This window comes from Rhodoferax antarcticus ANT.BR (genome assembly GCF_001938565.1).
GTDB lineage: Bacteria > Pseudomonadota > Gammaproteobacteria > Burkholderiales > Burkholderiaceae_C > Rhodoferax > Rhodoferax antarcticus.
Window position 1 is genome coordinate 226,079 of record NZ_MSYM01000011.1, and the last position, 54,417, is coordinate 280,495.

Genomic DNA, 54,417 nt, shown 5'->3' on the forward strand with positions numbered 1-54,417 from the left:
ACCGCCTGCCCGGACAGTGTGACCGAGCGGGCGGACAGATTGATCTGCAGCGCTGCGCAGGTGAGCAGGTCTTGGGTATGCCCATGGGCGCGGCGCACCAGCGAGCGCAGACGCGCACCCAGCTCAAACAGGTCGACCGGTTTGACCACATAGTCATCCGCGCCCAGATCCAGCCCTTTAATGCGGTCCGGCACCGCTTCACGGGCGGTGAGCACCAGCACCGGCAAGGTAATTTTTTGCTGCCGCAACGATTTCAGCACCTCCAGCCCGTCTTTCAGGGGCAGGCCCAAGTCCAACACCGCCGCCTGGTGGTTACCGTTGGCGATTTCGCGCTCAGCGGCCAGGCCGTCACGCACCCAGTCCACCAGAAAACCCTGCTGGCGCAGGCCCGCGCGCAGGCCATCACCCAGCAGGGGATCGTCTTCAGCAAGCAGGATGCGCATGGTGTGGTTGGGTCGTTGGCGGGGACGTCATCGTAGCGGCTGGGTGACAAGCCACGGGCCACCGTGCTCAGATTTTGGGTTTGGGGGCCGGGGCTTTGGGAATGGCCATGGCGCCGTCTTCAAAGGTGCCCGCGTCGGCGTCGGCGTGGCAGGCGGCACAGTTGGCCTTGCTTTTGACCAGCGGGCTGGCCCAGTCGGAGGCCGTAATTTCGCGGTGCTTGCTTGTCCAGTAATGGGTTTCGGTGATGCGCTGCGGCGCTGCGCCTGCGGGGACGGACTGACCAATCTTGAATGCTGGTTCGGTCACCTGTGTCTCGGCAGCGTTGGCCACCATGAAGGCCAGCACGGCGGCGGTGGTCGGTGCGTCCAGCGCTAGGTCGCTGCCAAAGTGCTTATCCTGCTCGGCCATCATTTTCTGCCAAGAGCGTGCGGGCAGCAGACTCGGATGAAATGGCCCGTGACAACTGCCGCACTCGTCACGCCATTGCGCGTTGTCAGGCAGTACTGGGCCGACAAACTTCACATGGCGCACAGGAGGCTGTCCGCTGGCAGGCTGGGCTTGCAGCTGATTTTGTAGCGCGTAGGCAAACCACCAGCCGCCAAAACCGAGCATGGCGACCAGCATGATCCCGGCTACCAGCACTTGTGTTTTGCTTTTCGGCGTACTCGGCCCAGCCTTCTTAAGGCCTGTGACCATGGAGCGAGCCAGGTTTTCCTTGTGCAGCACGCTTTCCGCCACCACCCCGGCGATGTGGCCGCCCACCACCAGCAGCATCAGGTTGGCGGCAAATTCATGCACTTCCTTGAAGAAATGCCCCTGGGAAAAACTGAACCAGCCCGCTGCCAGGCCGTGCTGCTCCTCGGCGCCCAGGGTCAGAATGCCTGCTGCGCCCACCACCGCGGTCAAGGCCAGCAGGATGTAAATGGCCAGGCTGCCGGTCGGGTTGTGGCCCACATGGCGCGCCGCTTGGCCGCGCATCACCTGTTTCAAATAACGGGCTGCGGCTTTGGGGCCAAACCAGAAGCTGGCAAAGCGCGAAAAATGCGAGCCAAGGAAACCCCACAACAGACGGAACCCAATCAGCCCAAGCATCAGGTAGCCAGCAAACACATGCACCGCCAGCCAGGCATCGCTGTCACTGGTGAGCCAGGCCAGCGCAAAGCTGCCCGCCAGCACCCAGTGGAACAACCGGGTGGGCAGGTCCCAGATCAGGGTCGGTTGCAGGTCATTGGCGGGCGGGTTCAGCTCTGATGTGCTCATTTAGGAATGCGGACGTTGTCCTCGTCAAAGTCACCTTTGTCGGCATCACCATGGCAAGCCAGGCAGTTGGAGGCGCTCTTCACCGACTCACGCTTCCACACAGCGGGGTCAATTTCACCAGCGCGGTGTTTCGACTTGAACCATTCACTGTCGGTGATCTTCAGGGGCGCGGTGTTGGCGCTCCAGCGGTTGGACGCATGCTTGACCAGGTAATCGGTGATGGCCTGGGTCTGCGCCGCAGGCAGGGAGGCATCGGTTCCAAAGTGCTTGTCCAGCCCGGTCATCACCTTTTTCCAGGAGGCCGCTGGCAGCAGACCGGGCGGAAAAGCCAAGTGGCAGCCACCACACTCGGTTTGCCATGCTGCGTGTGTCTGCGTGGGCATGACCGGCCTGCCCCGGTCTTCGCCGTTGTACTTGGCATGGGCTGTGAGCGTGGTCATGGCCAGCGCCGCGAGGGTGGCAAAGGCCCACAAGGGTTTGACGTTCATGGTGCCGCCTTACTTCACCGACAGCACATAGGCCATGAAATCACCTTTTTCCTGCGTACTGCAGGCGCGCCCGAGTGCGTCATTGCAATTGCGCTTGAACCATTTTTCGACCTTGGCTGCATCGGTAAAACGCTGCGCATTCACGCTGGGCGCCATCGGGTCGATGGCCTTGTTGGTCTTGGCGTGCTTTCCGGCGTTTTTGGGCGAGTCGGTATGGCACGACGCGCACGCCATCTGGTTGGGGCCCTCGGTGGTGTAGAGCTTGCGGCCAGCCTCCAAGCTAAAGTCCTTGAACGCCGGGTTCTCGGTCTTGGCCTGGGCTTTGTAGCCGTCCAGAATCGGGTTGGCGCTGGCAACCAGCGGCAAGGCGATGGCCAGGCTGGCGAGCCAGGTGGCGGTGCGAAGTTGAAATTTCATGCGTAACCCTCAGTGATGTACTGCGGTCAAGCTTAAAAAGGCTATCTTAAGAAAGTCTTATCGCCGTTGCCGTTGATTGCGCTTAGGCTGATTGTGAGTGGGGAGGCAACCGCGCCGCAGGCGCAAGGAAGTTTGGCTACGCGCAGCCGGATGGCAAAAAAAGTTTTACAAACCAGCAATCGCCGCCCGAACCTCACTCACCGAGAGGATTTCAGACAACACCACCGGCGCCTTGCCAGCCTGGTAAAACACATACACAGGCACGCCGTTGCGCCCGAGTTGTGCCAGCGCAGCGGTGATGGCTGGGTCGCGGCGCGTCCAGTCAGCGCGCAGCAGGATGGTTTTTTTCGCATCGAAGTCCGCCAGAACGCCTGAGTCCGCCAGGGCGGTCCGCTTGTTGTACTGGCAAGTCACGCACCAGGCGGCGGTGAAATCGACAAACACCGGCGAGCCGGCAGCCACCAGTTCGTCCACCTTGCCCGGCGCCCAGGCCTGCCAGCGCGCGCTGCTGGCGACCCCACCCGCAGGCTCGGAGAATGTAACGATGTTTTTGCCTGTAGCCCATGTCATGCTTGCGAAAGCAGCTATACAAATTGCAGCAATCGGCAACCGACTCTTGCCCCGCAGGGTGAATGCCCAGATGACCATCGCCACGCCCACCAGCAGCGCTAGCAGGGCACTGGCACCGTCGATGCCGGTTTGCTGGCCCAGCACCCACACCAGCCAGACCACCGTGGCAAACATCGGAAACGCCATGGCGCGGCGGAAGCTGTCCATCCATGCGCCAGGGCGCGGCAGCAGACGCGCCAGCGCTGGCGACCAACTGGCCGCCAGATACGGCAGCGCCATGCCGACGCCAAGCGTGGCAAAGATCGCCAGCGCCTGCAGAGCGGGCAAACTCAGCGCCAGCCCGAGCGATGCGCCCATGAACGGCGCGGTGCAGGGCGAGGCAATCACCACCGCCAGAATGCCCGATAAAAAAGCGTTGACCGACGGGTTTTTGGCCTCCAGCGTGGCCAGACCAGAGGGCACAAACTGGCCAATTTCAAAAAGCCCGGCCAGGTTCAGTCCGATCACCGTGAACAGCACCGCCAACGCGGCCACCACCACCGGCGACTGCAGCTGAAAGCCCCAGCCCAACTGCTGCCCAGCGCTACGCAAAGCCAGCATTAGTGCACCCAGCGCCAGAAACGACAGCACCACGCCGGCGCTGTAAGCCAAGCCGCTGACACGGTGGCCGCGGCGGTCATCCGCGTGGCGGGTGAAGCTCACCACTTTGATGGCCAGCACCGGGAACACGCACGGCATCAGGTTCAGGATCATGCCGCCCAGCAGCGCGCCGGCCAGCGCCAGCCAGAAGCTGGTGGGCAGTGCGCCGCTGGCTGCAGCAGAGCTGACGGTGAAAGTTGATGGGCCGTCTGACGCTGGCGCTGGCTCACCGGGCGCCGGTGTGGCTGGCCAGCTACCGCTGATTTGGGCGGTGGTGGCAAATCCGCTCAGTTGGCCGTCCACCTCGCTGGTGATCACCATCGGCAGTTCGGTCGGGCTGGCGCTGCGGTGGATAGCCATGGGCACGCTGGCGGTCCAGGTGGCGCCGTTCCAGGCTTGCGACCAGGGCGCGCCGGGCTCAATCACTTCCGGGGTTTCCGGGAAAAACTCCAGCGTCTTGCCGTGCAGGGCGGTGGGCAGGCCATTGACCGAGACTTTGAGCTGTGACCCTTCCAGGGTGATGCTGCTGCTGCCCTTGAGCGCCTGCGGCTGCGCTGCAAAGGCGGCCTGAAACACGTTGCCTTGAAGCGCGGTAGAGCTCTTGACCGGCAGGCGCAGCACAAATTCGCCGTCCTGCGGCACACATTCCTCCTTGCACACCAGCCAGCTGGCTTGCAGCTTGACTTCTAGCTCGGGCGTCAGCAGCGAGGGTTTGAACTCGGGGGTGATGGTCAGCGGCACCGGCAGCAGCACGGTGTCGCCAAAGCCGTAGGTCACCAGGCTGCCGGTGGGCAGCTTGCGCGGCGTGGGCCAGGCCAGGTCGCCAGCGATCACGCCGGGGGGGAGCTTCCAGGTCAGCTGGGTGGGCTGGCCGGAGTCGCCCGAATTCTTCCAGTAGGTGTGCCAGTGCGGCTGGTGGGTAAGCTGCAGGCCGACCCAGACCGTTTTGCCGGGGTCGGCACCGTCGGGCGCGTAGGCCATCAGCTCGGCACGCACCTGTTCGGTGGTGACCAGGTTTGTGATGCTATTTTGGGCGTTAGCCCAGGTGGGTATTGCGCCAATAGCTACAAAAATAAAAGCAATCAGGCGGCTCAGAAAAAGGGGCAGTAAGCTCATGGCGGGTAGGACTCAGGCGCTGGCAAAGGGTTCCGTGGCGGCCAGCACTCAGGCGGCGTAGGGGTTCTCAAACCCGAGTCGGGCCATGATCTCGCTCTCGCGCAGTTCCATCACCTGCGCGTCTTCGTCCTCGTTATGGTCCCAGCCCTGGGCGTGCAGGGTGCCGTGCACCAGCAGGTGCGCGTAATGCTCTTCCAGGGTTTTGTTTTGCTCTTTGGCTTCCTGCGCCACCACCGGCGCGCACAGCACCAGGTCGGCGGTGACGATGGGCTCTTGCGTGTAGTCAAAAGTCAGCACGTTGGTGGCATGGTCTTTGTGGCGGTAATCACGGTTCAAGGCCTGGCCTTCTTCGGCATCAACGATGCGCACGGTGATTTCGGCCTCACTCTGCAGCGCGTGACGAATCCACTTGGCGACCTTGTGGCGCGGCAATGCGGCGCGGTGCAGCGTCGCGTCAGGGAACTTGGCGAACTGCAGGGAGAGGGTAAGCTGGCTCATGTCGCTTGGTCGAAGTATATAAGAAATTGGCCTCTAGCCCTTTATTTATAAGCGCTAGCAGCTATGAAGTTAGTAGCGTTTACTCCGTCAGCTTCTTGTGGCTGCGGGCTGCACGCAGGGCCTGCACCGGCGATTTGGGCGCGGCAGCGGCGCTGGCAAGAGGCGATGCCAGGGGTGGCAGCAACACGGCATCGGCACGCGGGTGTGGGTTGTAGCGCCCAGGCGCGTCGTAGGCCTCCACAATGCGCGCGACCAGCGGGTGGCGCACCACGTCGATGCTGGTCAGGCGGCAGATGGCAATGCCGTCCACGCTGCGCAGCACCCGCTCGGCGTCAATCAGGCCGCTGAGCTGGGTGGCGGGCAGGTCGATCTGGCTCACATCGCCGGTCACCACCGCTTTGGAGCCAAAGCCGATGCGCGTCAGAAACATTTTCATTTGCTCGGGCGTGGTGTTTTGCGCCTCGTCCAAAATCACAAATGCGGTGTTCAGCGTGCGCCCGCGCATGAAGGCCAGCGGCGCGATCTCGATGGTTTGCCGCTCAAAGGCTTTTTGCACCGCCTCAAACCCCATCAGGTCGTACAGCGCGTCGTACAGCGGGCGCAGATACGGGTCGATCTTTTGCGCCAGATCACCGGGCAGGTAGCCCAGGCGCTCGCCGGCTTCCACGGCGGGGCGGGTCAGCACAATACGCTGCACCGTGCTGCGCTGCAGCGCGTCCACGGCCATGGCCACCGCCAGATACGTCTTGCCGGTGCCGGCCGGGCCAATGCCAAAGGTGATGTCATGGCTGGCAATGCAGTCCAGGTAGTTCGCCTGGTTAATGGAGCGCGGCTTCAGGTCGGCGCGGCGGGTTTTGAGCGCCGGGCCCTCTGCGCCGTTCACATCACCATCGCCCGAGAGCATCAGCTGCACGGTGCGCGGCTCAATCGGGCGCGCCGCCATTTCGTACATCGCCTGCAGCATTTCCATGGCGCGCTGGGCGTGGACCTTGAGGCCATCCACCTTGAACTGCTCATGGCGGTGGGCGATCTTCACCTGTAAAGCGGTCTCAATGGTGCGCAAATGCGCGTCCATCGGCCCGCACAGGTGGCTCAGGCGGGTGTTGTTGGGGGGTGAAAACAGGTGACGAAGGATCAAGTTGATAATTCCTTAAGAAGTCACCCATGATAGGCAAAAAATGCTTGGCAATTTGGCGGGCAGGTTGGGTGCCAACAAGCTGACCCGGCTGATCTTTGATTATTTTGATCCGCTCAGTGTGCGCTAAGTCTGAAATCGTATTTTCCAAATCACGCAAATATCTGCTTGCAACCACGAATGAATCCGCCCTGAGCACACTCTCCGATCAGGCCTACGACGTGGTTTTGCTCGATCTTGGTCTGCCAAAGAAAGACTGAATGGAAGTGCTGCACAGCATTCGCAGCAAAAACAATCCGGTGCCCGTGCTGCGTCGCAAGGGGCTACCGCCGGGCCTGTGCTGTCCAATGAAAAGATGTCGCCGGACCCCGCCCGGCGCATTTTTGTCGCAATAAGCTCGGTAGCGCTGTCATTGTCAATGGTTCCAATAGCGCAAGAGATTGACCATAAACGCTGGTGCGCAACCTGGTTGACAACGCGTTTCGCTACACGCCAGAGGCAGGCAAGGTCATGCGACGTTGCCTGCCAGCGATTCAGGCCCAGGTAGTGCCGAGGGTGAGCCCGAGCGCGTGTTTGACCCGTTTATCGAATTCTGGGCAGCGACACGGTTGGGTCAGGTTTGGGCCTGTCGATTGTCAAGACCCTGGCGCAGCGGTTGGGTGCTTCGGTGGGCCTTCAATTCGTCGCGCAAGCAGCAGCCAGATGATGGCCCAGGCAGTGCCGAAGGCCCATCCGCCAAGCACATCGGTGGCCCAATGAACACCGAGCGCCACCCGGCTCAGTCCCACCAGCATCGTCATCAGTGCGGCAGCGGTGACGATGTAGGCGCGTTGCGCCAGACGTGGACGAGTGCCTGCAATCAATGCACCAAGCGTCAGGTAAACCACCGCCGACATGCTGGCATGGCCACTTGGAAAGCTCAGGCTGGGCACCAGAAAGTCCGCATAGGCCAGGGCGGGCCGCAAACGCCCGAATGCCGCCTTGAAAAGGCTAACAAGAAGGGTTCCCGACAGTGCCGATGCCAGCACCAGAAGGGCGGTGGCCCGGGCTGCGGTCAGCACAAGGTAGCCTGCGGTTGCACCGATCACAAGTGTCAACACAACCGCGCTGCCCATGCCGCTCAAATCGCGCATGACATCAGCAAGCCCAGGATGACCCACCCTGAGCGCCTGTGCCCAATGGAGCAAATACATGTCAAAAGACCGGGTTTCGCCCTCCATCACTTCGCTGCTAAGGGCGGCAAACACCAAGGCCAGCAATGCCGCCAAAAAGACCAGCAACAGCGGTTGGATCAGCGCGTTGTAGCCGTTGGGGTGCGGTGCCGACTGGTCAATCGTGTTGTGGTGCGGATCGCAGTCTGGTTGCGGGGGCGTCAGTTTCATCGGCTGATGGTAGCGTCGCTGTTGACGATGCTGCCGGGTTGACTACCGATAAGCCAGCGTAAGTGGGCAGGTTGACGTTGATAATTCTCCAACTGTTCAATCCACGATAGGCAAAAAATGATCGGCAAACTCACCGGCACGCTGGACCACAAAAACCCGCCCGAACTCATCATCGACTGCCACGGCGTGGGCTACGAGGTGCTGGTGCCGATGAGCACCTTCTACAACCTGCCGGAATTGGGGGCCAGGGTGAGCCTGCTGACACACTTTGTGGTGCGGGAAGATGCGCAGATTTTGTACGGCTTTGCCACGGCGCCCGAGCGCGAGGCGTTTCGCCAGCTCATCAAGATCAGCGGTGTGGGGCCGCGCACAGCCTTGTCGGTGCTGTCGGGAATGAGCGTGTCGGAGCTGTCCCAGGCCATCACGCTGCAGGAGGCAGGGCGGCTGATCAAGGTACCCGGTATCGGCAAAAAAACTGCCGAGCGTTTGCTGCTGGAGCTGAAAGGCAAACTGGGGCCAGACATCGGTGTGGTGGCCAGCGTGGCCAGCGATGCGCAGGCCGACATCCTGCAGGCCCTGCTGGCGCTGGGTTACAACGACAAAGAAGCTGCCGCTGCCCTGAAGGCGCTACCCAAGGAGGTGGGCGTGAGCGATGGCATCAAGCTGGCTTTGAGAAGCCTGGCGAAGTAGGCTGGCAAGCCGTCGTTGCAAACCGGGCAAATCGCTTTCAGGCGATCGGGCTCAACAGAGGCGGCGGAATTTTTGTTCAGCCAAGCCGTTGGCTTGACCGTACCGCCACCCCCGGACGCGTTATTGCGCGCTACCCTTGTTACGGCGTGTGGCGGCCAAGCCAGCCAAGGCCAAGCCCAGCAATGCCAGCGAGCCGGGTTCTGGCACCTCTGACGGTGGGTCACCGGCGATCATGTCTTGGTATGTGTCGTTTTTAAACGTCATCACATACATGGGGTCCAGTGCATCCGTGGTGTCTATCGCTTTTTTGAATTTTTCCCACCAGGTGGTGGTGTCGCTATCTAGGTCCGTCGCCTGGAAGGCGCCGCCAGACAGATCCCAATCTTTATGGGTTTCGTACAGACTCTCCCAAATACCGAGCTGAATCGCCGCGCCTAAGGACGCAGATTTTTTTGCATTATTTGGATAAAGACGTAGCCAAGCATAGGGATCGTAGGCTTTGCCGGCGCTCAACTCGCTGTTCACCGCGCCCAGAAAATCAAGCGTGCGAGGCATTCCGCCTGCCAGATCGATGGTGTAGTTGACAGTCTTTCCGGCTTCAATGTGTTGGTACACGTCATAGCAATACATGTAGAGGTCACTGAGTCCATCCACGAAAATCGAGGCGGGGACACCTGCAAAGCCAGTCACTGTCCCCTGAAAGCGACCCGCACTGACGCCCTGGAGATTTTTGCCTGGGTAGGTGATGCGCACGTTGTCATATCCTGATCCATTGAAGATAGGGTTATCGAACTTAACTTGCACAGTGGCAGCGCTAGCGACCGAAGCCGAAAAACCGCAGACGCCGGCAATGGCCAACATAGCAAAAAGTTTTCGAAACATCATGATTTGGACTCCATAAACAGTTATGTTACAGAATGTAGCAATAACCGGGCCAAAATTCTAAGTCATTGATATTAAAGAAGATTTTTTTATTTCAAAATGTTGCGAGCCTGTTGCTGTAAAGTTTTTCGACACTCGATTGAGCGCCATCACGAGGATTCACCTTGAAATCCTGACGCAGCGCCTAGCGGTATCGCCACGGCGTGGCCCTCACTTGGCATTTCTACGAAGGCTTCAATAGAGGGTGGCCAGAAGTCTGGCAAGGAAATTTCGTTGAATTGGTAACACACCGGCGCTGTGACAGCGCGCCGCGCTTGTGGCACCAGCGCCGGTGCAGCGAACCCGGTCGCGGCGCAGCGTTTCGGGTGCGGCTACCGATGGTGCCGCCTACTTCGCGTTCCTGATCGGGCGGTTGTTGACTGGTTGCACCGGGCGTGCATTGTTGGGGTAGAGCTGCTGAAACAGCCGCAATTGCGCCGCACTGATCTGGGCGGGTTCCTTGAGCACCATCCACAGCACATCTTCGGTGCACGGCGGCGTGGTCAGTGAGCCCAGAAACTGGTAGTAACGCTGGTCTTTGGGCAGCAAATCATTGATGTCGAGCAGGCCGGCAGGCATACGCACCTCGTCACCCACGTCCAGCGGCATATAGGTCCAGACCTTGTCAATCATCGCGTTGGTCTGGCCCGGATCAAGCAGCACGGCCACCACGGCCAGCTGACCGTCGGCGTTTTTGTGCATAAGGTGCACCCCCATCGCGTAGCTGCGGGCGTTCACCTGTATCTCAGAGGGGCTGTGAAATTGCAACTGCACCAGCGAGTAGGTGGTGCCGCGCACCGTTAGCGTGTTGTTGCCCTGCACATTCACCTGGATGCTGTGGCCGTCGTTGACCACCGTGCCGGTGGACGGCTGGTAGTTGAACAGCAGTGGCTCGGCTGGCCCTTGCAGGGTGTAAGAGTCTTCAATGTTGATCGGTGATTGGCGTTTACCCGAGGCGCAGGCATTGAACTCGGGCTTGAGCTGGCCCCAGGCTTGTGGCCCGGTGGCGCCCGAGTAGGACCAGTGGCCGCCTTCGTGGCTGCTGTTGGCGTTGGCGTGAGGCTGGGCATCAGGCTCGTATCCGGCCAGTGAGGCTGCTTTTGCCCGGATGTAGTTGCGGCTGGCCGGGGTGCTGACCAAAGGCTGGTGCACTGCGGCTTTCGGGTGCGCAGGCGCTGTTGCGTTCGTCCGCGCAGGCGTTGCGCGGGGGCGGGCCACTACCGCTGGTGTTACCGGTTCGGCCTGTTCTGCAGTCTTGGCCGTGGTTTTCGGCGGTGGGGTTGTTTTTGCCGCAGCTGCTGCTGGTTCGGGGTTGTCCGTGATGACCAGGGTGAGTTTTTTGCGGCCGGGCAGGCTCTCGCGCAGGGCCTTTTTGAGGTCGTTGCCCAGATCGATTTTTTCCGTGACTATTGCTTCTTCAGAGGACGCGGCCACCGGCTTTTTGGCAGCAGTCTTGCCGCTGCTGGCGCCCGGCTGGGCGGCGCGGTCAGCCGCGTCGGCAGGGGCTGCGGCGTGTGCCAGGCTCCAGGTGCTGCCGATGAGCAGGGCGCTCAGGCCCAAAACCATGGCGCGGGTGCGCCAACCGGCAGCGGGCAGGGCGGTTGCCAGGGCTTTTGAGGCGGCGCTGGGGTGGGGTAAGGTGCAGTGTGTATTCATGTCGGGTCCATGGCCTCTTACTGCGGCGAGCGGGGCGTGAATAGTGTCCATGTCATGTTATCGGCAATCCTGAGCTTCATATTGAGCGCTATAGTGCCAGCCTCCATCACCTGACCCTGCCACTTAAGCCCGCTGTGAGTATCCAAACCGACGACTTTGCCCCGGCACCCGCCAAACGCGTGGTGTCCAACGCACCCGCCTCGCCCAACGAAGAAGCCATTGAGCGCGCGCTGCGCCCCAAGCTGCTCGATGATTACGTGGGCCAGGTCAAGGCGCGCGAGCAGCTGGAAATTTTCATCAGCGCCGCCAAGATGCGTGACGAGGCGCTGGACCATGTGCTGCTGTTTGGCCCGCCAGGCCTGGGCAAAACCACGCTGAGCCACATCATTGCCGCCGAGCTGGGCGTGAATTTGCGGCAAACCAGCGGCCCGGTGCTGGAAAAACCCAAAGATTTGGCCGCGCTGCTGACCAATCTGGAAAAAAACGATGTGCTCTTCATCGACGAAATTCACCGCCTGAGCCCGGTGGTGGAAGAAATTTTGTACCCCGCGCTGGAAGACTACAAGATCGACATCATGATCGGCGAAGGTCCCGCAGCGCGCAGCATCAAACTTGACTTGCAACCCTTTACCCTGGTGGGTGCCACCACCCGCGCGGGCATGTTGACCAACCCGCTGCGCGACCGCTTTGGCATCGTGGCGCGGCTGGAGTTTTACACCGCGCAAGAGCTGGCGCGCATCGTCAAGCGCAGCGCGGGCCTGCTGAAGGTGCCGACCGACGAAAAAGGTGGCTTCGAGATTGCCCGGCGCAGCCGTGGCACGCCACGCATTGCCAACCGCCTGCTGCGCCGCGTGCGCGACTATGCCGACGTGAAAGGTGTGGGCGAAATCACCTTGGACATTGCCAACCGCGCGCTGGCCATGCTCGACGTGGACCCACAAGGCTTTGATTTGATGGACCGCAAGCTGCTAGAGGCGGTGATCCACCGCTTTGACGGCGGCCCGGTCGGGCTAGACAACATTGCCGCCAGCATTGGCGAAGAGCGCGAAACGATTGAAGATGTGATCGAGCCCTACCTGATCCAGCAGGGCTATCTGCAGCGCACGCCGCGTGGGCGCATTGCCACGCTAGCGGCCTACCGGCACCTGGGGGTGACACCGCCCGCAACGCAGAATGGGGACGGCTTGTTCGGCCTGTCAAGGCCTTGATGCCCGAAGTGGAACTCAGGGCCTAAGCGGCAATACGCTTGGCGGCCAGATCAATCTGGCTGCGCAGTTCGGTGTAATTCATCGTCACCGGAAACTGTGGGAATTCGTCGATCACGTTTTGCGGCGGGTGAAACAAAATACCGGCGTGGGCCTCTGACAACATGGCTGTGTCGTTGTACGAATCGCCAGCAGCGATGACCTGGAACTGGAGTTCCTTGAAGCGCTGCACGGCTTCCTTTTTCTGGTTTGGCATGCGCAAATGGTAGGCCACCAGAAAGCCCTGGGCATCGGCTTGCAGCTTGTGGCAAAACAGCGCGGGCAGGTTCAATTGCGCCATCAGCGGCATGGCAAATTCGTAAAACGTGTCAGACAAAATAATCACCTGGTAGTCGCGCCGCAGTGCGTCCAGAAAGTCGCATGCGCCCGGCATCGGGCCCATCTCGGCAATCACTTTTTGAATGTCGGGCAGGCCCAGCTTGTGCGCTTTGAGCAGGCCCAGCCGGTAGGTCATCAGTTTGTCGTAATCCGGCTCGTCACGCGTGGTGCGCGACAGTTCGGGGATGCCGGTTCGCTTGGAAAACTCAATCCAGATTTCAGGAACGAGCACGCCTTCAAGGTCAAGACAAACGAGTTGCACAAAAATTCTCCATCAATGGGTGTTGCAAGGGCGAAGGCCTTGGGGGAAGTGTTAAACCGGGTTCAGACGCGCAGGAGTGTAGTGGTTTGCAGCCGCATATTTGACCCGGGTAAGGGTCGCAGCCAGGACTCACTGGAGAGTTTTCACGCATTGGCTTCCAGCGGTGGCAGATCGTTGAAAACGGCGGCAACGGTGATGCGCAGGTCGGGGAATGCGCTAGGCCCACATTCGTCCTCCAAGCCAAAAACCGACGGCTTTGCGTAGGCGCCGCTATCCATGCGGTAGATCGTGACCGACCGGTCACCCGGATGCACCAACCAATACTCAGCTACCCCGTGGCGCTCGTACAGAGCCCGTTTGGTGCTCTGGTCATACACGGCGGTGCTGGGAGACAAGACTTCAATGACCCAGTCCGGCGCGCCCAGGCAGCCGTGGTTGTCTTTGAGCTGCTCGGGTTTGCACACCACGCTGATGTCGGGCTGCACGACCGTGTCAATTTGCGCGTTGGCTGGGCCCGAGACCGGCAGGCGCACGTCAAACGGCGCAACGAATGGGCGGCAGGGCTTGCCGAGAAAGTAATTGGCAATACATCGAAACAACTCTCCAACGATGAGTTGGTGAAAGTTGCTGGGTGCTGGGCTCATGGCGTAGGCTTGGCCATCAATAAGCTCCCAGCGCTCACCTTCGGGCCAGTTCAGATAGTCAGCATAGGTGAAACCATTTTCTCGATGGCGTCGTGGCAGGCCCATAGTGCAAGCTCCTGAAAACGTGAGTGGGCGTTCAGTTTAGCCCGGTTAGCGCTTGCAGCTTCTTACGCGCTGGTCTCGTCCAGACTGTCGCTCTCCAGGTGCGAGGTATCCGCCCAGCCTACCAGTGTGAGGCCTTCGGGTGTCCACAGCAGCCGGTTGATGGCGGCGTTGCCAAGCTGCCAGGCGCGTGGGGCTTGCAGGCCCTGGCCGGTGGCCAGGCGGTAAAGAATGTCCATCACGCCGCCGTGGGCGACCAGCACCATCTGGGCGCCGATGTGCTGCGCGGCCAGCGTGTTGACGGTGGTGAGCACGCGCTGGCGCAGGGCGGTGAGTGACTCGCCGCCGGGTGGCGCCCAGTCGGGGTCGCGCTTGCGCCATTCTTGTGACATCTCTGGCCAGGTGGTTTCGATTTCGGCGTAGGTTTTGCCTTCAAACGCGCCAAACCCGCGCTCGCGCAGGCCTGTATGTGGGGCCAGTGGGCAATTGGCAACATTGGCAATCGCCTGGGCGGTTTGCCAGGCGCGCAGCAGATCGCTGGCGTAAATGGCGTCTATGGGCTCGTCGGCCAGCGCTTGTGCCACGCGAGCGGCCTGCCAGCGGCCAGCGTCGTTGAGGTCAATGTCCAGGTGACCCTGCAGGCGGGTGTCGACGTTCCAGGCGGTTTCCCCATGGCGGATGGCGATGATGCGGGTGGCTTGCATGAGGCGGTGCAGTTTAGGTTGATGCTACCAAAAGTATAGCTGCTGGCGCTTATTTAATAAGGGCTAGAGCCGTATTTGTCATATGAAATTATAAGGGCTGGCATCGCTGGCGGTGCCGCCGTCTTGTCTAGCCTAAGCGCTCAGGCGGTGCTGGGCGGCAGGCTGGCGATGAGTTCTTCAAACTTGTCTGCGGCCAGGCCTGGCGCGCACAAAAAACCCTGAAAAGACGCGCAGCCCAGGCTGGCCAGGTAGTCGCGCTGGGCGGTGGTTTCCACGCCTTCGGCCACCACCTTGAGTTTGAGACCACGCGCCATGCCGACAGTGGCACTGACAATGGCGCGATCACTCTCGTCGTCGGGCAGGCCGGTGACAAATGATCGGTCGATCTTGAGTTTCGAGATCGGGAAACGCTTCAAATACGCGAGGCTGGAGTAGCCGGTGCCAAAGTCATCAATCGATAGCGCCACACCCAGCTGTGACAAGGCATGCAGGCGGCTCAGGGTCTCGTTGGCATCCTGGATCAGGATCGATTCGGTGAGCTCCAGCTCCAGCAGCTGCGGCTGCAGCCCCGCAATGTTGATCACCGCGGCCACCGTTTCGACAAAATCCGGCTGCTGAAACTGCAGCGCCGAAACGTTGATGGACACCGTCACTGGCGTGCCCCGGTTTTGCCACAACGTGGCCTGGCGCACCGCCTCTTCCAGCACCCAGGTGCCAAGGGTGGTGATGAAGCCGGAGGCTTCGGCCAGCGGAATGAAAAGCCCCGGCGACACCACGCCCAGTTCGTCGTCGGTCCAGCGGAGCAGCGCCTCGGCACCCTGCAGGCTGCCGTTGGCCAGTGAAATCTGTGGCTGGTAATGCAGCCGGAACAGCCCTTTGTCCATGGCCAGACGCATGGCGTGGTCCATCTTCAGGTGAGACAACAGGTTCACATTCATCTGCGGCTGGTAAAAGCGAAAGCTATTGCGCCCGCGCGCCTTCACAAGGTACATGGCGGTGTCGGCGCATTTGATCAGCGCGTCCAGCGTTTTACCGTCTTCCGGGTACAGCGCCACGCCAATGCTGCAGCCGATGGAAAACTGCATGTCATCAATCTGCAAGGCGTGGCCCATGGACGCCAGAATGCGCTGCGCCAGTACCTCGGCACCACGCGCGTCAATGTCTTGCAAAAAGATCACAAATTCGTCACCACCCAGTCGGCACAGGGTGTCGGTATCGCGCAGGCAACGCATGAGCCGCTGCGCCACTTCCACCAGCACCCGGTCACCAAAGGTGTGGCCCATCGAGTCGTTGATGTTTTTGAAGCGGTCCAGATCGATAAAAAACACCCCGCACTCGCCAGCGTTGCGCTCGGCCACGCGCAGCGCAAACTCGGCTCGCTGCGACAGCATCAGCCGGTTGGGTAGGCCGGTCAGCACATCGTTGTAGGCCAGCTGCTCAATGCGTTTCTGCGCCGCGTTCTCTTCGGTCAGGTCGCGAAAGAAGCCGATGCTGTGGGTCACCTGACCAGCATCGTCACGCAGCAGCACCCATGACATCTGTACCGCGCAGGCGCTCAGGTCTTGCTGGCGAACCCACAGCTGGCCACGCCAGAAACCCTGCTCCAACAGTGTGGCGGCCATGGCGGCCATCAGCTCCGGGTCTTGCGGGTCATAAAAAACATCTTGCGCCGGTACGCCGAGCAGCTTGCCTGGCGCGCATTGCATCAGGCACTCACACGCAGGGTTGACTGCGACGATCTCAAAATCCGGGTTGGTGATAAAGATCGCTTCCAGGCTGGACTCAAACACCTTGGCCGCCAGCTTGAGCTGCGACTGCGCCGCCAGGCTTTGCGTGATGTCGCGAAACGATGCCACCCGCCCGGTGGGTTGCCCGCGGCTGTACAGCGGGCGGGTCACACGCTCCAGCACGCGCCCGCTGGTGAGCACCAGAACATCATAGGTTTCCAGCAAGGGGTTGTCGGCTATCTCCAGCAGCCGCTGCCGGTAGCGCTGCACATCACTGACCTGGCTGGCCAGGTGGGCATACAGCGCAGCATCGTCGCGCTGGTGCAGCCGTGCCTCTGGCACGGCCCAGAGCTCGCTGAAGTGGCGGTTGTAGTTGCGAATGGCCCCGGACAGGTCGCTGACCAGGATGCCATCGGCGGTGGATTCCAGCGTCGCGCGCAATTCGGCCAGCAACTGTTCCAACTCGTTTTCAGTGTCGTGCTGTTGGCGCAGATCGCGCATGCCTACCAGGTACACCGAGCGATCTGTCTCGGGCCAGACCAGGCTAACACGGCGCTCTACCGCTACCGCCATGCCGTCCGCGCCACGCAGCAGGGTCTCGGAGTGGATGCTCTCGGTCAGGCCAGCGGCCACGTCCTCCCAAAAAAACTGGTCCTCTGGCGTGGCGGTGAGCTCAATGGCAGGTTTGCCCACCATGGCTTGTCGCTCCAGGCCCAGCAGGTCACAGGCCGCCTGGTTGACCGCCAGAATGCGCAGGTCTACCGGGTCCACCAGCCAGACGGATTCCAGCAAGCCTTCAATCAACGGGCGCCAGACGTCGCGTGTCATGGTGCACTCTGCGTTGGCGACACATCCACGGCGCGCTCAAAAAAGTAGCACATGCGCTGACGCGGTGACAAATAGTCCAGCGCTGCGCGGGGCAGGCTAGCGGGTTTGAGGCTGCGTTTGATGCCCAGATCAGGCGCAGTTTCCAGGTCGAGAATCAGCGCCTCGTGCCTGGGCACCTTGGCATCAAAAACGATCAGTCGCGGTTTCAGTGGCCGCGCCGAATTGACCGACACCACCATCGCATAACGCTGGTCATTGAGTTGCACCACCGAGCCCGTTGGATACACGCCCATCATGCGGATGAAGGCCCGCAGCACGATCGGATCAAAACGGCTCTTGAGCTGTGCAAAGATCAGCGCCAAGGCTTCGTGCGGCGTCACGGCCGCCGCGGGTCGGCTGGGGTTGCACAGGTTTTCATAGCGGTTGACAAGGGCCAGGATTTTCGCCGGTAGCGTGATGCTGTCGCCCTTGAGGTGCGCCGGAAAACCGCTGCCGTCCACCATCTCGTGGTGCTGCGCGATGGCCAAAAGGGCACCGGCCGGTAGCCCAATGCTTTGGCCCAATCGCACGCCTTGGGCCACGTGCTCCTGGTAAACCTTGATCTCATTGGCAGAAAAACTGTCGTCCAGCCAGCGTACCCTGTCGGGGAGCTCCAGCTTGCCGATGTCATGCAAAAACGCTGCTAGGCCGAGGTCGGTCATGTCGGCAGCGCTTAGGCCCAGTTGCTTGCCCAGCAGCAAACAGATGATGCTGATGTTCACCGGGTGCATGGCCAGTTTGTCGCCCATGCTGTCTGAGAGCAGGCGGATGGCTGAGTCGTCCTCGCATAGCATCTCGGTGACGAAGCCGGTGACGAGCGTCAGGCATTGCGTCATCACCGTGTGGGGTTGGCTGTGCACCTGCTCAATGGCTTGCTTGTACTGGCGCACAGTCTGACCAAACCGTCGCTCGCACACCGCCAGGTCGCGCTGCTGCGTAGCCAGCCGCTCAGCGCGCGCTCTGCGAAGGTGCTGCTCTTGGGCGGCGCGTTGGGCAGGAGTGTCAGCCTTGTCCGCTGGGGCAGAAGTCACGTCCGCTGGGGCAGAAGTCACGTCCGCTGGGGCAGAAGTCACGTCCGCTGGGGCAGAAGTCACGTCCGCTGGGGCAGAAGTCGTGCTGGGTGAGGCTGACGTCGCGTCGGGAGCGGTTGCCGCGGGCGACGGCGCAACAATCGTTGGCGCCACGGGTCGACTCAGGTCACTTTTGCTAGGCACATAGCGAATTTGCTTGCGCCCAAGGCTGCGAATGATCTCGATTTGCTTGTCGGAAGTGATCTTGAAACTGCCAGTGGGAAACGGATGCGCCAGCCAGCCCAACTCAAGCTCGACGTACATGCCGGGCTGCAAGCGCTCGACATCAATGATTTCCGACCGAATTTCTTCCATGAACCGTTATGTAGGCGCAGACAGTGCGCTGTTAGCGTGGGATTTCAATATTAACGCGACGCTCGCCAGCGGGCGGGTTGGGCAAGCCCTGCAACGCGGCATCCAGCATAGCACTCAGGATGGCATCGCTGTCTGACCAGGGGCCTTCGTGCACCGCGCGCGACTCGAACACCACCGCTTGGCTGGCACGCTCACGCACGATCAGCCCCACCTCGCGCCAGTAACTGGTGCGCGCGTCCAGCCTCGGGAAAAGCATGCCGTTGCCCACTGAAATACCGCCGTTGCCAAACATCCAGCCCAGGTTCCAGCCTAGGGCAGGGCGGTCCAGCACGAGTTGCTGTGCGCGTTGGGTGGCTGACACCTGCACGCTGTAGCGGGCGGCTTGGTCGTCGCGGGTCAAACCGACTTGGGCCAAAGCCTGCTCGGCCATGTGTTCCAGGCGGTCTTGCGCCGGGTTGGCTTGCTGTGACGGCAACCGCTCAAAGCGATAGCGACTACCCGCAGGCACGCTGGCTGGCGCAAAGCTGTTGACCTGGCTGTCCACCAGCCTCATACCACTGCAGCCAGTAAGCAGGGTTACTACGAAAAGTAGAGCTGTTAGCGCTTTGTACATAAGGGCTAGAGGCTTTTTTTATATTTAAAAAGTGGCTACTGCCAGGGGAATTCCTGGCCGTGTGGATAAGGGAAATTCTTCTTCGTCAAACACTTTGTCGCCATCCACATCGGCCTGACCGGTGGTCTGGATGTTGTGAAAGTCGTGGCGGCTGCGGTCCATCAAATGCGAGGGCACCACGTTTTGCAACGCGGTGAACATCGTCTCGGTGCGCCCCGGGTACTGGCGCTCCCACTGGTGCATCATGCGCTTGATTTCCTGGCGCTGCAAGTTCTCCTGGCTGCCACACAGGCTGCACGGAATCAAGGGAAACTCGCGGTGTTTAGCCCAGGCAATCAGGTCTTTTTCAGCCACATTGGTCAGCGGGCGGATGACGATGTGGCCACCATCGTCGCTCACCAGTTTGGGCGGCATGCCCTTGAGCTTGCCAGCAAAGAACATGTTCAGAAAAAAGGTGTGCAGCATGTCGTCGCGGTGGTGGCCCAGCGCGATTTTGGTGATTTTCAGCTCGTCTGCCACGCGGTACAAAATGCCACGGCGCAAGCGGCTGCACAGGCTGCACATGGTTTTGCCCTCAGGCACCACCTGTTTGACGATGCTGTAGGTGTCCTGGGTTTCGATGTGGTACTCGATGCCGAGCTTGCTCAGATAGTCGGGCAGGATGTGCGCCGGAAAACCGGGTTGCTTCTGGTCCAGATTGACGGCGATCAGGTCAAAGTGGATCGGCGCGCGCTTTTGCAGCTTCAGCAAAATGTCGAGCAGGCCAAAGCTGTCTTTGCCGCCGCTGACGCAGACCATCACGCGGTCACCTTCCTCGATCATGTTGAAGTCGATGATCGCCTGGCCAACCTGGCGGCACAGGCGCTTCTCGAGTTTGTGGGCTTCGCGCGCGGCGCGCACCGTGGCTTCGTGGGGGGTGGGTGCGTGGGTGGTCATGATGGGATGCCCCTTACCACTGCCCGGTTTCCATGCGGATCGCCACTTCGCAGTCGTCAAAAATCTCCAGCTTGGCAATTTTTACCCGCACGCCTTTCACATTGGGCAGACGTAGCAGGCGGTTGCAGAGCTTGCCGATCAGGGTTTCCAGCAGGTTCACATGGACGGCGGTGCATTCGTCAATGATGATTTTGCGCACTTTGCGGTAATCCAGCACATGGCAAATGTCGTCGTCGTGCGGCAGCAGCGGTTGGGGGCCCAGACTGAGTTCGGCGTCCACCTGGATGGGTTGTGGCGCGGTTTTTTCAGCTTCCAGGATGCCCAGGCTGGCATCAAAACGCAGCCCGGTGAGGGTCAGGGTCTGCAGGCCCTGGGTGTAGGTGGCCAGGGAGATGTTGGCGTTCATTGGGTGGTGCCTATTTGGTGTGAAACACTTCAACACCCACGCCCGCGCAGTCTGGGTAAACGTCAGGCTTGCAACTGGACAGTCGCACTGCTTTAACTTGTGGGTGCGCCAGCAATGCAGCAGCGATGTCGTCACAAAGCGTTTCCTGCAAAACGACGGGGCCAGACCCCAGGCGTCGTCTGATGACATCGCGAACGAAGTCGTAGTCCACGACCTCGGTCAATTGGTCTGCTTTAGGTGTGGAGTATTCATAGGGCACAAACAAATCGACATTGAAGATCACGCGTTGAGGATGACTTTTTTCAAAGTCATGTGCACCGATCATGACCTCGACGACGTGGTCGCGCAAAAACAGCCTGCGGCAGGTCAGCGCCAGATTGGCGAGTTCTATGGGATTCATTGGCTATCTTTCAAAAGATCTTGGACCATGAACATCACGTCCCGCGGCAGTGGCACCAAATGCTGGCCGTTGTCCACGGTAAGTGTTACCCCGGTAATGCACTGGTTATCGGCGAGAAACAGGCAACTTGCTGCTACCTGCGCCGGACTCGTGGGCCGGCGCATCAGGTTGATCCGACTTGCCTTGTCAAAATTTTGTTGGGTTTGTGGCCCGCTTAAAAACATCAGACCGGGCGCGACGCCGCATACGCGGAGTTGGGGTGACAGCGCTTGAGCTTGCAGCGCAACCAGTCGCTCTAGGGCAAGTTTGGATGTCGTATAGGAAAAATAATCAGGATTTAGATTGAAGACTTTTTGATCTAGAACATGAATGATGCTTCGCCCGCCTGAAGTATCACTGCAGGGAATGCCTTGGGCCATCAAAGCAGAGAGGGCCATGGGTGCCAGCAGGTTGACTTCGAGTTGTTGGCGCGCTGCGTCGATGTCAAAGTCCCGGGCACTGTCAGGCTCAAAACTGGACGCGTTATTGACCAGACAGTACAGCGGTCCAGACTGCACCATGATGTGGTTCATCATTTGCCGACGCTGTGCATCATCGGCCAAATCGGCTTGAATGGTTCGAATAGAGAAGCCTTGCTGTTCCAACTCGTAGCGCAGTAGCTCGGCCGCGCTGGAGGATCTCTGGTAGTGGCACCACACATCCCAGCCTGCTTTAGCAAAGCAGCGGCAGAGCATGCTGCCCAGCCTATGCGCACCGCCTGTGATTAAGACGCTTCTAGCCATGTTGTGAGTTCGTGGCGACGCTTAGAAGCGCCCTGACAAAAAAGGCCAAGTCTTGAGCAAAATAAAGCCTATCACCCGGATTAAGCAAAAAATCATCTCCAAGTAGTTTGATGAAAACGAACCCCAGATAACCAAGCCTGGCATCGGTGATGGGCGCCGCATTTTGAATGTAACCCTCTGCCAGAGCTCCCGCCAAGACGTGCTGATAGTTCTCTACACCTTGGAGGGATTGAGGCGTGGACTCGTCTCCAGGGACTGGAATCCAAATCACTACATTGGCCTTTTTGACGTTGAGTTCAACTTTGAACTGCAGCGTCACAGCCTTGCTGTCTCTGCCCCTGATCATGCCAACGGTGTTCTCGTGGCCGATAGCACATAGTCTGCAATGCAGTCGCTCAACGTGGGCAGCACTTTTGGATTGTTGTAGCTCGTATCGCCCGAGGTGGAACCGAGATTTTGAAGAATTGCTTCAGGGATCTCTTTGGTTAGTACGATTTTTGTCAATTCGGCGAGTTTTCGGGATCCGCCGTCACCGAAAACCAGGGCGACAACGATCAGACCAATGGGCAATCCAACTGTCAACATGGCAACAGCGGACGAAATGATCTCCAGTTTTGCGTTTAGCAACCCCCAAATCAGCATTCCCAATGCGCTGAAAAGTGTCAGTAGCATCACAACAGCAATCAATAACTTGGCCCAGCTGGGCAAGGTAAGCATCTTCAGCCAGCGGATTAGATCGCTGGATGCTTTCATCGATTCGTCGTTCATGGGTGGTTTTTTTGAACAACGAAAGCGAATGGTTTGACAACGGTTTTCATTTTGTTGGCAAGCGCTATTGTTGTGATGTCTCGTTTTGCGGGCGGACGTCAGTGGTGACCAGATGCTGACCGCCATCCACCAGAATGGTGGTGCCCGTGATTGATTTGTTGTTCAAGGCAAAGGCCACTGTCGCGGCCACATCAGTAGCAGTGGAGGCGTGCCCCAAAGGTGACAATTTATTGACGGCATCAAACTTTTCCGGACTCAACATGTGGCTGGAAAGCGTCAAGCCGGGGGCCACGCCCACCACCCGCATGCGCGGTGCCAACTCAATGGCCAGCATGGTGTTGGCGGCCTCCAGTGCGGCCTTGGACAGCGTGTAACTCATGAAATCCGGATTTTGGTTCCACAGCTTCTGGTCCAGCAGGTTGACGATGGTGCCCCGGCTGTCGGCACCTTGGGTTTGTAAGTGCTCAAACAAGGCACGGCTGAGCAAAATGGCTGCCCCCGCGTTGGAGCGCACGTGTTTTTCCAGCGCGGCAAAGGTGAAGGTGGCAGAGGTGTCGTGCTCAAAGGTGGAGGCGCTGTTGACCAGTGCATCGACATGGCCGAATTCTTCAATCACCGTGGGCAGCAATTTGCGCACCGCGGTCTCATTGGCCAAATTAGCACGAAAAGCGGCGCTAGCCCCCGCCAGTCTTTTGCAGTCTGCTACCGTTTTTACTGCATCTTCAACCGAATCGCGGTAGTGCACCGCAACCCGCCAGCCCTCTTTGGCAAGCAGCAGGGCGATCTCGCGGCCCAGGCGCTTGGCAGCACCGGTGATCAAAACCGTAGGTTGACGCGGAGTGGGGTTGGGATCGGTGGGCATTCGGGGACAATCCGCAGGTTATGACGACACCCCCAAGTTTAACGACGCTGCTTGCGCCGTGCATTGCCCAAAATATTCTTGCGGCGGGTGGCTGGCTTGGCTTTGATGCCTTCATGCACCAAGCGCTGTATGCGCCTGGCCTGGGCTACTACGCCCACGGCAGCACCAAGTTCGGCACGCTGCCTTACACCGTGCAGGGCGGGGCGCGTGTGGCTGGCAGCGACTTTGTTACCGCACCCGAGATGACGCCGCTGTTTGGCTGGACACTGGCCAACCAGGTGGCACAGGCGCTGCAAGTGACTGGCACCAGCGCGGTCTGGGAGTTTGGCGCAGGCTCGGGCGCCTTGGCCCTGCAAGTGCTGCAGGCCCTGAAGGCACAGGGCGTGGTGCTATCAACTTACACCATCGTCGACATCTCGGAGAGCTTGCGCGCGCGCCAGCAGGCTACCTTGGCAGAGTTCGCTGAGCAAGTGCGCTGGGTGGACGCGCTGCCCAGCACCCTGCAAGGCGTGGTGCTGGGCAATGAGGTGCTGGACGCCATGCCTGTCAAGCTGCTGGCGCGCAGCAACGGCGTGTGGCATGAGCGTGGTGTGGCGCTGGGCGAGATGGGGCTGGATGGCGTGCCCACCTTTGTCTGGCAAGACCGCCCAACTGACTTGCGCCCGCCGCTGGAGATCATTGGCGAGCACGACTACCTGACCGAAATCCACCCGCAAGGTGAGTCTTTCATCCGCACGCTGGGCGACAAACTCACGGCTGGGGCGGTGTTTTTGCTGGACTACGGGTTTCCCGAGGCCGAGTACTATCACCCGCAGCGCCACATGGGCACCGTCATGTGCCACCAGGCGCACCGAGTAGATGACGATCCATTGCGCGATGTGGGCCAGAAAGACATCACCTCCCATGTCAACTTCACCGGCGTGGCGCTGGCGGGCAACGAGGCCGGGCTGGACGTGCTGGGCTACTGCAACCAGGCGCGGTTTCTGATGAACTGCGGCCTGCTCACCTACATGGAAGCCGCCGACCTGCCCACCCGGGTGATGGCACAAAAACTGATCATGGAGCATGAAATGGGCGAGTTTTTCAAGGTGATTGGTTTCTACAAGGGCGAGCCCTGGCAGGCGCTGGGCTTTGCGCTGGGCGACAAAACGCACACGCTGTGAATTGATGCCCCATCTGTTACATCTGCCCAACTTGCCGCTCCGGAGTTGCCCATGATCCGCTGGCTGATTGTGGTGCTGCTGGCGTTGATTGTGCTCAACGGTGTCACGCCGTGGCTGCAAAGGCTCGGCTTTGGGCGGCTGCCGGGCGATGTGCGCTTCAAGATTTTTGGCCGCGAAATTTTCTTGCCGTTTGCCACCACCATCATCCTGAGTCTGGTGGCAGCCGGGATCTCAAGAGTTTTGTGAGCCCTGGCGGGGCTTGATATTTCAGCCTTTGCCGATATATGCAGTGCAGAAAGGTTTCACCATGACAGATTCATTGCACATTGTTTGCCCCCATTGCCACACCACCAACCGCGTCGCCCGCACTAGTCTGGCCAGCGCACCCGATTGCGGCAGCTGCCACAAGCCGCTTTTTGAAGCCCATTCCACGGCGCTGGATGAAGTCAGCTTTGACAAGCACATCAGCCGCAACCAGATCCCGGTGCTGGTCGATTTCTGGGCGCCTTGGTGCGGCCCGTGCCGCCAGATGGCGCCGGGTTTTGAGCAGGCCGCGAAACAGTTGGAGCCGACAGTTCGCGTGGCCAAAGTCGACACCGAGGCGAATCAGGCTCTGGGTGCGCGCTTCAATATCCGTAGCATTCCGACGCTGGCGCTGTTTGTCGGTGGCCGCGAGGTGGCGCGCCAGGCGGGCGCCATGGCAGCGGCCGATATCGTGCGCTGGACGCAGGCGAACTTGCCGAGTTAAGCGCCTGGGTGCACCACGCCGCGGCGGGAGGGTGGCGGGTAACCCCTTGGTAACTCAGGCTCGGGTGAAGGTTTAGCATCGACAGATTCCCAAACTGGCCCTGATCATGACCCAGCCTTCACCCTTTGACAGCACGCGAACCCAGCGCCCGTGGGGGTGGTTTGAGACGGTCTCGGAAGAGCCGGGCTTCAAAATCAAGCGTATTGGCGTGCACCCGCACCAGCAAATCAGCCTGCAAAAACACCAACACCGCGCTGAACACTGGGTGGTGGTGCAGGGCACGGCGCATGTCACCCTGGATGAGCGGGTGTTTGATCTGGCCGTGGGTCAGTCCTGTGACATTGCGCTGGGGCAAGTCCACCGGCTGGCGAATCTGACCACTGGCGCGGTAGAAATTGTGGAGGTGCAGTTTGGCGACTATCTGGGTGAGGATGACATTGTTCGCTTGAGCGATGATTACGGCCGAAGCTGAACCCGCTCAAGTGGGCACCGCCCGTGCTTTTTGAAACCACCACCATGAACTCAAACCCTTCCATGCCCTCTTTGGATACTTTTAAATTGCCTGCCGGTAGTGCGCCGGTGGCCTGCGTGGACATTGGCGGAACCAAAGTGGCGGTCAACATCGTAGATGAGCACGGCGTGCGTGGCAAGTTGGCTGAACCCACCGCTACCACCGGCAAACCTGATGCGCTAGGTCTGCAGATCATTCGCCTGATTGGCCAAAGTTGCGCGCAAGCGGGCGTGCCGGTGGCGCACATCGCCCGTGTGGGCGTGGCGTCTTGCGGCCCGTTTGTGTTGTGCCAGGGGCTGGTCGAGTTGGCGGCGCCCAACATCTGCGGCGGCCAGGCTGGCCCGGCACGGGGCTTGCCCAACGACTGGAAAACCGCCTTGCTGGAGGCCCCGCTGCGCGCTGCTTTCCCGCAGGTGCGGGTAGAAAACGACGGTATTGGCGCGCTGGAGGCTGAGCGGCGCTGGGGTGCGCTGCAGGCGGATGGCGTGCCCATGGCGCATTGCGCCTACGTCACCTGGAGCACCGGCATCGGCACCGGCTTGTGTGTGGACGGCCATGTGCTGCGCGGCAAAAACGGCAACGCAGGCCACGCCGGACACACCTTTGTGGTGAGCAACGACGATGCGCTGTGTGGCTGCGGCAATGTGGGCGACGTCGAGAGTCTGGTCGCCGGTAACGCCATTGCCCGGCGCTTTGCGCCGCAAGGCTACCCGGACGCTGCTACGCTTTTTGTAGCTGCTTACGCAGGTGACACAAGGGCTACAGCCATTATTGATGACTTATGTGAGGTGATGGGGCGAATGCTCTACGACCTGATTGCCACGCTCGACGTGCAACGCATCAGCATCGGCGGCAGCGTTTACTGGCACCACCGTGACTACCTGTTGCCGCGCCTGCGCGCCGTGGTGCGCGGCAAACTGCCGCCACTCACCGATGGCTGTGAACTGGTGAGCGCTGGCTTGGGCGAGCGCGTGGGCGACTTTGGCGCATTGGCGCTGGTGGCTTAACTGATGTAATTGAACAGCGACAACTGTTGGACCTTGGCGTAGGTTTGCAGCGCGGCGGAGTAGCCAGTCTGCTGGTTGTTGAAATCTGAGATGCCCTTGATCACGTCCAGGTCTTCGGCGTTGGAGCGGTCGGCTTCCAACTGGATGCTTCGGCCTTGCTGGTTGGATGCGATGCGATCGGCCCGATTGAGCAAATCACCCGCCTGACCGCGCACGGCCGAGACGCGGCTCATGCCGATGTCGATGTTGTGCAAGGCTTGGCTGACGGCTTGCGAGGCACTGTTGCTGCTGCTGGCGCTGCCAATGTCCCGGATGGCGTTGTCCAGCACGCTGAATAGGCTGGGGCTGGGTGTGACCTTGATGCTGTCGCCTGCTACCGGTGTGCCGATGATGTTGAAGCTCAGCCCTGGGGTGGTCAGGGGGGCGGCAGGCAATGGAGGGACGGGAGTGGCGACGTTCGATATGTTGATGGCGATGGTGCCACCGATGGATGGGTAATCCGGTCCCCGCTGTGTTGGCAGCGTCGCGCCCGGCAAACCGTTGGCAAGTGTCTCCTTCACATCGTAGGTGACGTAGCTGGTCCCTGCTATTGGATCAACGACAGGGGGGGAAATGTTGCTGATGGCGTAAGACGAGCCGGGGGTTAGCTGCGCCGGGTCTTTCACCACCACGGCATCCGTCTTCAGCGTGCTGGTGCCGATGCCCAACTGAACGTTAAAGACGCCATCGCGGCTGGTTTGCAGCATGAACGCCGCATCACCGTCCACCGTGAACGGAATCGACACATCATTGCTAGCAGCTTGGCCAGGCAAGCCTTTAAAAGAGTAGTCCGGCGCGGTGGAAACCGGGCCGACAAACGGCTGCAGCGCGCTGCCCAGGGCGCTGAACAAAGGCAGACCGTTGGTGTCCGTGGTGTTGGCGAGGGAGAAAATCTGATCACGCAAGCCCTGCATTTCCATGGCGATGGACTTGCGCTCGAAAGCACTGTTAATCCCATTACCGGCGCTCACCGTCAGTTCACGAAATTTTTGCAGCACATCGACCACAGTGCCCAGCGTGCTTTCGGCCTGCCTGATGGCATTGCTCTGGGCATCCAGCGCACGCTGGTCGGTGGCTATGCGGCTGAGGCGATTCAATGCGCGCTCGGCGTTGGCTGCAGCAGTGGGGTCGTCGCTGGGGCGCACCACCCGTTTGCCGGAGGTCAGGTTTTCTTGCAGGTTGGACAGCGCGGACTGGCGTGCAGCGATATTGCGAATGGCGCTGTCATAGGTGTTGGCGCTGCCAATGCGGTTGAGGAGGGTGCTCATGAAAGGCTCCTGGGTGTGTGCCCTAGCGGCTCATGGTTTGAATCAAGGTGTCAAAAATGTTCTGCGCGATCTGGATGACCTTGGCAGACGCTTGGTAAGCCTGCTGGTACTGGATCAGCTTGGAGGCCTCTTCATCCAGATTGACACCCGAAACACTCGTGCGGTCCGTTTCCAGATTGGCGGCAATGGCGCCAGACACGTTGGCCGCGTAATTGGCGCTTTGTGTCCGGATGCCGATCTGCGCAATCATGCCGGCGTAGCCATCGGTGAGTGACGCGCCGTCAAACATGGCGGCATCGCGCAGGTTCATGATGGCATTGGCATTGCCGGCATTGAGTTTGAAGTCGATGCCGTTGTTGTTGGCAATGTCTTTGATGTCAAATACTGTGAAGCTGTCGCCGGTTTTGGGTGAGCCTTGCAGCACCAATGACCACCCGTTGAGCGCTGGTGAGGCATTGCCGTCAATGGTCTGGCCGGATATGTAGGTGTGGACGATGGCGCCGGTATCGCTTCGGGTGTACGTGTTGGTACCGGTAAAGCTGACGGTGAGCGGGACGTTAGTGGGTGGGTTGGCGCGTGCGACCAAGGAGTTCAGTTGAAGGCTGCCGGTGTTGGTGGTGCCCATCTTTCCAGCCACCGGACTGGCCACTGCCAGAGAGCTTGGGCTCGAAAATTCTGCCCGAATGTTGCTGGCCGAGGTGCTGAAGGGCTTAAGCAAAAAGCGGTCGCCGACGTTCGCTACGCCACCTGCGGAAATTGTCAGACCATCAATAATGATGGGCACGCCAGAGAATGTGCTGACCACACCGTCTGACTTGCGGGTGATGCTGCCGACGGCTGCGCCCGTGAAGTTGATCTCATAGTCTGATGCGACAAACTTAGTGACATCGGCCACACCCAAGGTTAAGGTCGCTGTCCCCGTATTGACCACGGCTGGCGCTTTGGGCGCGAAGATGTTGCCTGAGGAGGTGTTCAGAACTGTCGGTGTAAACAGGTTGCCACCCACATTGCCATTCAGATCCAGCCCCAGCGCATGCTGCTCGTTCATGCCGGTGCTGACCGCCAGTGTCAGCCTGCCCAGCAGGTTGCGGCTTTCGGCCAGGTCGGTGTTCTGGAAGCGCAGCAAGCCGGGCACCTCGCCGCCGCCGAGCATGTTTTCGTCGATACGGATGCTGACGCCGTTACGGATGAGATTTAGCTTGCTGTTCAACGGGTCGGCAAAGTCATCGTCTGCGAGCGCCAGTTGAGCCACCGTCGTGCCCAGCACCAAAGGCTGACTGCCACCAATAAAAATGCCCACAGTACCGTCGTCGGCCTGGATCGAAGTGGTCTGGATGTACTGGTTGATTTGCCGCACCAATTGGTCACGCTGGTCCAGCAGATCATTGGGCGCCTGGCCAAGGCCCTTGGCGCGGGCGATCTGGTCGTTGACCGACGCGATGTTCTTGGCAAGGCTGTTGATGGCATCAATTTTTTGCGCTATTTCCTGGGTCACGCCAGCTTGCAGGTCATCCAGGCTCGCGGAGGCACTGCGCATACGGGAGGCGCTTTCGCTCACCCGGGTGAGTGCCACCGTGCGCGCGGTCAAGTCGGTGGGCGAGCTCGCTACGTCTGAAAACGCGTTGAGCATGTCGTTCACAGCGGCACCCAGGCCGCTTTTGCCGCCGGGAAAAAGGGTTTCTAGTTGCTTGAGTTTGTCGGCGCGCGCTGTATCTCCGGATGCAACGGCACCGGCTAGCGTGGATTGGCGTGTCAAAAATTCGCTATAGGTGCGCTGAATGGTGGCCACGCTGACACCCTTGCCAATGTAGCCGCCGCCCGTGTACTGGCCTTGCACCGTCTCCAGCACCGCAGACTGGCGTGAGTAACCCGGCGTATGGACATTGGCAATGTTGTTGCCGGTGGTCTGCAGCACCGTCTGGTTCGCCATCAGGGCACGGGTGGCCACGTTCAGGATACCGCTCATAAGATTTGGGCCACTACTTGCGTGCGGGCTTGCAGGCGCTGGGTGGTTTCAATGGCGCGGCTCAGCTTGGTCGCATAGTGGGGGTCGGTCGCGTAGCCGGCCTTTTGCAAGCTGCTGGCAAAGGCGTAGGGTGTATCGGTTTGCTGTGTCACCTGAGCGTAGCGCGGTGACTGGGTGATGAGTCGGGCGTAGTCGCGGAAAGATTCATCCACCGAGTTGTAAGCGCGGAACTTCGCCACACGCTTCTCGGCCACACCGTTGACATATTCGGTGGTGGTGACTTCGGCGACCTTGCCCTTCCAGCTTGCACTGGCCTTGATGCCAAACAAATTGTGCGAGCTTGTGCCGTCACGCAAGCGGATGTTGTGTTTGCCCCAGCCGGTTTCATGCCCAGCCTGGCCCACCATGTAGCTGGCGGGAATGCCGGTTTCTTTTTCAATGCGCATGGCGGGGGCGGTGTGGCGCTCCACAAACTGGCTTTGGGTCGAGGTTGGCTTGACCGCGCTGGCGCTGTAGGCGGCCAGTGAGGACGATTTTTGTAGCGCGCTCATCGATGGCGTGGTCAATGGGCCCGCGGTGAGCGCGCCCTCCGGAATGTCGACGCCCATCTGGCGCGACAACTGGGCGGCAATCAGGTCGGACAAACCGCCGGGCTGGCCCGACATCTGCACCGCAAACTGTTGGTCCAGCAGATCAGTGCCCAGATCGCTGCCCGGGTTGTCGAGCATGCCGGACTTCATGGTGGCCTCGCGCATGCTCTTGATGAGCTCACGCATGAACAGCGACTCAAACTGTTTCGCCGTTTCCCGGATGGCCGCCGGGCTGTCTTTACCGGCTTGGAATTTGAGTTTGCCCAGCGAGTTGGCGTCTGCCGCCAACGCATTGCTGATGCTGGTTTGACCGACACTCATCAGATCACCTCCAACTCGGCATTGAGCGCGCCTGCCGCCTTGATGGCTTGCAAAATGGCCAGCAGGTCTTGTGGCGTGGCACCTAAGGAGTTGAGGGCGCGCACCACATCAGACAACTGGGGTGCGGCGGGCAGCTGGATCAGCATGCCGGGCTCTTGCTTGATCTGGATGTCCGACTTTTGTGTTACCACGGTTTGGCCGGCTGACAGCGCGTTGGGCTGGCTCACCGTTGGCGTGGTGCTGATGCTGATGGACAGGTTGCCGTGGGCGATGGCGCAGGCACCCAAGCTTACCGCTTGGTTCATGACAATAGAGCCGGTGCGCGCGTTGATGACCACCTTGGCGGAAGGCACCGAGTTTTCCACCGGCAATTCTTCCAGTTCGGCCATGAAGGTCACCCTCGCATTAGGGTCGGTGGGCGCGCTCACCCGGATCGTGCGCCCGTCCAGCGCCTGGGCAATACCGGCGCCAAAGCGTTTGTTGATGGCCAGGGCCACGCCGCGTGCGGTCTGAAAGTCGGAGGCCTGCAGCCCCAGGGTGATGCCATTGCTTTCCTGCAAGGGCGTGGGTACGACCCGTTCCACCTGCGCCCCGTTCGGAATGCGTCCGGCGCTTAAATGGTTCACCTGCACCTTGCTGCCACCCGCTGCGGCACCGGCGCCGGCGACCACCAGGTTGCCTTGTGCCATGGCGTAGATTTCACCGTCCGCGCCCTTGAGCGGGGTGGAGATCAGCGTGCCGCCCTTAATCGACTTGGAGTTGCCCATCGAAGACACATTCACGTCAATTGCTTGACCCGGGCGGGCAAAGGCCGGCAGCTCGGCTGTCACCAGCACGGCAGCCACGTTTTTCATCTGCAATTGCGAGACAGACGCGGTGGGCAGGGTAATGCCGAGCTGTTGCAGGTAGTTGGTCATGCCTTGTGAGGTGTAGGGCATCTGCGTGGTTTGGTCACCGGTGCCGTCCAGCCCAACCACCAGCCCAAAGCCGGTGAGCTGGTTGCTGCGCACACCTTCCACAGCCGCCACTTCCTTGATGCGGGCGGCGTTGGCCGTGCCCAGCAAGCTGCTGGCCAGCAAAAAAGCCAGTACAGCTAGAAACCAGACGCCTGGGCGGCGTGTGGACGGTGTTGGCAGTGATGTGTTGGCTATGGCGTGCATTTGGTTACCCCTCGGCACGATTCTGCGCAACTTTAGAACGGTAGAAAGCTGAAAAAGAACCGCATTAACCAGCCAACTGTTTGCGCTTCGGCTTGCGCGCCCCGGCCCTTGGACTCCATACGGGCGTTGGCCACCTGGGAAGAATTGACCAGATTGCCCGGCTGGATCAGCCGCGGGTCAACGGTGCCAGAGAAGCGCATCACGTCCACATTCTGGTTCACGCCAATTTGCTTGTCACCCGCTACCTTGAGGTGCCCGTTGGGCAGCACCTCGATCACCGTGGCAGAGATCGTGCCGTCAAAGGTGTTGGCGCTCTCAGTGCCGCCTTTACCCGAGAAGTCTTGCTTTGATTCGGTATCGAACCCCGCTTTGAGCCGTGCCAGGTCAGCGGGTGAAAGCAGCGGGAAGGCGCTGACGCTGGCCGAGCCAGAACTGTTGCGGTTGGCCGTGGAGGACGACACCTGCTTGGCGCTGACCCGCTCCACGATGCGAATCGTGATCTGGTCACCCACCATGCGGGCGCGCGCGTCTTCAAACGCCGGGCGGTAGCTGGCTTTTTGAAAGAGGCTTCCGGTGGCTGGCCCCGATATTGGGGCTGTGGAGGCAATGGGCTGCTTGGGCTGCGTGTCAGGAAACTCCACCGCCACTGTCTGGAAGGCCGAGCATCCACTAAGAGTTATGCATAAAAAGAGCGTCAAACCCAATAGATATGTGTGCTGATAGCTATGTTTAACATAGTATTCATGTGTCTTCATGTGGCCCTCCTGGACTTAAAGTTGGCCGAGCTTTTGCAGCATCTGGTCAGAGGTCTGGATCGCCTTGGAATTCATTTCATAGGCGCGCTGGGTCTGGATCATGGTCACCAACTCCTGCACCACATTCACGTTGGAGGTTTCCAGAAAGCCCTGCATCAAGGCCCCCATACCGTCCGAGCCGGGGGTTCCTGCCTGCGGTTGGCCCGAGGCGGCACTCTCGGCATACAGGTTGCCACCCAGGGGTGTCAAACCCGCCGGGTTGATGAAGCGTGCCAGGGAAATCGTGCCAATGCCCTGCGGATTAGGGGTGCCCGGTATGGTGGCCGATACGGTGCCGTCACCGGCAATGGAGACCGCCGTGGCATTGGCCGGCACGGTGACACCGCTGGCGATGGGCAGCCCGGTGGCGGTCACCAGAGTGCCAGCCGAGTTGACCTGAAACGCGCCATCGCGGGTGTAGCTGGTGGTGCCGTCGGGCATGGTCACCTCAAAGAAGCCGTCGCCCTGAATGGCCACGTCAAACTTGTTGTTGCTCTGCTGCATATTGCCCTGGGTGAAGGATCGGCTGGTGGCCACGGTGCGTACACCCAGGCCAATCTGCAAGCCGGTGGGCAAGGTGGACTGTTCGGTGCTGTTGGCACCCACTTGGCGCAGGTTCTGGTACATCAGGTCTTCAAACACGGCGGTGGCACGCTTGAAGCCGTTGGTAGACACGTTGGCCAGGTTGTTGGAAATCACGTCCAGCTGCATTTGCTGGGCTTCCATGCCGGTTTTGGAAATCCACAGGGAGTTGATCATGATGGGTGTCCTAAAAAATTAGCCTTGCATGCTGAGCAATTGCGCGGCGGAGCGGTCGTCTTGCTCTGCGGTTTGCATCAGGCGGGTTTGCGCCTCGAACTGGCGCGCGGTCTGGATCATGCCGACCATGGTCTCAATCGCATTCACGTTGGAGCCTTCGATCACGCCAAGCTGTAAGCGGGCATTGGTGTCATTGGGCATGGGCTCGGTGGAGGTGGTGCGAAACAGGCCGTCATCCCCGCGCTTGAGCGGGTCATCTGCGGTGGGCGTGGCCAGCTTGAGTCGGCCAATACCGGTGGGTGGTTGGTTGCCTACCTTCGCCGAAAGGGTGCCATCGCTGCCCAAGGTCACTTCGGCGCCAGCGGGCGCGGTTAACGGGGCGCTACCGTCACTGAACACGGTGTAGCCGTTGTTGGTTTTGATGGTGCCTTCGGAATCCACCTCAAACGAGCCATTACGGGTATAGGCCTCAGTGCCGTCCAGCCCCTGCACCGCAAACCACGAGTTGCCGGTGGTCATGGCGTCCATGGCGCGACCGGTGCGCTGCGGGCTGCCAGGGATGTCTGAGAAACCAGGGGTGGCTTCCAGCGCCATCACGCGGGTGGTAGAGCCGTCGCCACGCACCGGCACCGCGCGGTAGGTGGAGAGCTCGGCGCGAAAACCGTTGGTGGAGACGTTGGCCAGGTTGTTGGACAGCACCGCTTGCCGGTTGGCAGCGGCATTGGCCCCGGTCATGGCGGTGTAGATGAGTTTGTCCATGGTGGCTCCTGGTCAGCGGGTAGGTCGTGCTAAATCAGCGCAGGTTGACCAGCGTCGACATGATCTGGTCTTGTGTCTTGATGGTCTGCGCGTTGGCTTGGTAGGCACGTTGGGCGGTCATCATGTTGACCAGCTCGGAGGTCAGGTCGACGTTGGATTCTTCCAGTGCGCCGGCCTGCAAGGCGCCAAATCGGCCCGCACCAGGAGCGCCCTGCATCGGTATGCCAGACGCATAGGTGGCTTCCCAGGCATTGCCGCCCAGTGGGTTGAGCCCCTGCACATTACGAAAGTCGGCCAGACTAATTTGTCCTGAAAATTGGGTTTGACCGTTGGAATAGCGCGTGGTGATGACGCCGCTTTCGCCAATGCTCAGGCCGGTGAGTTCACCTGGCGCGTAACCATCTTGCGTGAGGTTGGATATAGCAAAGGCAGATCCAAACTGGGTGACCTTGCTGATGTCCAGCGTGGCGACGATGTCTGGTGTGACGGTAGAGGGCGTGTCAATGGTCAGTGAGGGTGCTGTTGTGGGGGAGATTAATTTGCCACTGGCATCGAATTGCATTTGAAAGCGAAAGCCGGGTGTGCCCGCTGCACCTTGGGGAGGTGGATTTCCTGCAGCAGGTGGTGCCCCGTTAATGGGCACGTCATAGACGTTCCATGTGTCTCTGAGGTTTGGTGCGGTACCAGTTGGCGCTACCCGCTCGAAATACAGACTGACGGGAACTGTGTTGCCCTGTGAGTCGTACGCCGTCAGGGATGTGCCGTAAGTTGATCGCGGTGTGGCCGCAATGGCTGCAACAGCGGGTGGGCCTACCTGTGCAGCCACACCTGCCGTTATGGTGGCTCTTGCATCAAGATTGAATTCAGCAGCAATCGCGGTGGTGGCGTTAGCGGCTATCGGTGCATTGGTGGGCAAAATCAGCTTCTCAATTGTGGCGCTGGTGGGTTTACCCAGTTTGTCAGTGGGATAACCCATGAGAAACGACCCAGTGTTGGTCTTGATGTAGCCGTCCTTGTCGAGCTTGAAAGAGCCATCCCGGGTGTACGCGGACGTGCCATCGGGTTGGGTGAGTTGAAAAAATCCGCCACCGTTGATGGCCACATCCAGACTGTTGAAGGTGGTAGTGATGTTGCCTTGGCTGAATTGCTGTGCAATATCGATGACTGAGACGCCAATACCCGCTTGATTAGAGCCGCTTGCCACGCCCAAGGAGGCTGCCACGATGTCGCCAAACTCCGCCCGCGATGATTTCATGCCGGTAGTGTTGGCATTGGCAATGTTGTTGCCGATCACATCCAGGCTGCGGCTGGAAGCCTGAAGTCCTGAGAGTCCTGTTTGGAATGACATGATGATTTCCTTGGTGAATCAGTGAAGGATTACAAAATTGTTTTGATGGCGCTGTAGGGCACCGAGGTGCCGTCATGCAATTGCACGGTCATGGCGCCATTGCTGCTGCCCACGGCTTGCACCGTTGCCACCGACAGTGCGGTGTTCTCGATGGGCTTGCCACCCAATGTGGCGGTGATTTTGAAGGTGGGGGTGCCGCCGTAGGTGTAGCTGCTGGCATCCCAGGTAAAGCCGTGTTGGCCCGCGTCGAGCGCGCCCAGATTGAAGCTGTCAACAACCTGCCCGCCCGGAGACATCACGTCCACCTTGACGCTTTCGGCTCGGGCTGCCAGGTTGACGGCGCCAGAGGCTTTACCGTCCGTGATGGTCAGTTTGTTGCCTTCCATCAGCACGTTGTGGCCGACCAAGTTGCTGCCTTGCAACACCTGCATGGCGGTGAACTGCTCGGCCATGTTTTTCAGGGTGTCGTTGACCTGCTGAATGCCAGTAACGGTGTTGATCTGAGCCATCTGACTGGTCATCTGGGCGTTGTCCATGGGGTTCATGGGATCCTGATTGTTCAGCTGGGCCACCAGCAATTTCAGGAATCGGTCTTGCGCTTCATCCATGTTGGACTTGCTGGTGCCGGAGGCTGCCGTCGATGTGCTGCTGGCCGCGGGGTTAACGCTGGAGGTAAGCATGGTGGTGTCCTGGTTAGCCGGTTTATTGACCCATCTGCAGCGTCTTAAGCAACAGGGTTTTGGCGGTGTTCATTACTTCAACGTTGTTTTGGTAAGAGCGCGAGGCAGAAATCATGTTCACCATCTCTTCTATCGGGTTCACGTTGGAGTAGTTCACATAACCGTCGGCATCGGCCGAGGGGTGGTTGGGGTTGTGCACCCGCTTGAAGGGGGCGTTGCTTTCCTCGATGGCGCTGACCTTGACGCCCGCCGCCGCATCGCCGCCCATGGGTGTGGTCTGAAACACCACTTGGCGCGCCTTGTAGCCTTGGCCGTCCGGGCCGGCCACCGCGTCGGCGTTGGCGAGGTTGCTGGCCACCACGTTGAGCCGCTGCGACTGCGCGCTGATGGCGCTGCCCGAGACGTTGAAAATTGAAAACATCGACATGGTTTTTCTCCGCAGGCGTCCGGGCTATTGCCCCTGAATGGCGCTCAAAAGGGTTTTGGCTGAGCCGTTGATAAAACGCAGGGTCGATTCGTAGCGCACCGAGTTGTCGACGAAGGCGGCGCGCTCGCGGTCCATGTCCACGCTGTTGCCGTCCACGCTGGGTTGGGTCTGCACGGCGTAGCCCATGGCGTTGCCACCACTGAGCTCGCTGTTGCTCAAGCCCGACAGCGGCAGATGCCTTGAATTTGTCATGTTTGACTCTGTTTTTAGGCTCAAGCCCTTGCCAGCTCTGGATAGTTCGCTATCACTTGTTTTGGTTTGTTGGCTCAACGCATCTTTAAAATTGAAATCACGGGCGATATAGCCTGGGGTGTCGGCATTGGCCATATTGCTGGCCAGCACGCGTTGGCGTTCGGCGCGCAACACCAAGGCGTTGGCTTGAAAATCCAAACTACTGGTCAAGTTAGCGAACATGTGACACCTCTGCTTTCTGTCATGTCCGGTCGATTATGAAAACGCGGGTTTTTTTCTAAACCGTAAATAGAGGCAAAAACGCCGCTTACTTGTGCTGTTTGCCAGCGGCGAGTGCGCATAAAGTGGCCTGAACTTCAGCGAGGTGCGTCATGTCTGTTTTATGTGTTCAATGGGTCCAGCGCCTATTTTTTGGGGTTTTGACTCTTGGTTTTGGGTGCGCGCAGGCGCAGACGTTTGAACCAGCGGGTGATCCCGACGGCGTCTACGCTGCCGCGCAGCGCTGGCTGGATGACTCGCTGGCACAACAAAGCAGTAGCTTGCCTTTGCGCATGGAGGTGGTGGTTGGGCAACTGGACCGCCGCCTGAATCTGGCGCCGTGTCAGCATGTAGAGCCGTATCTGCCGCCCAATGTGCGGTTGTGGGGCAAGGCGCGCCTGGGCTTGCGTTGTGTTGAAGGGCGTATCAAGTGGAATGTTTTTTTGCCGATCACTGTCAAGGCCATGGGCCCAGCCTGGGTCATCAAGGGGCAGGTGTCCCCCGGCACCACCTTGCAGGCCTCCGATGCGATGGCCGTGGAGGTGGACTGGGCCGAGGGCAACAGCGCCATTGTGGCCAACCAAAGCGATTGGGTGGGCAAATCCGCTACCCGTTTGTTGTCAACCGGGCAGGCCTTGCGCCAGGACATGGTCAAGGCAGCGCAGGTTTTTCAAACCGGCGCGCAAGTGCGGGTGCTGGCCACAGGCCCTGGTTTTGAGATTGCTGGCCGGGCGAAAGCCCTGTCAGCCGGGATCGTGGGGCAAAGCGCCATGGTTAAAATGGAAAACGGCCAGGTCATCACTGGCACGGTGTCTGATGAGCGCACGGTGAGGGTGGCGCTGTGATCGGTCAAGCAATTTTGAAAAAAAGATTAAAGTTGGGCTTGCTTTTGCCGAAAGTGAACTTACGAGGCTACGTTATCAGTAGTTTTGGAGAACACCATGAAAATCAGCCAACCTTCCGACACTCCCGTTGCCCACAGCAGCAATGCAGCATCTCTGGCCGCCAAAAGCGCGCCAGCGGCCAGTGCGCAGGCGAAGAACACTGCGGCCAAAGGCCCGCAGGAGGCTGGTGTGGCCGTCACCGTGTCGAGCTTGGCACGGTCCATCAAAGCCGATGGTGCCAACGATCTGGCAGAGGTCGACATGGCCAAGGTCAGCGCAGTGAAACAGGCTATCTCAGATGGCACCTACAAGGTCAACGCTGGGGTGATTGCCGACAAGCTGCTGTCCAACGCGCAGGAAATGCTGCAGCGCAGTCGCGTTTAACACGGGGCGCAGGCCGTGCCTCGGCTTTTGCCAAAGGGGCGTTTCATGGCTAGCAATCCTCTCCAGTCATCTCTGGAAATCGTTGAAACGCACATCCACCAAATCAGCCAGCAGTTGTTAGAGCCCGACTCTGGCGAATTGCTCCAGGCCAGTACCGACTTGCAAGCAGTCGTGCTGGAGCTGTCGCGCCTGGTTCAGCGCACCCCAGCTGTATTCACCCAAGAGCCCTCACTTAAGCTACGCATGCGCACCATATCGGTGGGCTTGGCGTCGTGCCGCGAAACCCTGCTACGCCGCGCCTTCATCACCCAAAGTGCCCTCAGCACCCTGATGCCTGCCACCCGTGACACCATTTATGCACCCGCAATGGGCAAATACTCGCGCCAACCTTACGGCAGTGCGGGTCGTCAAAGTGGTGAATTCCGGGTGATCAGCGCCTGATAGGTCGCGGTTTATCTGCGGACGGTCGTTGCCGGCTGCGGCAGGCCTTTACCGGCCTTGGCCGCTTTGGCTAATATCCAAGTGAAGTCACGCCTCAAGGGCATGCACGTCAATGCGTGCGCATTTTGGCCCGCAGCCGGGCAATGGACTGGCTGTGCAACTGGCAGATGCGTGACTCAGTCACGTCCAGCACGGCAGCTATTTCTTTCAAGTTCATGTCCTGCTCGTAGTACATGCTCATAATGAACTGCTCGCGCTCGGGCAAATTCTTGATGGCGGCCACCAGGGCCTCGCGTATGCGCTGGTTGCGCAGCATGTTGAGCGGGTCAGCCTCGGTATCGCCCATGTGTCGGTCCAGAAAGCTGTCTTCGTCGTCCGAGTTGCGGGTCATGTCCTCCAGGTAGACCAGTTGGGTGCCTTTGACCTTGGCCAGCAGGCTTTGGTAGTCACTCAGCGGCATGTCCAGTTCGACGGCAATTTCGCTCTCCAGCGGCGAGTGGCCCAAGCGGTGCTCCAGGCGGCGAATGGCGGCCTCAATGTCTTTCTGGCTTTTGCGGGTACCGCGTGAAGCCCAATCGTTTTCGCGCAGTTCATCAAGCATGGCGCCACGGATGCGCTGTGTGGCAAAGGTTTCAAACTGCACGCCCTGGGTTGCCTCAAACCGGGTGAGGGCCTCAGACAGACCAATCAAACCGACTTGAATCAGATCATCCACCTGCACATTGGCAGGCAATTTGGCCATCATGTGGTGCGCCAGTTTGCGCACCAACGGCTGGTATTGGCGTATCAAGGCATTGCGGTCCAATTGTCCCTTGGCGGTATACATCAATGCACCCTCTCAATCGGCTTGCGTTTCAGTGGCACGGCGCTCTCTAGGAGTTGCATGGCTAGCCGGGTCATGTCTTCTTGGGATCGATCTGCCCGGGCGCTGGCGGTAATGGTCAGCGGTTTGACGCTGTAACCCAAATAGTTGGACGCGCAGTCCATCAGGTTTTGGGCAGGGGTGGACGGTGGCGTCGGCATCATGGTCTGGGAATCTGGCACGATGTTAGCAACAGTTGGCCGCAATTGGCCGACCACCAGCATGTGTTTCAGCGCCCTGTATGCAGAGACGGCAGCGGTCTGGGCCGGTGGCACCACCAGCAAGGGTGCTAGCGCACAGCTTTTCAGGATTTGCGTCATCCGGTCGGCATCGGCATAAACCAGAAGCACGGCATAAGCCTTGAATAGCTCCCCGACTGAACTGGCCAAGAATCCATGCGCTGACAGATCAGCCAAGCCCTGGGCTGCAGGAAGCACGGACCAGGACACCGGGTTGTCATCTTCAAGCTGACGGCTCAAAGGGTTGGTCAGCAGTTGCGCCAAACCAGGATTTTGTGGAGTTTCGGTGGTGTGGCCATCCAGCACCATCACTGACAAATCCATGCTGACCCAACTGGTGCACAAGCCCCACAGCAACGGTAACTCTCCCAGTTGTTGGCCGTGGCTGGTGACCGCAATCAAACGCGGCACCTGCTGCAGAGCAAGACTTTGCAAACCAGCGGCCTGGTTGACGCAGGGCTCAAGCATGGAATTGCTCCGGTTGCATCGGGCTTGACTGCGCAAAGAAGAAGCCCAGATCAGCTACCTTGGGGTCAAACGCTGACTTGGCAGGCGAGCGCATCGACATGGCGATCAGGTTAGCAGCGTCTGCACGCTCCCAGTCTTCGGGCACCTTTTGCCCGGTGGTGACACCGCGCAGCACCAGTTGGTGGCGAATAGTGGCGTCCAGCGCCGGGCCAATCTTGGCGGCTTCGTCGGTTTTGGACAGAATGGTTTGCTGCATTCCGGTGGTCTTGAACGCGCTGATCATGTCGTCCAGCGTGTCGCCGTGGCCGCCCGCATTGAGTACCAGCAAGCGGTGCACATCGGGCAAGTCGAGCAAGTCCATCATGTCGCGCTTGCGCGGGTCATTGGGGGCGATGCCGGTGGTGTCGATCAGCACCATTTTCTTGTTGGACAACAGACCCAGCAGGTCTTGCAGGGCAGCGCGATCATGTGCCAGATGCGCCACTACACCCAGCATGCGGCCATAAGTGCGCAGCTGTTCGTGGGCACCCACCCGGTAGGTGTCGAGCGTGATCAGGCCGACGCTGGCCGGGCCGTGCGTCCGCGCACAAAGGCCTGCCAGCTTGGCAGCGGTGGTGGTTTTACCGACACCCGTTGCACCCACCAAGGCGTAGGTGCCCCCTTCATCGTGAATCGCACTCGACCCAGCGTCGGTGCGCAGGTTGCGCGTCAGGACTTCAATCACCCAATGGGTGGCAGCCGCCGCGTTCAGGTCTTCGGGCATGCGCTCCATGATGGTCCTGGCCAGTGCTGGCGAATACCCGGAGCGGATCAGCTTGAGCATCAGGTTGGCGTGGATCGGGTTTTGCCGCGCCTGACCCAGCCAGGTGAGCGTGTTGAAGCGGTCTTCAATCAGGGCCTTCATGGCTTGCAGTTCGTCCACAATGCCTTGCGATGGTGCGGCAGATACCGCTACAGATACAGGTGCTGGGGCTGGCGCGCGCGGCGCGACCTTTTTTACTTGGATAGGGGCAATGCCGGGTTGCAGGCTGGCGGCGCGGGCAACAGGGACGGGCGCACGCGGCGCAGCGGGGCGCTCTTGACGCTCAGGCATGGCCGGGGCGGCAGTTTGTGCAGCTATTGCTTCGTGGCGCTTGCGCAGCATGCGCTCACGCACATAGTCTTGAAACGACAGCGTGCTCATCGCCAGCTGGGCGGTGTCTTCAATCACCTGGCTATCCGGGTTGGCCGTCAAGGCGGGGGCTGTCTTGGCCGCCAGCTGGCGTTGGCCTTGGCGGGCTTGCTGGTCGTTGCGGTCCAGCGCGTCGAGCGTCTCTTCACCGGTGGCCACCACTTCCACACCCGAAGCGGTGGGGCGGTTGGACAAGATTAGGGTGCCGTCGCCGAAGGTCATGCGGGCTTTGGACAAGGCTTCGCGGGCGGTGGGGGCAGTAAAGCGTTGGATGTTCATGATGCTGCACCTTTAAGGATGGGACCAATGCGGATGGTGTGTGATTCAGGGATTTCGCTGTGCGCCAGCACCTGCAAGCGCGGGGCCACGCGCCGCACCAGGCGGGCGATGGCGCTGCGGATCTGATCTGGCACCAGCAGGCAGGCCGGGATGCCGATTTCTTCTTGTTTGAGCGCCATTTCGGCGGCTTTTCGCGTCAGGATGTCGGCCACACCCGGGTCAAGGGCTTGGCCTTGTCCTGCGGGGTTGCCCAGCGCTTGCACCAGCAAGCGCTCCAGTGCGGGGTCGATGGCGATCACGTTGAGCTCGTTGGTGGCGCCATAAATCTGCTGCACGATGGCTGGCGACAGTGCCACGCGCACCCGCTTGGCCAGCTCGGCCGGGTCGGTGGTGGCACCTGCATGCTCGGCCAGCGATTCGATGATGGTGCGGATGTCGCGAATGTGTACCGATTCTTCCAGCAATAGCTGCAAGACTTTTTGGAAGACGGCAATGGGCACCATTTTGGGGACTACTTCTTCAATCAGTTTGGGAGCTTGCTTGGCCACGTGTTCTACCAGTTGTTGGGTTTCGGTTCTGCTGAGTAATTTGGCGGCTTGCACTTGCATCAAGTGTGACAAATGCGTGGCCATCACAGTCTCGGAATCAACCACGGTAAATCCGGCCATTTGCGCGGCTTCCTTTTGCTGCGCGTCGATCCAGTGCGCTGGCAGGCCAAAAGCCGGGTCGGTGGTGGGGGTGCCGATCAGCGGGGTGCTGATGCCGCCTGGGTTGATGGCCAGAAACATCCCCGGGAAAGCCTCGCCTTCACCCACAATCACGCCGCGCAGGGTGATGCGGTAGCCACTGGGTTTGAGTTCCAGGTTGTCACGCACATGGACCGGCGGGGGCAAAAAGCCGACCTCTTGTGCGAATTTGCGGCGCACACCTTTGATGCGGGTCAGCAAGTCGCCCTGGCGGTTTTTGTCCACCAGCGTGATCAGACGGTAACCCAGCTCCAGACCGAGCTGGTCAACCGGTTGCAAATCGTCCCAGCTGGCTTCGCCGTCGCCTGCTGCGACTGGGGCCGCCGGCACTTCTTCCACCGCAACCGGGCGATGCGCCAGCGCCCAAGCGCCGTAGCCCAGCAGCAAGGCAATGCCAATGAACACGGTGTGCGGCATGCCCGGGATGACACCCATGATGCCCATGATGATGGCGGTGATCCCCAGCACGCGGGGTGAGACAAACATTTGCGTGACGATCTGGCCGCTCAAATCACGGTCTTTACCCACCCTCGACACCACCATGGCAGCCGCCACCGAGATCAGCAGGCCCGGAATCTGCGCCACCAGCGCATCACCCACCGCCAGCAAAATATAGGTGTTGGCCGCTTGCGAGGCGCTCAGGTCGTGTTGCAGCATGCCAATGCCAAAGCCACCAAAGATGTTGATCAGCAGGATCAAAATGCCGGCCACCGCATCGCCCCGTACAAACTTCGAGGCACCGTCCATGGAGCCGAAAAAGTCGGCTTCTTCCGATACCTCGGCGCGTCGGCGTTTGGCTTCCTTCTCGTCAATCAGGCCAGCGTTCAGGTCGGCGTCTACCGCCATCTGCTTGCCTGGCATGGCATCCAGGGCAAAACGGGCAGACACCTCTGCAATACGCTCGGCACCTTTGGTTACCACGACAAAGTTGATCACCACCAGAATCGAGAAAACAATCAGGCCCACGGCAAAGTTGCCGCCAATCAGAAAGTGGCCAAAGGCTTCAATCACCGCTCCTGCGGCACCGGGGCCGGTATGACCTTCGAGCAACACCACGCGGGTAGAAGCCACGTTGAGCGACAGACGCATCAGGGTGGTCAACAGCAACACCGCCGGAAACGCCGCAAAGTCCAGCGGCTTGAGCATGTAGGCTGCCACCATCATCACCATCAGTGCGATTGAGATATTGATGGTGAAGAAGGTGTCCAGCATCCAGGGCGGCATCGGCAAGACCATCATCGACAAAATCGCCACCACCAGCATCGGCGCTGCGGCACCTTGCATCAGCGCGGTGTTGCCGCCAAACCAGGTCTTGAAGGATTTGAGGGAAGCGTTCATGGTGTTTCAGCCGCAATCACTTTGGACAAAGGGTCCAGTTCAGGTGGCACAAAAGGCGTCGGTGCCTCGCCGGGTGACGGGCCTTCGCCGCGCATGGCGGCTTTGAGCCGGTAGATGTAGGCCAGCACCTGTGCCACCGCGGTGTACAGGCTGGTGGGAATATCCTGGTTAATTTCGGCATTGGCATACAAGGCGCGGGCCAGCATGGGCGACTGCAGCACGGGAATGGCGTTTTCCTTGGCAATGTCGCGGATCTTGAAGGCCAGCAGGTCAGCGCCCTTGGAGATCACACGCGGTGCGTGCATGGTTTTGTCGTCGTACTGAATCGCCACCGCGTAGTGGGTCGGGTTCATCAGCACAAAGTCGGCTTTGGGCACGGCAGAGATGCTGTTGCCCTGTGCAATGTCGCGCTGGCGCTGGCGCAGACGGCCCTTCATCTGCGGGTTGCCATCAGACTCCTTGGTTTCCTGCTTCATTTCCTGGTGCGACATTTTCATGCGTGATTTGTGCAGGTAAGACTGCAGCGGCACGTCAATAGTGGCCACCACCAACAGCACCACCAGCATTTGCGCCATGCCAATCGTCAGCCAGTCAGCCAGGTGGGAAATGGATTGGGCCGAGGGCTGCAGCACCAGCGACCCCAGGGTATCCAACCCGGTCTGCAGGTAATTGAACCCCACCAGCAACAGCATGAAAGCGATGAAAACCATCTTGCCAACTTCTGTGGCCTTGTCTTTGGTGAACATATTGCCCAAACCAGTCAAAGGGTTCAGCCTGCTGAAGTCTGGTGTGATGGGCTTGACGCTGGCCACCCACCCACCGGTTGCCAAAGCGCCCAGGATGGCAATCACACTAACCACCGCGGCCAGTGCCGCAGCGCCCGCCAAGCCCACCCCGACCATGACCCCCAAGCGGTTGATCATGATCTGCGGGTCTTTCAGAGCTTGGGCATCAAACAGCAGTTGCAAACCCATATGCGTCTTGAGCTGGCCGAGCATCATCGGCGCCAGCGCCAGCAAGGCAGCCGCACCACCGCCCAACACCGCTAGGTGCGACAGATCACGCGAACGCGCTACCTGACCATCGTCGCGGGCTTTTTGCAGCTTGCGCTCGGAGGCGGGTAAATTCTTATCTTGGCTGCTGGATTCCATGTTGGGAAGACACCTTGTGTTCTTCCCATTGTCTTTTTGCGCTTCTGGAACTAAAGCGCAATAAGCGGGGGCTTTCCCCGCCTGTTTTACCGGGGCTTATTCCGTTTCCAGATCATTTGTGTCTAAGCGCGAAGCCGCAGGCAGTGCTGTAGCACGACAAGGCGAAGCAACAACGACATGGGTGATTTAGAAATGGAATTAGAAACCCAGGCTGGCCAGCAGGTCGTCCACCTCGGACTGGCCTTTGACCACATCCGGATTGCCTTCGGGGTTGACCACCGGCCCCTGCAAAACCGGCTGCTCATGCACCACGAAAGGTGTCTCTGCAGCGACAGGGCTGGCAGGCGTTTCAACTGGCTTGCTGACTGACTCAGCAGGCGCGGTGATGATCAGCAGTTGCAACAGTTGCGCTTCAATGTTGGCGGCCAACGCAACCACCTTGGAGATCACCTGCCCGGTCAAATCATGAAAGTCTTGCGCCATCATGATGTTGGTCAGATTCGTGTCGATCTGTTGGGTGGCGTCTTCCACGTCATGGATGAAGTTCATCACATGGCCCTTGGCCACCGCTGCCACCGGGTCTTTGACGATCAAGGCACCAATGCGGCGGGTTTCTGCGGCAATGTGGTCGTGATGCGCCTTGGCCTGGTCCACATTATTAAGCACCTTTTCGGCGGCTTCGCCCGTCAAGCGGGCAATGTAGGTCAGGCGACTTTTGGCATCGGGCAGTTCGCCAGCCCAGGTCTTGACCTTTTCAGCCAGCCCCAGGCCCTGCAGCGAGTCGTGCAATTGGCGTGTCAGGATGCCAATGCGCTGATGAACATCTTGCGACAAATCTGCTATTGCCGCTGCTGAACCGGAAGGGGCGCCCGTGCTCATTTCAACCCCACCTTGGTCAGAATCAAGCTGACTTTGTCTTCCAGCGTGGCTTTGGTGAAGGGTTTCACGATATAACCTGCCGCGCCTTGCTGCGCCGCCCTGACGATGTCTTCCTTGCGGGCTTCAGCCGTGACCATCAGCACCGGCAAGTGCTTGAGTTTCTCGTCCTTCTTGATTTCGTTGAGCAACTCAAACCCGTTCATGTTGGGCATATTGATGTCGCTCACCACAAAATGAAAGGTGGAATTGCGCAGCTTGTGCAATGCCACTACGCCGTCTTCTGCCTCATCCGCCTCGGCATAGCCAATTTCCTTGAGCAGGTTGCGCACGATGCGACGCATGGTGGAAAAGTCGTCAACCACCAGAAACTTGAGATCATTCGCCATGGAGGAGCCTTTCGATGGCGCAAGCCGAAACTGTCATAAAGTGATTTCCAAGTGGGATGTCGCGTGGCGTTAAGGTTTGGCCGAAACGTCAACCGGAGGTGTGCTGGGTGGGGCTTCAGCCTCGGCGGGTGCCTCCACCTTTCTGGCACCCAGTAAACGCTCTTCTGCTTCGCGGGTCAATATGGTAATGCTGATTCTACGGTTGGATGCGCTTCGAGGATTCTCCTCATCGAGCAAAACGCTCGATGCCAAGCCCATCACACGAGCCATTTTGTCGTTGGGCATGCCTGCAGCTACCAGTTCACGTCTCGTGGCGTTGGCGCGGTCTGCTGATAGCTCCCAGTTACTGTAGCCACGCGCCTGATTGCTATAGGGGGTCTGGTCGGTATGGCCTTCCAGGCTAATTTTGTTGTCCACATCCGATAGCGCCGAGCCAATTTGCATCAGGATGTCGTGCATATAAGGTTTGACACTGGCACTGCCGCTGTCAAACATCGGGCGCTTTTGATCGTCAACGATCTGGATTTGCAGACCATCGGGCGTGACCTTGAGCTTGATCTGCTCGCTAAATTCAGCCAGTTTAGGGTTTTGCGAGATGAGCGAGCTGATTTTGGCGCTGAGCTCGGCTATTTTCTGGGCGTCTTTTCTGGCGCGCGCCACTTTGTCTTGATTGCCCGAGAGTCTGCGTGCCTGGGGGTCGGAGCCATCGCCGCGCTTGGACTGCCCGGCGGTTTGAGTTAGATCGTTGCCGCCGGCATTGACCAAGCTCTGGCTGGCACCTGCGCCACTGCCACCTTGCATCGCCACCTTCAGCGGTGACTGGAAATAGTCTGACAAACCTTTCTTGTCGCCCTCAGAGGTGCTGCCCAGCAGCCACATGAGCAAGAAAAACGCCATCATCGCCGTCACAAAGTCGGCGTAGGCAATCTTCCAAGCACCACCGTGCGCCACATGCGCGGTTTTCTTGATCCGCTTGATGATGATGGGTTGGAGTTTTTTGGCTTCGGTTGCCATGCTGGTGCCGTGCGGTTGGGCTTATTTCTTTTTGACGAACGCTTCCAACTCAAGGAAGGTTGGGCGCTCGGTGGAGAACAGCACCTTGCGACCAAATTCAATGGCCGTGGCTGGGTTGTAGCCCTGCATACTGGCCAGCAGCGTGGTTTTGATGCATTGCAGCTCTTTGCCGGCCTCTTCGACTTTTTGCTCCAGCAGACCCGCTAGCGGTTCGGCAAAACCGTAGGCCAGCAAAATGCCCAAAAACGTGCCCACCAGCGCCGAGGCAATCATGCCACCCAGCACGGCAGGCGGCTGCCCCACAGAACCCATGGTATTCACCACACCCAACACCGCCGCCACAATACCAAAAGCAGGCAGGCCACCGGCCACCCGTTGCATTGCTGCCACGGCGGCGTGTTCTTCGGCATGGTGGGTATCAATCTCGCTGTCCATCAGTGACTCAATCTCATGGGCGTTCAGGTTGCCCGAGACCATCATGCGCAGGTAGTCGGTGATGAATTCCACCACATGGTGGTCACTGCCGACCGCGCCGTGTTTCTTGAAAATTGCTGAGGTTTCAGGCTCTTCCACGTCTTTCTCAATGGCCATCAAGCCCTCTTTGCGGGCCTTCTGCAAAATGTCGTAGAGCAGCGCCAGCAAATCCATGTAGCGGGCCTTGGTGTACTTGCTGCCCTTGAAGCATTTGCCCAGCCCTTTCAGGCTGGCCTTAATCACCTTCATCTGGTTGTTGGCCACAAACGCGCCGATGGTGGCGCCGCCGATGGTGGCCAACTCAAACGGCAAGGCCTTCAAGACAACCGAAATGTTGCCGCCGTGAAAGATGTACACGCCAAAGACGCACACCAACACAATCAGCCAACCAACAATAACAAACATAGACGGTCTACTTTAGAAGGGCTTGTGTTTCAAAAGACGAGCAGTGCTAGGTGCCCACTCTGCTCTCTATCATATCGACCGCTTTCCCAGTCACTTGAGTTATGAGTGAAATAAGCTTCTAGCCCTTATAAACAAAGCGTTAGTAGCTATAAAATATATTTTTTGGAGTAGGCCGCCTAGTGCAGAAGAATGCCGCCGCCAGTAGAGCCCTTGCCTGCGCGGGCTGGTGGCGTACACAGGCCGCACTCAAAGTGGCGCGAGTTCTCATAGGCTTCTGACACAAAGTGCCCGCCACACTTGCTGCACTTGGTCATGCCCAGCATATTGTTGTCGACAAACTTCACCAGCCGCCAGGCGCGGGTGATGGACAGCAGTGGCTCCACACCGCAAACACTGATCTGCTCGGCATAGAGTTTGTAAGCTTTCATGATGGCGTCAATATCGTCCAGCGCGCTCACCTTGTTCAGATAGTGATAGGTGTTCAAAAACAGCGAGGCGTGGATATTTGGCTGCCAAGTCAAAAACCAGTCGGTAGAAAACGGTAATTGACCTTTGGAGGGCGATTTGCCAGCCACTTCCTTGTACAAGCGCAGCAGCCGCTCATACGACAGGCTGGTTTCGCTCTCCAGCACCTGTAGCCGCGCGCCAAGCTGGATCAGCGCCACAGCGCGCTCCACTTGTTTGGAGTCATTCAAAACGCTCTTGGTCGATACGGTGGCCATGATGTGTCCTTGGTAGCTTGCAGGTGGGGCTGGGGTTGGGCTCAGAGAGCTTCAGCGAAGCGGCCGGCCATCAAAATGCTGGCGTGCAGCTTGGTGGTGGCATCGTTGTCCACCTTGGCTGGGGCGTGGTTGGTCAGCAGGCTCCACACGATGTCATCATCCACCCGGAAGCGGCACAGCAGCATGGGGCTGGCGGCGATCTTCAGAATTTGCGCCGGTGATAGTGTGGCAATCATCTCCGCAGACTCTTCCGAGATGCCGAGGCGAAACAGCGCCTCAGCCTTGTCGCGGCGAATCACGTTTTGCGCCAGCATCAGGTAGGTGAGGTTGGCATCGCGGATTTCCTGGTTGAGTTGCTCGTCGTTCATGGTGGGCTCCGTGGGAAAAATCGGGTCATTTAATTGGATGGTGTTTGGGGCCTAATTACCTTCTTCAGCACCATGGAGCCGATTCTGAAACGGTGCGCCAGAAACTTGAATCAGCGTTTGGCTGTGCTGTGTGTCGGGTTTTGGAGCAGGCTTGTAGGGGAAATTCCTACATGGGTGGCCTTGAACCTGTCTGCTCAGTGTTCGGATGAATATAATCAACCTCATGGAGCCCTTTAAGTCATCTAGTGATTCTGTTGAGGTGGATAAGCCTATATCGTTGCCAATGCCCCTTCCGGTAGATCGGGCCATCCGCAAGCTGGGTAGCGACGTGTCACTGGCGCGGCGGCGGCGCCATATTTCGCAACAGTCGCTTGCCGAAAGAATTGGCGCATCGGTTTCTACCATCCGGCGTATGGAAAAAGGAGACTCGCGTGTGCCGATTCATTTCTATGCGCGGGTGATGCACCTGTTTGGCGTGCTTGATGGGCTCTCCAAGTTGCTTGACACGGCCAAAGACGACATTGGTCTGACTCTGACGGATGCGCAATTACCTCAGCGGATTCGCGCCCGGTCGGTTAAAGGCGATTCGCCGGGCGCGCTATGAACCCGTCGACCCATATCAAGCAGCAAATTGATGTCTGCATCGGTCAGTCTGGCACTACCGTTGGCAGTCTCACCTACGTCAAGCAAGGGCAGCGTGAGAACACAGCTTTTGTGTACGACCCAAGCTGGCTGGCAAGCCCAGACAGTTTCAAGATCTCGCCAGAGCTTGAATTGACGGCCGACTTTCAATGGCGCAGGGCAGCGTCTGCATTGGATTCGCCATTTAGCTATGCAGTGGCAGATACCGCGCCTGATGCATGGGGCCGCCGCGTCATTGCGCGGGACCATGCCAAGCGGCGCAAAACAGCGCCAACCCTGGCCGCCTTGACCGAACTGGACTACCTGCTCGCGGTTGACGACTCCAGTCGGGTGGGCGCGCTGCGCCTGCGCGACAGGGCCAAAAACTACTGCAGGGCAGCCGAACAAGGGCAGCGCAGTACCCCGCCCTTGGTAGAGCTGCAACACATGTATGGCGCCAGTCGAGCCGTCGAAAGCGGCACTGAAACCGCCGAAGACCTGAAATACCTCCAAGGCAAGGGCACATCACTGGGCGGTATGCGGCCCAAGTGCACCGTTATTGATGCTAACGGTCGGCTCGCCATTGGCAAGTTTCCCAGCATCATCGACAACCGTAGCGTCACCCGGGGGGAGGTTTTAGCGCTCCGGCTGGCGCGGCTGGCCGGTATTGACGCTGCACCCGCGCGCGTGATTGACGTTGACGGCGTAGCCATGGCCATCATTGAGCGCTTTGACCGTACCGCAGTCGACGCCCGCATACCCTACCTTTCAGCCGCATCCATGTTGCAGGCGTCACGCCAAGATGAGCACGCCTATACCGAAATTGCGGATGCCATACGTGCCAACTGCGCCGCGCCGACTGCAGATGCCCAGCAGCTATGGAGGCGCATGGTCTTTAACCTGCTCATTACCAACGTGGATGATCATCTGCAAAACCATGGCTTTTTGCATGTTGGCTGTGGGCAATGGCGACTCGCACCGGCCTTTGACCTGAATCCGTTCCCTGATAAAGAGCGCGAATCAAAAACCTGGCTGTCAGAGCTAGATGGCCCGGTGACAGACGTGGCCACCTTGCTGGCGCGCTGTGGCTACTTCGCTCTGACTGCGGCGAAAGCCCTGCGCGTGTTGTCCGAGGTCTATGCTGCGGTTGCTGATTGGAAAAAAGTCGCTCTCAGTGAGGTTGTTGGCTTGCAACCCAAAGATCTGGACGACTTTGCGTCGGCCTTTGAGCATGAGCAGATGACAGCAGCCCGCCATTTTTTGACTACTACGCCTGGCTGAGCCCGCAACATGATCTGTGGGGAACAGTCGCATGATGCCTGTAGGGGCCGACGCGTTTGAACGTTTCAGGCCGATCACCGTGCGCAAAAGATCATTACAGCCGCATTGGATGAGTTCAATGCGAAATAGGCGTCTAGCCCTCGTGGAACAAGGGCGAGAAGCTACGAAAATGGCAGCAGATCTGGAATCCCCTTACTCGGCTAACGCAGAGCAGTGCCAGCATCTTGTGGCGGCGTCTTGGCCGCTGGGCACGGGTTCAGCTTGGTCGCCAGAAAATCGTCATAGTCTTTCATCACCAGCGCGAAAGTTTGGTTGATGCCTTGCTCGACGAGGCTGTCCGCGCCGAGCACGCTCAGGCCGCTCAGAATCTCGCGGGCTTCGCGAAAACCATGCTTAAAGCCGCCGGGTAGCAGATTCAACAAAATTGCGCGCCACTGTTTGTGAGTTCAAATTTTGTTCTAGGGCTGCGCGGCATAAGCGTCGAAAAAAGCTGTAGAAAGCGACAAAATGCGCCCGGCCGTGGCCTGCGGCGTGTATGTATCCGTAGGTGTGAGTATTGGGCGTTAAGGCGCCCCCCTTGACTCATCGGCAAACCTGGCTAAGAGTTGAACCAAACTGGAAAAAACAGGTTTTTTTGAGCTTTAGAAAATGGGCCGGGTGCCGGTGGCAGCGTCCAACGCCGCATAGCCCGGCTTGTCAACAAAGTGTTTGCCAAGTACTCTGCGTTGCCCTTAACGACAAATCCCGGTACAAGACCGGGATTGTTGTTTAGGAGAGACTGCTTTGGTCAGTGGGTTGACGGTGGTGGGCCATCAAAAACCGCCGAAAGGCTGGGCGCATCCAGAACCAAATCCAGCCAGGCATCAAGTTGCTTTGAACTTGCGGTTGTTATCTTGCCAACAGTGTCAGACGGAATAACGCCAAAGCGCTTGGTCAGCAGCTTTTGCAGCGCCAATGCTTCGCCTTGCTGCATACCTTGCCGCATACCTTGCTGCATACCTTGCTGCATGCCTTGCTGCATGCCAGCCTGCATACCCTTTTCAATCGCGATTCGTTCAAAACTTGATACATAAGCCATTTTTTTCTCCTGCGCCAAATTCGCCACATTTTGCCATAGCTGCACTGAAAGATAGTCGGGCAGCTTCATCATCCAGTCCAGCACATACAGCAAATCAAGAATACTTTGACGCGCCCAACCGCGGCGAAACAATAACTGAATCAGCCGCCACTTGGCGGCAAACCGTGCCTGCGGATCGGTGCGGGTAGCTCTGGTTTGCAGGTGGGCCAGTGTGACCAAGGCAAACGGATTGGGGTCGTTTTCAAGGGACGCTGCCCGGTCGGCGTAATCCAGCAGCTTGGCAATCGGAAAACGGATGCCCATCTGGCAGTCCAGCACGTCGTAGCCAAACTCTTGTGGTTTCCAGCTTGGCGTGTCATCAGCCAACACCGCCATGCTGGCCACTGGGCGATGGTAGCGGTCGTAAATCCGGTAGTTGTAGACGAACATGCGCTCCGCAAATTCAGCCTGGGCGCTGCCCTGCACTTCAAGGTGAATGTAAATCCAGTCTTCCTGACCAGACAGGCGGTTGACCTGCACCAGTTTGTCGACAAAGCGTTTGCCAAGTTCGGCGTCTTGCACCACGGCTTGAAGCTCCTGGTCAAGAAAGATGTAGCCCTTTTGCCAGTCAATCTGGCAGTGCGCTTTGGGAAAATAGAAGGCCATGAATTCAGGGAAGTGGTGCTCAATGGCTTCCTTCCACGGCGTGTCGTAGTTGTCAGGGATGGCAGCGATATCGGTGGTCATGGCGGAAATGTTACGCCATCATCGGGTTCGCCGCCCAACGCCAGCAACAGCGCTTCTAAATCACCCAGAGCTAGACCGTGCACAAAAGAGCGTTACGCCCGCACTGAGCTACTTAAAAGCAAAATAGACCTGTAGCCCATATGGAATAAGCGCAAAAAGCTACGAAAGTAATAGCAATTTCTAGCTAATGCCCTTACTTGACTAACGCTGGGCCGCACTTGTGTCTTGTAGCGGCGTGTTGGCCGCTGGTTGGGGGTTCAGCTTTGCGGCCAGAAAATCGTCATAGCCCTTCATCACCAGCGCAAAAGTTTGGTTGATGCCTTGCTCAATGGGGCTGTCCGCGCCGAGCACACCCAAACCGCTGAGGATGTCCCGGGCTTCGCCAAAACCACGCTCAAAACCGCCGCGAATCAAATCGACAAAATTGCGCGCCCCTGTTCCCCCAAAATTTCAAAATAGACAAGATATAGGCCGCTATTGCCAGGCTTGCAGCGCGCAGACTGCGCTTACAGTTGGGGCTTCAAACCTTGGAGCTGCCACGCCATGAAAGCGGTGATTCTTGCAGGGGGTCTTGGGACCCGCATTTCGGAGGAAACCCACCTCAAGCCCAAGCCCATGATCGAGATTGGCGGCAAGCCCATCTTGTGGCACATCATGAAGACCTACTCCGCCCACGGCGTGAATGACTTTGTGATCTGCTGCGGCTACAAAGGCTACGTCATCAAGGAATACTTCGCCAACTACTTCCTCCACATGTCCGACGTCACCTTTGACCTAGCCAACAACCAGATGGAAGTGCATGAGCACCACGCCGAACCCTGGCGGGTAACGTTGGTGGACACCGGTGAAGACACGCAAACGGGCGGGCGTCTCAAACGTGTGGCGCGCTACTTGCAGGGCGAAGACGCTTTTTGCTTCACCTATGGTGATGGCGTGGCGAATGTGGACATTCGCGCCAGCATCGCCTTCCACCAAGCCCACGGTAAGCTGGCCACGGTGACCGCCGTGCAGCCCCCGGGCCGTTTTGGTGCTTTGCAGACCAAAGGTGGACAAGTCAAGAGTTTTGCTGAAAAGCCACGAGGCGACGGTGGGCAGATCAATGGCGGCTACTTCATTCTCTCGCCACAGGTCTTGAGCCTTATTCAAGGCGATGCCAGTCCTTGGGAATCTGCTCCGCTTGAGACCCTGACAAG

Annotated in this window: 60 protein-coding genes and 1 pseudogene (2 of these 61 only partly in view); 13 read left to right on the forward strand and 48 right to left on the reverse strand. The window is 59.3% G+C overall.

Features of this window, described 5'->3' with window-relative positions:
- The 8 genes from BLL52_RS08020 to BLL52_RS08055 all read right to left on the reverse strand — a co-directional run.
- A protein-coding gene (locus BLL52_RS08020) for a winged helix-turn-helix domain-containing protein (RefSeq protein ID WP_075586160.1) crosses the window boundary here: on the reverse strand, positions 1-443 show its 5' portion. 244 nt of this gene lie to the left of the window's left edge; 443 of the gene's 687 nt are visible here — the first part of the coding sequence; its start codon is at positions 441-443; its stop codon lies off the left edge, out of view.
- Between the two features lie 67 nt (positions 444-510).
- Entirely contained in the window at positions 511-1,704 is a 1,194-nt protein-coding gene (locus BLL52_RS08025) for a cytochrome b/b6 domain-containing protein (RefSeq protein ID WP_075586161.1), read from the reverse strand.
- A complete protein-coding gene (locus BLL52_RS08030; protein ID WP_075586162.1) occupies positions 1,701-2,192 on the reverse strand; it encodes a diheme cytochrome c in 492 nt (163 codons plus the stop codon). Before BLL52_RS08030 ends, BLL52_RS08025 begins: the two co-directional genes overlap by 4 nt.
- A 9-nt stretch (positions 2,193-2,201) precedes the next feature.
- The gene (locus BLL52_RS08035; RefSeq protein ID WP_075586163.1) at positions 2,202-2,609 is read right to left on the reverse strand and encodes a DUF1924 domain-containing protein; all 408 of its coding nucleotides are present in this window, start codon (positions 2,607-2,609) and stop codon (positions 2,202-2,204) included.
- A gap of 165 nt (positions 2,610-2,774) precedes the next feature.
- On the reverse strand, positions 2,775-4,934 hold the full coding sequence (locus BLL52_RS08040; RefSeq protein WP_075586164.1) for a protein-disulfide reductase DsbD family protein: 2,160 nt from the start codon (positions 4,932-4,934) through the stop codon (positions 2,775-2,777).
- Between the two features lie 48 nt (positions 4,935-4,982).
- Positions 4,983-5,432: an rRNA maturation RNase YbeY gene (gene ybeY, locus BLL52_RS08045; RefSeq protein ID WP_075586165.1), complete on the reverse strand. Its 450-nt coding sequence runs from the start codon at positions 5,430-5,432 to the stop codon at positions 4,983-4,985.
- Positions 5,433-5,511: 79 nt separating this feature from the next.
- Positions 5,512-6,570: a PhoH family protein gene (locus BLL52_RS08050; protein WP_075586166.1), complete on the reverse strand. Its 1,059-nt coding sequence runs from the start codon at positions 6,568-6,570 to the stop codon at positions 5,512-5,514.
- A 632-nt stretch (positions 6,571-7,202) separates the two neighbouring features.
- Positions 7,203-7,949: a phosphatase PAP2 family protein gene (locus tag BLL52_RS08055; protein ID WP_083633852.1), complete on the reverse strand. Its 747-nt coding sequence runs from the start codon at positions 7,947-7,949 to the stop codon at positions 7,203-7,205.
- A 117-nt stretch (positions 7,950-8,066) separates the two neighbouring features.
- Between BLL52_RS08055 and ruvA the strand changes: the two genes are divergently transcribed.
- Entirely contained in the window at positions 8,067-8,639 is a 573-nt protein-coding gene (ruvA, locus tag BLL52_RS08060; protein WP_075586167.1) for a Holliday junction branch migration protein RuvA, read from the forward strand.
- Between the two features lie 120 nt (positions 8,640-8,759).
- Here the strand turns inward: ruvA and BLL52_RS21375 are convergent, their stop codons facing one another.
- Together BLL52_RS21375 and BLL52_RS08070 are read right to left on the reverse strand one after the other, a co-directional pair.
- On the reverse strand, positions 8,760-9,524 hold the full coding sequence (locus tag BLL52_RS21375; RefSeq protein ID WP_075586168.1) for a PEP-CTERM sorting domain-containing protein: 765 nt from the start codon (positions 9,522-9,524) through the stop codon (positions 8,760-8,762).
- Positions 9,525-9,908: 384 nt separating this feature from the next.
- Positions 9,909-11,216: a carbonic anhydrase gene (locus BLL52_RS08070; protein WP_075586169.1), complete on the reverse strand. Its 1,308-nt coding sequence runs from the start codon at positions 11,214-11,216 to the stop codon at positions 9,909-9,911.
- A 134-nt stretch (positions 11,217-11,350) separates the two neighbouring features.
- Here BLL52_RS08070 and ruvB point away from each other — a divergent pair, with 134 nt between their 5' ends.
- Positions 11,351-12,424, forward strand: coding sequence for a Holliday junction branch migration DNA helicase RuvB (gene ruvB / locus BLL52_RS08075; protein WP_075586170.1), 1,074 nt, complete (start codon positions 11,351-11,353; stop codon positions 12,422-12,424).
- A 22-nt stretch (positions 12,425-12,446) separates the two neighbouring features.
- On the opposite strand, the gene thrH is transcribed toward ruvB, so the two are convergent.
- The 13 genes from thrH to BLL52_RS08140 all read right to left on the reverse strand — a co-directional run bounded on the left by thrH (position 12,447) and on the right by BLL52_RS08140 (position 23,257).
- The gene (gene thrH / locus BLL52_RS08080) at positions 12,447-13,061 is read right to left on the reverse strand and encodes a bifunctional phosphoserine phosphatase/homoserine phosphotransferase ThrH (protein WP_075586171.1); all 615 of its coding nucleotides are present in this window, start codon (positions 13,059-13,061) and stop codon (positions 12,447-12,449) included.
- A gap of 143 nt (positions 13,062-13,204) precedes the next feature.
- Entirely contained in the window at positions 13,205-13,810 is a 606-nt protein-coding gene (locus BLL52_RS08085; RefSeq protein WP_075586172.1) for a Uma2 family endonuclease, read from the reverse strand.
- 62 nt (positions 13,811-13,872) lie between these two features.
- Entirely contained in the window at positions 13,873-14,511 is a 639-nt protein-coding gene (locus tag BLL52_RS08090) for a histidine phosphatase family protein (RefSeq protein WP_075586173.1), read from the reverse strand.
- A gap of 140 nt (positions 14,512-14,651) precedes the next feature.
- Entirely contained in the window at positions 14,652-17,066 is a 2,415-nt protein-coding gene (locus tag BLL52_RS08095; protein WP_075586174.1) for a sensor domain-containing protein, read from the reverse strand.
- Positions 17,063-18,490 carry a cyclic di-GMP phosphodiesterase gene (locus BLL52_RS08100; RefSeq protein WP_075586175.1) on the reverse strand — a complete coding sequence of 476 codons (1,428 nt, stop codon included), beginning with the start codon at positions 18,488-18,490 and terminating at the stop codon, positions 17,063-17,065. Before BLL52_RS08100 ends, BLL52_RS08095 begins: the two co-directional genes overlap by 4 nt.
- 31 nt (positions 18,491-18,521) lie before the next feature.
- Positions 18,522-19,043, reverse strand: a complete 522-nt coding sequence (locus BLL52_RS08105; protein ID WP_241839078.1) for a DUF4136 domain-containing protein — start codon at positions 19,041-19,043, stop codon at positions 18,522-18,524.
- Between the two features lie 84 nt (positions 19,044-19,127).
- The gene (ttcA, locus tag BLL52_RS08110) at positions 19,128-20,039 is read right to left on the reverse strand and encodes a tRNA 2-thiocytidine(32) synthetase TtcA (protein WP_075586177.1); all 912 of its coding nucleotides are present in this window, start codon (positions 20,037-20,039) and stop codon (positions 19,128-19,130) included.
- A 13-nt stretch (positions 20,040-20,052) separates the two neighbouring features.
- Positions 20,053-20,445 (reverse strand): dihydroneopterin aldolase, encoded by a 393-nt coding sequence (locus BLL52_RS08115; protein ID WP_075586178.1) that lies wholly within the window; start codon positions 20,443-20,445, stop codon positions 20,053-20,055.
- A 10-nt stretch (positions 20,446-20,455) separates the two neighbouring features.
- Positions 20,456-20,845 carry a dihydroneopterin aldolase gene (locus BLL52_RS08120; protein WP_075586179.1) on the reverse strand — a complete coding sequence of 130 codons (390 nt, stop codon included), beginning with the start codon at positions 20,843-20,845 and terminating at the stop codon, positions 20,456-20,458.
- Positions 20,842-21,627 carry an SDR family NAD(P)-dependent oxidoreductase gene (locus tag BLL52_RS08125; RefSeq protein ID WP_075586180.1) on the reverse strand — a complete coding sequence of 262 codons (786 nt, stop codon included), beginning with the start codon at positions 21,625-21,627 and terminating at the stop codon, positions 20,842-20,844. Before BLL52_RS08125 ends, BLL52_RS08120 begins: the two co-directional genes overlap by 4 nt.
- Positions 21,620-21,973, reverse strand: coding sequence for a hypothetical protein (locus BLL52_RS08130; RefSeq protein WP_075586181.1), 354 nt, complete (start codon positions 21,971-21,973; stop codon positions 21,620-21,622). Before BLL52_RS08130 ends, BLL52_RS08125 begins: the two co-directional genes overlap by 8 nt.
- On the reverse strand, positions 21,970-22,395 hold the full coding sequence (locus BLL52_RS08135; protein ID WP_075586182.1) for a hypothetical protein: 426 nt from the start codon (positions 22,393-22,395) through the stop codon (positions 21,970-21,972). Before BLL52_RS08135 ends, BLL52_RS08130 begins: the two co-directional genes overlap by 4 nt.
- 64 nt (positions 22,396-22,459) lie before the next feature.
- Positions 22,460-23,257 (reverse strand): SDR family oxidoreductase, encoded by a 798-nt coding sequence (locus BLL52_RS08140; protein WP_075586183.1) that lies wholly within the window; start codon positions 23,255-23,257, stop codon positions 22,460-22,462.
- Positions 23,258-23,277: 20 nt separating this feature from the next.
- On the opposite strand from BLL52_RS08140, the gene BLL52_RS08145 reads away from it, so the two are divergent.
- The 5 genes from BLL52_RS08145 to BLL52_RS08165 all read left to right on the forward strand — a co-directional run bounded on the left by BLL52_RS08145 (position 23,278) and on the right by BLL52_RS08165 (position 26,686).
- Complete coding sequence (locus BLL52_RS08145; RefSeq protein WP_075586184.1) at positions 23,278-24,420, forward strand: class I SAM-dependent methyltransferase; 1,143 nt, start codon at positions 23,278-23,280, stop codon at positions 24,418-24,420.
- 51 nt (positions 24,421-24,471) lie between these two features.
- Positions 24,472-24,666, forward strand: a complete 195-nt coding sequence (locus BLL52_RS08150; RefSeq protein ID WP_075586185.1) for a DUF2905 domain-containing protein — start codon at positions 24,472-24,474, stop codon at positions 24,664-24,666.
- A 61-nt stretch (positions 24,667-24,727) separates the two neighbouring features.
- The gene (trxC, locus tag BLL52_RS08155) at positions 24,728-25,168 is read left to right on the forward strand and encodes a thioredoxin TrxC (RefSeq protein WP_075586284.1); all 441 of its coding nucleotides are present in this window, start codon (positions 24,728-24,730) and stop codon (positions 25,166-25,168) included.
- A 106-nt stretch (positions 25,169-25,274) separates the two neighbouring features.
- Positions 25,275-25,640 carry a phosphomannose isomerase type II C-terminal cupin domain gene (locus BLL52_RS08160; protein WP_075586186.1) on the forward strand — a complete coding sequence of 122 codons (366 nt, stop codon included), beginning with the start codon at positions 25,275-25,277 and terminating at the stop codon, positions 25,638-25,640.
- Between the two features lie 62 nt (positions 25,641-25,702).
- Positions 25,703-26,686: an ROK family protein gene (locus tag BLL52_RS08165; protein WP_075586187.1), complete on the forward strand. Its 984-nt coding sequence runs from the start codon at positions 25,703-25,705 to the stop codon at positions 26,684-26,686.
- On the opposite strand, the gene flgL is transcribed toward BLL52_RS08165, so the two are convergent.
- The 11 genes from flgL to flgB all read right to left on the reverse strand — a co-directional run bounded on the left by flgL (position 26,683) and on the right by flgB (position 37,271).
- Entirely contained in the window at positions 26,683-27,993 is a 1,311-nt protein-coding gene (gene flgL / locus BLL52_RS08170) for a flagellar hook-associated protein FlgL (RefSeq protein WP_075586188.1), read from the reverse strand. The two genes, BLL52_RS08165 and flgL, sit on opposite strands and share 4 nt — an antisense overlap.
- A 22-nt stretch (positions 27,994-28,015) precedes the next feature.
- Positions 28,016-29,959: a flagellar hook-associated protein FlgK gene (gene flgK, locus BLL52_RS08175; RefSeq protein ID WP_075586189.1), complete on the reverse strand. Its 1,944-nt coding sequence runs from the start codon at positions 29,957-29,959 to the stop codon at positions 28,016-28,018.
- On the reverse strand, positions 29,956-30,870 hold the full coding sequence (gene flgJ, locus BLL52_RS08180) for a flagellar assembly peptidoglycan hydrolase FlgJ (protein ID WP_075586190.1): 915 nt from the start codon (positions 30,868-30,870) through the stop codon (positions 29,956-29,958). Before flgJ ends, flgK begins: the two co-directional genes overlap by 4 nt.
- Positions 30,870-32,030, reverse strand: coding sequence for a flagellar basal body P-ring protein FlgI (locus BLL52_RS08185; RefSeq protein WP_075586191.1), 1,161 nt, complete (start codon positions 32,028-32,030; stop codon positions 30,870-30,872). The genes flgJ and BLL52_RS08185 overlap by 1 nt, the downstream gene beginning before the upstream one ends.
- A 32-nt stretch (positions 32,031-32,062) precedes the next feature.
- The gene (locus BLL52_RS08190; RefSeq protein WP_241839079.1) at positions 32,063-32,671 is read right to left on the reverse strand and encodes a flagellar basal body L-ring protein FlgH; all 609 of its coding nucleotides are present in this window, start codon (positions 32,669-32,671) and stop codon (positions 32,063-32,065) included.
- A 129-nt stretch (positions 32,672-32,800) separates the two neighbouring features.
- Positions 32,801-33,583 carry a flagellar basal-body rod protein FlgG gene (flgG, locus tag BLL52_RS08195; protein WP_075586193.1) on the reverse strand — a complete coding sequence of 261 codons (783 nt, stop codon included), beginning with the start codon at positions 33,581-33,583 and terminating at the stop codon, positions 32,801-32,803.
- Positions 33,584-33,601: 18 nt separating this feature from the next.
- Positions 33,602-34,342, reverse strand: coding sequence for a flagellar basal body rod protein FlgF (locus tag BLL52_RS08200; RefSeq protein WP_075586194.1), 741 nt, complete (start codon positions 34,340-34,342; stop codon positions 33,602-33,604).
- A 34-nt stretch (positions 34,343-34,376) separates the two neighbouring features.
- A complete protein-coding gene (flgE, locus tag BLL52_RS08205; RefSeq protein WP_075586195.1) occupies positions 34,377-35,690 on the reverse strand; it encodes a flagellar hook protein FlgE in 1,314 nt (437 codons plus the stop codon).
- A gap of 29 nt (positions 35,691-35,719) precedes the next feature.
- A complete protein-coding gene (locus BLL52_RS08210; RefSeq protein WP_075586196.1) occupies positions 35,720-36,370 on the reverse strand; it encodes a flagellar hook assembly protein FlgD in 651 nt (216 codons plus the stop codon).
- Positions 36,371-36,392: 22 nt separating this feature from the next.
- On the reverse strand, positions 36,393-36,797 hold the full coding sequence (gene flgC, locus BLL52_RS08215; protein ID WP_075586197.1) for a flagellar basal body rod protein FlgC: 405 nt from the start codon (positions 36,795-36,797) through the stop codon (positions 36,393-36,395).
- Between the two features lie 24 nt (positions 36,798-36,821).
- Positions 36,822-37,271 carry a flagellar basal body rod protein FlgB gene (gene flgB / locus BLL52_RS08220; protein ID WP_075586198.1) on the reverse strand — a complete coding sequence of 150 codons (450 nt, stop codon included), beginning with the start codon at positions 37,269-37,271 and terminating at the stop codon, positions 36,822-36,824.
- A gap of 149 nt (positions 37,272-37,420) precedes the next feature.
- On the opposite strand from flgB, the gene flgA reads away from it, so the two are divergent.
- The 3 genes from flgA to BLL52_RS08235 all read left to right on the forward strand — a co-directional run bounded on the left by flgA (position 37,421) and on the right by BLL52_RS08235 (position 39,016).
- Positions 37,421-38,152, forward strand: coding sequence for a flagellar basal body P-ring formation chaperone FlgA (flgA, locus tag BLL52_RS08225; protein ID WP_075586199.1), 732 nt, complete (start codon positions 37,421-37,423; stop codon positions 38,150-38,152).
- A gap of 96 nt (positions 38,153-38,248) precedes the next feature.
- The gene (flgM, locus tag BLL52_RS08230; RefSeq protein WP_075586200.1) at positions 38,249-38,575 is read left to right on the forward strand and encodes a flagellar biosynthesis anti-sigma factor FlgM; all 327 of its coding nucleotides are present in this window, start codon (positions 38,249-38,251) and stop codon (positions 38,573-38,575) included.
- A 45-nt stretch (positions 38,576-38,620) separates the two neighbouring features.
- A complete protein-coding gene (locus BLL52_RS08235; RefSeq protein WP_075586201.1) occupies positions 38,621-39,016 on the forward strand; it encodes a hypothetical protein in 396 nt (131 codons plus the stop codon).
- 109 nt (positions 39,017-39,125) lie between these two features.
- Here the strand turns inward: BLL52_RS08235 and BLL52_RS08240 are convergent, their stop codons facing one another.
- The 11 genes from BLL52_RS08240 to flhD form a co-directional block, all read right to left on the reverse strand.
- The gene (locus BLL52_RS08240; protein WP_075586202.1) at positions 39,126-39,842 is read right to left on the reverse strand and encodes an RNA polymerase sigma factor FliA; all 717 of its coding nucleotides are present in this window, start codon (positions 39,840-39,842) and stop codon (positions 39,126-39,128) included.
- Positions 39,842-40,585, reverse strand: coding sequence for a hypothetical protein (locus BLL52_RS08245; RefSeq protein ID WP_075586203.1), 744 nt, complete (start codon positions 40,583-40,585; stop codon positions 39,842-39,844). The genes BLL52_RS08240 and BLL52_RS08245 overlap by 1 nt, the downstream gene beginning before the upstream one ends.
- On the reverse strand, positions 40,578-42,035 hold the full coding sequence (gene flhF, locus BLL52_RS08250; protein WP_075586204.1) for a flagellar biosynthesis GTPase FlhF: 1,458 nt from the start codon (positions 42,033-42,035) through the stop codon (positions 40,578-40,580). The genes BLL52_RS08245 and flhF overlap by 8 nt, the downstream gene beginning before the upstream one ends.
- Positions 42,032-44,119 carry a flagellar biosynthesis protein FlhA gene (gene flhA / locus BLL52_RS08255; protein WP_075586205.1) on the reverse strand — a complete coding sequence of 696 codons (2,088 nt, stop codon included), beginning with the start codon at positions 44,117-44,119 and terminating at the stop codon, positions 42,032-42,034. Before flhA ends, flhF begins: the two co-directional genes overlap by 4 nt.
- Positions 44,116-45,270 carry an EscU/YscU/HrcU family type III secretion system export apparatus switch protein gene (locus BLL52_RS08260; RefSeq protein WP_075586206.1) on the reverse strand — a complete coding sequence of 385 codons (1,155 nt, stop codon included), beginning with the start codon at positions 45,268-45,270 and terminating at the stop codon, positions 44,116-44,118. Before BLL52_RS08260 ends, flhA begins: the two co-directional genes overlap by 4 nt.
- Positions 45,271-45,468: 198 nt before the next feature.
- Positions 45,469-46,149 carry a protein phosphatase CheZ gene (locus BLL52_RS08265; RefSeq protein WP_075586207.1) on the reverse strand — a complete coding sequence of 227 codons (681 nt, stop codon included), beginning with the start codon at positions 46,147-46,149 and terminating at the stop codon, positions 45,469-45,471.
- Complete coding sequence (gene cheY / locus BLL52_RS08270) at positions 46,146-46,535, reverse strand: chemotaxis response regulator CheY (protein WP_075586208.1); 390 nt, start codon at positions 46,533-46,535, stop codon at positions 46,146-46,148. Before cheY ends, BLL52_RS08265 begins: the two co-directional genes overlap by 4 nt.
- Before the next feature lie 69 nt (positions 46,536-46,604).
- Positions 46,605-47,549 carry a flagellar motor protein MotB gene (gene motB, locus BLL52_RS08275; RefSeq protein ID WP_075586209.1) on the reverse strand — a complete coding sequence of 315 codons (945 nt, stop codon included), beginning with the start codon at positions 47,547-47,549 and terminating at the stop codon, positions 46,605-46,607.
- 21 nt (positions 47,550-47,570) lie between these two features.
- The gene (motA, locus tag BLL52_RS08280; RefSeq protein WP_075586210.1) at positions 47,571-48,428 is read right to left on the reverse strand and encodes a flagellar motor stator protein MotA; all 858 of its coding nucleotides are present in this window, start codon (positions 48,426-48,428) and stop codon (positions 47,571-47,573) included.
- A 176-nt stretch (positions 48,429-48,604) separates the two neighbouring features.
- Entirely contained in the window at positions 48,605-49,150 is a 546-nt protein-coding gene (gene flhC / locus BLL52_RS08285; protein ID WP_075586211.1) for a flagellar transcriptional regulator FlhC, read from the reverse strand.
- Positions 49,151-49,191: 41 nt separating this feature from the next.
- Complete coding sequence (flhD, locus tag BLL52_RS08290) at positions 49,192-49,518, reverse strand: flagellar transcriptional regulator FlhD (RefSeq protein ID WP_075586212.1); 327 nt, start codon at positions 49,516-49,518, stop codon at positions 49,192-49,194.
- A gap of 283 nt (positions 49,519-49,801) precedes the next feature.
- Here flhD and BLL52_RS08295 point away from each other — a divergent pair, with 283 nt between their 5' ends.
- Both BLL52_RS08295 and BLL52_RS08300 read left to right on the forward strand, forming a co-directional pair.
- The gene (locus BLL52_RS08295; protein WP_075586213.1) at positions 49,802-50,122 is read left to right on the forward strand and encodes a helix-turn-helix domain-containing protein; all 321 of its coding nucleotides are present in this window, start codon (positions 49,802-49,804) and stop codon (positions 50,120-50,122) included.
- On the forward strand, positions 50,119-51,420 hold the full coding sequence (locus tag BLL52_RS08300; protein ID WP_075586214.1) for a type II toxin-antitoxin system HipA family toxin: 1,302 nt from the start codon (positions 50,119-50,121) through the stop codon (positions 51,418-51,420). The genes BLL52_RS08295 and BLL52_RS08300 overlap by 4 nt, the downstream gene beginning before the upstream one ends.
- A 200-nt stretch (positions 51,421-51,620) precedes the next feature.
- On the opposite strand, the gene BLL52_RS08305 is transcribed toward BLL52_RS08300, so the two are convergent.
- From BLL52_RS08305 to BLL52_RS08315, 3 genes and pseudogenes are all read right to left on the reverse strand, one after another.
- On the reverse strand, positions 51,621-51,839 hold the full coding sequence (locus tag BLL52_RS08305) for a DUF5610 domain-containing protein (protein WP_075586215.1): 219 nt from the start codon (positions 51,837-51,839) through the stop codon (positions 51,621-51,623).
- 368 nt (positions 51,840-52,207) lie between these two features.
- Positions 52,208-53,224: a DUF4351 domain-containing protein gene (locus BLL52_RS08310; RefSeq protein ID WP_075586216.1), complete on the reverse strand. Its 1,017-nt coding sequence runs from the start codon at positions 53,222-53,224 to the stop codon at positions 52,208-52,210.
- 201 nt (positions 53,225-53,425) lie between these two features.
- Positions 53,426-53,641, reverse strand: a pseudogene (locus tag BLL52_RS08315) (DUF5610 domain-containing protein); the annotation flags it as partial.
- A gap of 126 nt (positions 53,642-53,767) precedes the next feature.
- Here BLL52_RS08315 and rfbF point away from each other — a divergent pair.
- Positions 53,768-54,417, forward strand: the 5' portion of a protein-coding gene (gene rfbF / locus BLL52_RS08320) for a glucose-1-phosphate cytidylyltransferase (RefSeq protein ID WP_075586285.1). It continues 121 nt past the right edge of the window; the window shows 650 of its 771 coding nt (coding positions 1-650); its start codon is at positions 53,768-53,770; its stop codon lies off the right edge, out of view.

Bases quoted from the DNA above. Each gene is read 5' to 3' on its own strand.
- BLL52_RS08025 (WP_075586161.1), bottom strand. From the start codon at position 1,704: ATGAGCACATCAGAGCTGAACCCGCCCGCCAATGACCTGCAACCGACC.
- BLL52_RS08030 (WP_075586162.1), bottom strand. From the start codon at position 2,192: ATGAACGTCAAACCCTTGTGGGCCTTTGCCACCCTCGCGGCGCTGGCC.
- BLL52_RS08035 (WP_075586163.1), bottom strand. From the start codon at position 2,609: ATGAAATTTCAACTTCGCACCGCCACCTGGCTCGCCAGCCTGGCCATC.
- BLL52_RS08040 (WP_075586164.1), bottom strand. From the start codon at position 4,934: ATGAGCTTACTGCCCCTTTTTCTGAGCCGCCTGATTGCTTTTATTTTT.
- ybeY (WP_075586165.1), bottom strand. From the start codon at position 5,432: ATGAGCCAGCTTACCCTCTCCCTGCAGTTCGCCAAGTTCCCTGACGCG.
- BLL52_RS08055 (WP_083633852.1), bottom strand. From the start codon at position 7,949: ATGAAACTGACGCCCCCGCAACCAGACTGCGATCCGCACCACAACACG.
- ruvA (WP_075586167.1), top strand. From the start codon at position 8,067: ATGATCGGCAAACTCACCGGCACGCTGGACCACAAAAACCCGCCCGAA.
- BLL52_RS21375 (WP_075586168.1), bottom strand. From the start codon at position 9,524: ATGATGTTTCGAAAACTTTTTGCTATGTTGGCCATTGCCGGCGTCTGC.
- BLL52_RS08070 (WP_075586169.1), bottom strand. From the start codon at position 11,216: ATGAATACACACTGCACCTTACCCCACCCCAGCGCCGCCTCAAAAGCC.
- BLL52_RS08085 (WP_075586172.1), bottom strand. From the start codon at position 13,810: ATGGGCCTGCCACGACGCCATCGAGAAAATGGTTTCACCTATGCTGAC.
- BLL52_RS08090 (WP_075586173.1), bottom strand. From the start codon at position 14,511: ATGCAAGCCACCCGCATCATCGCCATCCGCCATGGGGAAACCGCCTGG.
- BLL52_RS08095 (WP_075586174.1), bottom strand. From the start codon at position 17,066: ATGACACGCGACGTCTGGCGCCCGTTGATTGAAGGCTTGCTGGAATCC.
- BLL52_RS08100 (WP_075586175.1), bottom strand. From the start codon at position 18,490: ATGGAAGAAATTCGGTCGGAAATCATTGATGTCGAGCGCTTGCAGCCC.
- BLL52_RS08105 (WP_241839078.1), bottom strand. From the start codon at position 19,043: ATGAGGCTGGTGGACAGCCAGGTCAACAGCTTTGCGCCAGCCAGCGTG.
- ttcA (WP_075586177.1), bottom strand. From the start codon at position 20,039: ATGACCACCCACGCACCCACCCCCCACGAAGCCACGGTGCGCGCCGCG.
- BLL52_RS08115 (WP_075586178.1), bottom strand. From the start codon at position 20,445: ATGAACGCCAACATCTCCCTGGCCACCTACACCCAGGGCCTGCAGACC.
- BLL52_RS08120 (WP_075586179.1), bottom strand. From the start codon at position 20,845: ATGAATCCCATAGAACTCGCCAATCTGGCGCTGACCTGCCGCAGGCTG.
- BLL52_RS08125 (WP_075586180.1), bottom strand. From the start codon at position 21,627: ATGGCTAGAAGCGTCTTAATCACAGGCGGTGCGCATAGGCTGGGCAGC.
- BLL52_RS08130 (WP_075586181.1), bottom strand. From the start codon at position 21,973: ATGATCAGGGGCAGAGACAGCAAGGCTGTGACGCTGCAGTTCAAAGTT.
- BLL52_RS08135 (WP_075586182.1), bottom strand. From the start codon at position 22,395: ATGAACGACGAATCGATGAAAGCATCCAGCGATCTAATCCGCTGGCTG.
- BLL52_RS08140 (WP_075586183.1), bottom strand. From the start codon at position 23,257: ATGCCCACCGATCCCAACCCCACTCCGCGTCAACCTACGGTTTTGATC.
- BLL52_RS08145 (WP_075586184.1), top strand. From the start codon at position 23,278: ATGACGACACCCCCAAGTTTAACGACGCTGCTTGCGCCGTGCATTGCC.
- BLL52_RS08150 (WP_075586185.1), top strand. From the start codon at position 24,472: ATGATCCGCTGGCTGATTGTGGTGCTGCTGGCGTTGATTGTGCTCAAC.
- trxC (WP_075586284.1), top strand. From the start codon at position 24,728: ATGACAGATTCATTGCACATTGTTTGCCCCCATTGCCACACCACCAAC.
- BLL52_RS08160 (WP_075586186.1), top strand. From the start codon at position 25,275: ATGACCCAGCCTTCACCCTTTGACAGCACGCGAACCCAGCGCCCGTGG.
- BLL52_RS08165 (WP_075586187.1), top strand. From the start codon at position 25,703: ATGCCCTCTTTGGATACTTTTAAATTGCCTGCCGGTAGTGCGCCGGTG.
- flgL (WP_075586188.1), bottom strand. From the start codon at position 27,993: ATGAGCACCCTCCTCAACCGCATTGGCAGCGCCAACACCTATGACAGC.
- flgK (WP_075586189.1), bottom strand. From the start codon at position 29,959: ATGAGCGGTATCCTGAACGTGGCCACCCGTGCCCTGATGGCGAACCAG.
- flgJ (WP_075586190.1), bottom strand. From the start codon at position 30,870: ATGAGTGTCGGTCAAACCAGCATCAGCAATGCGTTGGCGGCAGACGCC.
- BLL52_RS08185 (WP_075586191.1), bottom strand. From the start codon at position 32,030: ATGCACGCCATAGCCAACACATCACTGCCAACACCGTCCACACGCCGC.
- flgG (WP_075586193.1), bottom strand. From the start codon at position 33,583: ATGATCAACTCCCTGTGGATTTCCAAAACCGGCATGGAAGCCCAGCAA.
- BLL52_RS08200 (WP_075586194.1), bottom strand. From the start codon at position 34,342: ATGGACAAACTCATCTACACCGCCATGACCGGGGCCAATGCCGCTGCC.
- flgE (WP_075586195.1), bottom strand. From the start codon at position 35,690: ATGTCATTCCAAACAGGACTCTCAGGACTTCAGGCTTCCAGCCGCAGC.
- BLL52_RS08210 (WP_075586196.1), bottom strand. From the start codon at position 36,370: ATGCTTACCTCCAGCGTTAACCCCGCGGCCAGCAGCACATCGACGGCA.
- flgC (WP_075586197.1), bottom strand. From the start codon at position 36,797: ATGTCGATGTTTTCAATTTTCAACGTCTCGGGCAGCGCCATCAGCGCG.
- flgB (WP_075586198.1), bottom strand. From the start codon at position 37,271: ATGTTCGCTAACTTGACCAGTAGTTTGGATTTTCAAGCCAACGCCTTG.
- flgA (WP_075586199.1), top strand. From the start codon at position 37,421: ATGTCTGTTTTATGTGTTCAATGGGTCCAGCGCCTATTTTTTGGGGTT.
- flgM (WP_075586200.1), top strand. From the start codon at position 38,249: ATGAAAATCAGCCAACCTTCCGACACTCCCGTTGCCCACAGCAGCAAT.
- BLL52_RS08235 (WP_075586201.1), top strand. From the start codon at position 38,621: ATGGCTAGCAATCCTCTCCAGTCATCTCTGGAAATCGTTGAAACGCAC.
- BLL52_RS08240 (WP_075586202.1), bottom strand. From the start codon at position 39,842: ATGTATACCGCCAAGGGACAATTGGACCGCAATGCCTTGATACGCCAA.
- BLL52_RS08245 (WP_075586203.1), bottom strand. From the start codon at position 40,585: ATGCTTGAGCCCTGCGTCAACCAGGCCGCTGGTTTGCAAAGTCTTGCT.
- flhF (WP_075586204.1), bottom strand. From the start codon at position 42,035: ATGAACATCCAACGCTTTACTGCCCCCACCGCCCGCGAAGCCTTGTCC.
- flhA (WP_075586205.1), bottom strand. From the start codon at position 44,119: ATGAACGCTTCCCTCAAATCCTTCAAGACCTGGTTTGGCGGCAACACC.
- BLL52_RS08260 (WP_075586206.1), bottom strand. From the start codon at position 45,270: ATGGAATCCAGCAGCCAAGATAAGAATTTACCCGCCTCCGAGCGCAAG.
- BLL52_RS08265 (WP_075586207.1), bottom strand. From the start codon at position 46,149: ATGAGCACGGGCGCCCCTTCCGGTTCAGCAGCGGCAATAGCAGATTTG.
- cheY (WP_075586208.1), bottom strand. From the start codon at position 46,535: ATGGCGAATGATCTCAAGTTTCTGGTGGTTGACGACTTTTCCACCATG.
- motB (WP_075586209.1), bottom strand. From the start codon at position 47,549: ATGGCAACCGAAGCCAAAAAACTCCAACCCATCATCATCAAGCGGATC.
- motA (WP_075586210.1), bottom strand. From the start codon at position 48,428: ATGTTTGTTATTGTTGGTTGGCTGATTGTGTTGGTGTGCGTCTTTGGC.
- flhC (WP_075586211.1), bottom strand. From the start codon at position 49,150: ATGGCCACCGTATCGACCAAGAGCGTTTTGAATGACTCCAAACAAGTG.
- flhD (WP_075586212.1), bottom strand. From the start codon at position 49,518: ATGAACGACGAGCAACTCAACCAGGAAATCCGCGATGCCAACCTCACC.
- BLL52_RS08295 (WP_075586213.1), top strand. From the start codon at position 49,802: ATGCCCCTTCCGGTAGATCGGGCCATCCGCAAGCTGGGTAGCGACGTG.
- BLL52_RS08300 (WP_075586214.1), top strand. From the start codon at position 50,119: ATGAACCCGTCGACCCATATCAAGCAGCAAATTGATGTCTGCATCGGT.
- BLL52_RS08310 (WP_075586216.1), bottom strand. From the start codon at position 53,224: ATGACCACCGATATCGCTGCCATCCCTGACAACTACGACACGCCGTGG.